Annotated in this window: 56 protein-coding genes and 2 tRNA genes (2 of these 58 cut by a window edge); 40 read left to right on the top strand and 18 right to left on the bottom strand. The window is 61.4% G+C overall.

What is annotated here, in order from left to right; genetic code table 11:
- The 4 genes in view from nadA to ACWFSR_RS08405 are tightly spaced (at most 2 nt apart) and all read left to right on the top strand, a layout consistent with a single transcriptional unit that may run on beyond the window.
- Nucleotides 1–572 carry the final stretch of a quinolinate synthase NadA gene (gene nadA / locus ACWFSR_RS08420; protein WP_197109836.1) on the top strand. The gene continues 718 nt to the left of window position 1, outside the view, so 572 of the gene's 1,290 nt are visible here — the last part of the coding sequence; its start codon lies off the left edge, out of view; its stop codon occupies nt 570–572.
- A 2-nt stretch (nt 573–574) separates the two neighbouring features.
- Nucleotides 575–2,140, top strand: coding sequence for an L-aspartate oxidase (nadB, locus tag ACWFSR_RS08415; protein WP_197105820.1), 1,566 nt, complete (start codon nt 575–577; stop codon nt 2,138–2,140).
- Nucleotides 2,137–2,994 (top strand): carboxylating nicotinate-nucleotide diphosphorylase, encoded by an 858-nt coding sequence (gene nadC, locus ACWFSR_RS08410; RefSeq protein WP_197109837.1) that lies wholly within the window; start codon nt 2,137–2,139, stop codon nt 2,992–2,994. Before nadB ends, nadC begins: the two co-directional genes overlap by 4 nt.
- On the top strand, nt 2,994–4,148 hold the full coding sequence (locus tag ACWFSR_RS08405) for a cysteine desulfurase family protein (protein ID WP_197109838.1): 1,155 nt from the start codon (nt 2,994–2,996) through the stop codon (nt 4,146–4,148). The genes nadC and ACWFSR_RS08405 overlap by 1 nt, the downstream gene beginning before the upstream one ends.
- A gap of 34 nt (nt 4,149–4,182) precedes the next feature.
- Here ACWFSR_RS08405 and ACWFSR_RS08400 read toward each other — a convergent pair whose 3' ends face one another.
- Nucleotides 4,183–5,133, bottom strand: coding sequence for a LysR family transcriptional regulator (locus ACWFSR_RS08400; protein WP_197105817.1), 951 nt, complete (start codon nt 5,131–5,133; stop codon nt 4,183–4,185).
- Between the two features lie 81 nt (nt 5,134–5,214).
- Between ACWFSR_RS08400 and ACWFSR_RS08395 the strand changes: the two genes are divergently transcribed.
- The 5 genes from ACWFSR_RS08395 to ACWFSR_RS08375 all read left to right on the top strand — a co-directional run bounded on the left by ACWFSR_RS08395 (nt 5,215) and on the right by ACWFSR_RS08375 (nt 9,951).
- Complete coding sequence (locus ACWFSR_RS08395) at nt 5,215–6,261, top strand: aminotransferase class V-fold PLP-dependent enzyme (protein ID WP_447522164.1); 1,047 nt, start codon at nt 5,215–5,217, stop codon at nt 6,259–6,261.
- A 55-nt stretch (nt 6,262–6,316) separates the two neighbouring features.
- Nucleotides 6,317–7,702, top strand: coding sequence for a glycine--tRNA ligase (locus ACWFSR_RS08390; RefSeq protein WP_197105815.1), 1,386 nt, complete (start codon nt 6,317–6,319; stop codon nt 7,700–7,702).
- A 750-nt stretch (nt 7,703–8,452) separates the two neighbouring features.
- Nucleotides 8,453–8,989: a hypothetical protein gene (locus ACWFSR_RS08385; protein WP_447522163.1), complete on the top strand. Its 537-nt coding sequence runs from the start codon at nt 8,453–8,455 to the stop codon at nt 8,987–8,989.
- A 158-nt stretch (nt 8,990–9,147) separates the two neighbouring features.
- The gene (locus tag ACWFSR_RS08380) at nt 9,148–9,795 is read left to right on the top strand and encodes a DsbA family oxidoreductase (RefSeq protein WP_197105813.1); all 648 of its coding nucleotides are present in this window, start codon (nt 9,148–9,150) and stop codon (nt 9,793–9,795) included.
- 3 nt (nt 9,796–9,798) lie between these two features.
- Complete coding sequence (locus ACWFSR_RS08375; protein ID WP_197105812.1) at nt 9,799–9,951, top strand: hypothetical protein; 153 nt, start codon at nt 9,799–9,801, stop codon at nt 9,949–9,951.
- Nucleotides 9,952–9,973: 22 nt separating this feature from the next.
- On the opposite strand, the gene ACWFSR_RS08370 is transcribed toward ACWFSR_RS08375, so the two are convergent.
- Together ACWFSR_RS08370 and ACWFSR_RS08365 are read right to left on the bottom strand one after the other, a co-directional pair.
- On the bottom strand, nt 9,974–10,414 hold the full coding sequence (locus ACWFSR_RS08370; protein WP_197105811.1) for a hypothetical protein: 441 nt from the start codon (nt 10,412–10,414) through the stop codon (nt 9,974–9,976).
- Nucleotides 10,414–10,893: an aminoacyl-tRNA deacylase gene (locus tag ACWFSR_RS08365; protein WP_197105810.1), complete on the bottom strand. Its 480-nt coding sequence runs from the start codon at nt 10,891–10,893 to the stop codon at nt 10,414–10,416. The genes ACWFSR_RS08370 and ACWFSR_RS08365 overlap by 1 nt, the downstream gene beginning before the upstream one ends.
- A gap of 15 nt (nt 10,894–10,908) precedes the next feature.
- Here ACWFSR_RS08365 and dusB point away from each other — a divergent pair, with 15 nt between their 5' ends.
- From dusB to ACWFSR_RS08305, 12 genes are all read left to right on the top strand, one after another.
- Nucleotides 10,909–12,117 carry a tRNA dihydrouridine synthase DusB gene (gene dusB, locus ACWFSR_RS08360; RefSeq protein ID WP_231600587.1) on the top strand — a complete coding sequence of 403 codons (1,209 nt, stop codon included), beginning with the start codon at nt 10,909–10,911 and terminating at the stop codon, nt 12,115–12,117.
- Nucleotides 12,107–13,351, top strand: a complete 1,245-nt coding sequence (locus ACWFSR_RS08355; RefSeq protein WP_197105808.1) for a deoxyguanosinetriphosphate triphosphohydrolase — start codon at nt 12,107–12,109, stop codon at nt 13,349–13,351. The genes dusB and ACWFSR_RS08355 overlap by 11 nt, the downstream gene beginning before the upstream one ends.
- Before the next feature lie 32 nt (nt 13,352–13,383).
- Nucleotides 13,384–15,291: a DNA primase gene (dnaG, locus tag ACWFSR_RS08350; protein ID WP_197105807.1), complete on the top strand. Its 1,908-nt coding sequence runs from the start codon at nt 13,384–13,386 to the stop codon at nt 15,289–15,291.
- A 160-nt stretch (nt 15,292–15,451) separates the two neighbouring features.
- A complete protein-coding gene (locus ACWFSR_RS08345; RefSeq protein WP_447522162.1) occupies nt 15,452–17,074 on the top strand; it encodes an ABC transporter substrate-binding protein in 1,623 nt (540 codons plus the stop codon).
- 108 nt (nt 17,075–17,182) lie between these two features.
- Nucleotides 17,183–18,277 (top strand): ABC transporter permease, encoded by a 1,095-nt coding sequence (locus ACWFSR_RS08340; protein ID WP_197109850.1) that lies wholly within the window; start codon nt 17,183–17,185, stop codon nt 18,275–18,277.
- Nucleotides 18,278–18,279: 2 nt separating this feature from the next.
- Nucleotides 18,280–19,308, top strand: a complete 1,029-nt coding sequence (locus ACWFSR_RS08335; protein ID WP_447522161.1) for an ABC transporter permease — start codon at nt 18,280–18,282, stop codon at nt 19,306–19,308.
- Nucleotides 19,305–20,984, top strand: coding sequence for an ABC transporter ATP-binding protein (locus ACWFSR_RS08330; protein WP_447522160.1), 1,680 nt, complete (start codon nt 19,305–19,307; stop codon nt 20,982–20,984). Before ACWFSR_RS08335 ends, ACWFSR_RS08330 begins: the two co-directional genes overlap by 4 nt.
- Before the next feature lies 1 nt (nt 20,985).
- Nucleotides 20,986–21,807: an ABC transporter ATP-binding protein gene (locus ACWFSR_RS08325; RefSeq protein ID WP_307783859.1), complete on the top strand. Its 822-nt coding sequence runs from the start codon at nt 20,986–20,988 to the stop codon at nt 21,805–21,807.
- The gene (locus ACWFSR_RS08320; RefSeq protein ID WP_447522159.1) at nt 21,794–22,831 is read left to right on the top strand and encodes a lactonase family protein; all 1,038 of its coding nucleotides are present in this window, start codon (nt 21,794–21,796) and stop codon (nt 22,829–22,831) included. The genes ACWFSR_RS08325 and ACWFSR_RS08320 overlap by 14 nt, the downstream gene beginning before the upstream one ends.
- A 51-nt stretch (nt 22,832–22,882) precedes the next feature.
- Nucleotides 22,883–22,955 (top strand) — tRNA-Asn (locus tag ACWFSR_RS08315).
- Nucleotides 22,956–23,099: 144 nt separating this feature from the next.
- Entirely contained in the window at nt 23,100–24,341 is a 1,242-nt protein-coding gene (locus ACWFSR_RS08310) for a sensor histidine kinase (RefSeq protein WP_197105801.1), read from the top strand.
- Nucleotides 24,338–25,003, top strand: coding sequence for a response regulator transcription factor (locus ACWFSR_RS08305; RefSeq protein WP_197105800.1), 666 nt, complete (start codon nt 24,338–24,340; stop codon nt 25,001–25,003). Before ACWFSR_RS08310 ends, ACWFSR_RS08305 begins: the two co-directional genes overlap by 4 nt.
- Nucleotides 25,004–25,007: 4 nt before the next feature.
- Here ACWFSR_RS08305 and def read toward each other — a convergent pair whose 3' ends face one another.
- Nucleotides 25,008–25,571 (bottom strand): peptide deformylase, encoded by a 564-nt coding sequence (def, locus tag ACWFSR_RS08300; protein ID WP_197105799.1) that lies wholly within the window; start codon nt 25,569–25,571, stop codon nt 25,008–25,010.
- Nucleotides 25,572–25,611: 40 nt separating this feature from the next.
- Between def and ACWFSR_RS08295 the strand changes: the two genes are divergently transcribed.
- On the top strand, nt 25,612–26,553 hold the full coding sequence (locus ACWFSR_RS08295) for a DMT family transporter (protein WP_197105798.1): 942 nt from the start codon (nt 25,612–25,614) through the stop codon (nt 26,551–26,553).
- A gap of 130 nt (nt 26,554–26,683) precedes the next feature.
- Nucleotides 26,684–27,928 (top strand): glycosyltransferase, encoded by a 1,245-nt coding sequence (locus ACWFSR_RS08290; protein ID WP_307783860.1) that lies wholly within the window; start codon nt 26,684–26,686, stop codon nt 27,926–27,928.
- A 56-nt stretch (nt 27,929–27,984) separates the two neighbouring features.
- Here the strand turns inward: ACWFSR_RS08290 and ACWFSR_RS08285 are convergent, their stop codons facing one another.
- Nucleotides 27,985–28,527 (bottom strand): Dps family protein, encoded by a 543-nt coding sequence (locus tag ACWFSR_RS08285; protein WP_197105796.1) that lies wholly within the window; start codon nt 28,525–28,527, stop codon nt 27,985–27,987.
- 131 nt (nt 28,528–28,658) lie between these two features.
- On the opposite strand from ACWFSR_RS08285, the gene ACWFSR_RS08280 reads away from it, so the two are divergent.
- Together ACWFSR_RS08280 and ACWFSR_RS08275 are read left to right on the top strand one after the other, a co-directional pair.
- Nucleotides 28,659–28,919 carry a hypothetical protein gene (locus tag ACWFSR_RS08280; protein WP_197109855.1) on the top strand — a complete coding sequence of 87 codons (261 nt, stop codon included), beginning with the start codon at nt 28,659–28,661 and terminating at the stop codon, nt 28,917–28,919.
- Between the two features lie 112 nt (nt 28,920–29,031).
- Nucleotides 29,032–29,105, top strand: a tRNA-Ile gene (locus ACWFSR_RS08275).
- 117 nt (nt 29,106–29,222) lie between these two features.
- Here ACWFSR_RS08275 and ACWFSR_RS08270 read toward each other — a convergent pair.
- The 3 genes from ACWFSR_RS08270 to ACWFSR_RS08260 form a co-directional block, all read right to left on the bottom strand.
- Nucleotides 29,223–29,867 carry a hypothetical protein gene (locus ACWFSR_RS08270; protein ID WP_197105794.1) on the bottom strand — a complete coding sequence of 215 codons (645 nt, stop codon included), beginning with the start codon at nt 29,865–29,867 and terminating at the stop codon, nt 29,223–29,225.
- Nucleotides 29,868–30,042: 175 nt separating this feature from the next.
- Nucleotides 30,043–30,720: a haloacid dehalogenase type II gene (locus ACWFSR_RS08265; RefSeq protein ID WP_447522158.1), complete on the bottom strand. Its 678-nt coding sequence runs from the start codon at nt 30,718–30,720 to the stop codon at nt 30,043–30,045.
- 66 nt (nt 30,721–30,786) lie between these two features.
- Entirely contained in the window at nt 30,787–31,449 is a 663-nt protein-coding gene (locus ACWFSR_RS08260; protein WP_447522157.1) for a Pr6Pr family membrane protein, read from the bottom strand.
- A gap of 222 nt (nt 31,450–31,671) precedes the next feature.
- On the opposite strand from ACWFSR_RS08260, the gene ACWFSR_RS08255 reads away from it, so the two are divergent.
- Entirely contained in the window at nt 31,672–31,797 is a 126-nt protein-coding gene (locus tag ACWFSR_RS08255) for a hypothetical protein (protein ID WP_255528456.1), read from the top strand.
- Between the two features lie 141 nt (nt 31,798–31,938).
- On the opposite strand, the gene ACWFSR_RS08250 is transcribed toward ACWFSR_RS08255, so the two are convergent.
- Complete coding sequence (locus ACWFSR_RS08250; RefSeq protein ID WP_197105791.1) at nt 31,939–32,127, bottom strand: PLDc N-terminal domain-containing protein; 189 nt, start codon at nt 32,125–32,127, stop codon at nt 31,939–31,941.
- 34 nt (nt 32,128–32,161) lie between these two features.
- Here ACWFSR_RS08250 and ACWFSR_RS08245 point away from each other — a divergent pair, with 34 nt between their 5' ends.
- Nucleotides 32,162–33,520 carry a CoA transferase gene (locus tag ACWFSR_RS08245; protein WP_447522156.1) on the top strand — a complete coding sequence of 453 codons (1,359 nt, stop codon included), beginning with the start codon at nt 32,162–32,164 and terminating at the stop codon, nt 33,518–33,520.
- Between the two features lie 113 nt (nt 33,521–33,633).
- Nucleotides 33,634–34,461 carry a DUF1684 domain-containing protein gene (locus ACWFSR_RS08240; protein ID WP_197124318.1) on the top strand — a complete coding sequence of 276 codons (828 nt, stop codon included), beginning with the start codon at nt 33,634–33,636 and terminating at the stop codon, nt 34,459–34,461.
- Nucleotides 34,462–34,517: 56 nt separating this feature from the next.
- Here the strand turns inward: ACWFSR_RS08240 and ACWFSR_RS08235 are convergent, their stop codons facing one another.
- The gene (locus ACWFSR_RS08235; RefSeq protein ID WP_447522155.1) at nt 34,518–35,987 is read right to left on the bottom strand and encodes a helix-turn-helix domain-containing protein; all 1,470 of its coding nucleotides are present in this window, start codon (nt 35,985–35,987) and stop codon (nt 34,518–34,520) included.
- A gap of 142 nt (nt 35,988–36,129) precedes the next feature.
- Here ACWFSR_RS08235 and aceA point away from each other — a divergent pair, with 142 nt between their 5' ends.
- The 3 genes from aceA (at nt 36,130) to ACWFSR_RS08220 (ending at nt 40,939) form a co-directional block, all read left to right on the top strand.
- Nucleotides 36,130–37,431 (top strand): isocitrate lyase, encoded by a 1,302-nt coding sequence (gene aceA, locus ACWFSR_RS08230; protein ID WP_197109862.1) that lies wholly within the window; start codon nt 36,130–36,132, stop codon nt 37,429–37,431.
- An 80-nt stretch (nt 37,432–37,511) separates the two neighbouring features.
- Nucleotides 37,512–39,131, top strand: a complete 1,620-nt coding sequence (gene aceB, locus ACWFSR_RS08225; RefSeq protein ID WP_447522154.1) for a malate synthase A — start codon at nt 37,512–37,514, stop codon at nt 39,129–39,131.
- Nucleotides 39,132–39,256: 125 nt separating this feature from the next.
- Complete coding sequence (locus tag ACWFSR_RS08220; RefSeq protein WP_447522153.1) at nt 39,257–40,939, top strand: bifunctional 3'-5' exonuclease/DNA polymerase; 1,683 nt, start codon at nt 39,257–39,259, stop codon at nt 40,937–40,939.
- Between the two features lie 50 nt (nt 40,940–40,989).
- Here ACWFSR_RS08220 and ACWFSR_RS08215 read toward each other — a convergent pair whose 3' ends face one another.
- Nucleotides 40,990–41,628 carry a PadR family transcriptional regulator gene (locus ACWFSR_RS08215; protein WP_197109864.1) on the bottom strand — a complete coding sequence of 213 codons (639 nt, stop codon included), beginning with the start codon at nt 41,626–41,628 and terminating at the stop codon, nt 40,990–40,992.
- Nucleotides 41,629–41,903: 275 nt separating this feature from the next.
- On the opposite strand from ACWFSR_RS08215, the gene ACWFSR_RS08210 reads away from it, so the two are divergent.
- Complete coding sequence (locus tag ACWFSR_RS08210; RefSeq protein ID WP_307783861.1) at nt 41,904–42,653, top strand: hypothetical protein; 750 nt, start codon at nt 41,904–41,906, stop codon at nt 42,651–42,653.
- A gap of 4 nt (nt 42,654–42,657) precedes the next feature.
- Here ACWFSR_RS08210 and ACWFSR_RS08205 read toward each other — a convergent pair whose 3' ends face one another.
- Nucleotides 42,658–43,134: an Lrp/AsnC family transcriptional regulator gene (locus ACWFSR_RS08205; RefSeq protein ID WP_229820251.1), complete on the bottom strand. Its 477-nt coding sequence runs from the start codon at nt 43,132–43,134 to the stop codon at nt 42,658–42,660.
- Between the two features lie 245 nt (nt 43,135–43,379).
- Here ACWFSR_RS08205 and ACWFSR_RS08200 point away from each other — a divergent pair, with 245 nt between their 5' ends.
- The 8 genes from ACWFSR_RS08200 (at nt 43,380) to ACWFSR_RS08165 (ending at nt 50,357) form a co-directional block, all read left to right on the top strand.
- The gene (locus ACWFSR_RS08200; protein ID WP_197105783.1) at nt 43,380–44,942 is read left to right on the top strand and encodes an ABC transporter substrate-binding protein; all 1,563 of its coding nucleotides are present in this window, start codon (nt 43,380–43,382) and stop codon (nt 44,940–44,942) included.
- A gap of 14 nt (nt 44,943–44,956) precedes the next feature.
- Nucleotides 44,957–46,018, top strand: a complete 1,062-nt coding sequence (locus ACWFSR_RS08195) for an ABC transporter permease (protein ID WP_197105782.1) — start codon at nt 44,957–44,959, stop codon at nt 46,016–46,018.
- Nucleotides 46,015–46,869 (top strand): ABC transporter permease, encoded by an 855-nt coding sequence (locus ACWFSR_RS08190; RefSeq protein ID WP_197105781.1) that lies wholly within the window; start codon nt 46,015–46,017, stop codon nt 46,867–46,869. Before ACWFSR_RS08195 ends, ACWFSR_RS08190 begins: the two co-directional genes overlap by 4 nt.
- Nucleotides 46,866–47,720, top strand: coding sequence for an ABC transporter ATP-binding protein (locus tag ACWFSR_RS08185; RefSeq protein WP_197105780.1), 855 nt, complete (start codon nt 46,866–46,868; stop codon nt 47,718–47,720). The genes ACWFSR_RS08190 and ACWFSR_RS08185 overlap by 4 nt, the downstream gene beginning before the upstream one ends.
- Nucleotides 47,717–48,559: an ABC transporter ATP-binding protein gene (locus tag ACWFSR_RS08180; RefSeq protein WP_197105779.1), complete on the top strand. Its 843-nt coding sequence runs from the start codon at nt 47,717–47,719 to the stop codon at nt 48,557–48,559. The genes ACWFSR_RS08185 and ACWFSR_RS08180 overlap by 4 nt, the downstream gene beginning before the upstream one ends.
- 195 nt (nt 48,560–48,754) lie before the next feature.
- Nucleotides 48,755–49,258 carry a DUF3145 domain-containing protein gene (locus tag ACWFSR_RS08175; protein WP_197105778.1) on the top strand — a complete coding sequence of 168 codons (504 nt, stop codon included), beginning with the start codon at nt 48,755–48,757 and terminating at the stop codon, nt 49,256–49,258.
- 35 nt (nt 49,259–49,293) lie between these two features.
- A complete protein-coding gene (locus ACWFSR_RS08170) occupies nt 49,294–49,416 on the top strand; it encodes a hypothetical protein (RefSeq protein WP_447522152.1) in 123 nt (40 codons plus the stop codon).
- A gap of 203 nt (nt 49,417–49,619) precedes the next feature.
- The gene (locus ACWFSR_RS08165; RefSeq protein ID WP_197105777.1) at nt 49,620–50,357 is read left to right on the top strand and encodes an SDR family oxidoreductase; all 738 of its coding nucleotides are present in this window, start codon (nt 49,620–49,622) and stop codon (nt 50,355–50,357) included.
- A gap of 130 nt (nt 50,358–50,487) precedes the next feature.
- Here ACWFSR_RS08165 and ACWFSR_RS08160 read toward each other — a convergent pair whose 3' ends face one another.
- The 6 genes from ACWFSR_RS08160 to aceE form a co-directional block, all read right to left on the bottom strand.
- A complete protein-coding gene (locus tag ACWFSR_RS08160) occupies nt 50,488–51,723 on the bottom strand; it encodes a beta-ketoacyl-[acyl-carrier-protein] synthase family protein (protein ID WP_197105776.1) in 1,236 nt (411 codons plus the stop codon).
- Between the two features lie 113 nt (nt 51,724–51,836).
- Nucleotides 51,837–52,085, bottom strand: coding sequence for an acyl carrier protein (locus ACWFSR_RS08155; protein ID WP_010202791.1), 249 nt, complete (start codon nt 52,083–52,085; stop codon nt 51,837–51,839).
- Between the two features lie 68 nt (nt 52,086–52,153).
- Nucleotides 52,154–53,158 carry a beta-ketoacyl-ACP synthase III gene (locus ACWFSR_RS08150; protein WP_197105775.1) on the bottom strand — a complete coding sequence of 335 codons (1,005 nt, stop codon included), beginning with the start codon at nt 53,156–53,158 and terminating at the stop codon, nt 52,154–52,156.
- Nucleotides 53,155–54,075, bottom strand: coding sequence for an ACP S-malonyltransferase (locus tag ACWFSR_RS08145; RefSeq protein ID WP_197124344.1), 921 nt, complete (start codon nt 54,073–54,075; stop codon nt 53,155–53,157). The genes ACWFSR_RS08150 and ACWFSR_RS08145 overlap by 4 nt, the downstream gene beginning before the upstream one ends.
- 93 nt (nt 54,076–54,168) lie before the next feature.
- Nucleotides 54,169–55,317, bottom strand: a complete 1,149-nt coding sequence (locus ACWFSR_RS08140; RefSeq protein WP_231599685.1) for a PucR family transcriptional regulator — start codon at nt 55,315–55,317, stop codon at nt 54,169–54,171.
- A gap of 51 nt (nt 55,318–55,368) precedes the next feature.
- Nucleotides 55,369–56,714, bottom strand: the final stretch of a protein-coding gene (gene aceE / locus ACWFSR_RS08135; RefSeq protein ID WP_197105773.1) for a pyruvate dehydrogenase (acetyl-transferring), homodimeric type. It continues 1,381 nt past the right edge of the window; only the last 1,346 of its 2,727 coding nucleotides appear in the window; the start codon falls outside the window, past its right edge; the stop codon is at nt 55,369–55,371.

The raw sequence follows: 56,714 nt of genomic DNA, 5'->3' as shown, positions 1-56,714 counted from the left end.
GTCGCAACACGGCGAAGAAGATGGGCATTTCGACCGATCTCATGCCGATGTGGAACCCGAACAAGCCTCTCGGCGGCAACGACGCTGAGACCCTTGACGAAGCGAAGGTTGTGCTCTGGCACGGCTTCTGCAGTGTGCACAAGCGCTTCAATGTTGGCCAGATCGAGCAAGCTCGCGCCGAGCACCCCGGTGTTCGCGTGATCGTGCACCCCGAGTGCCCGATGCCCGTTGTGGATGCCGCGGACGAGGCGGGGTCGACCGACTACATCCAGAAGGCTGTTGCTGCTGCGACCGAACCGACAACGTTCGCGATTGGCACCGAGATCAACATGGTCAACCGCCTCGCTGCCGAACACCCGCAACACACGATCTTCTGTCTCGACCCGGTCGTGTGCCCGTGTTCAACGATGTACCGCATTCACCCTGGCTACCTCGCGTGGGTGCTTGAGGGCCTCGTTCGCGGTGAAGTTCTCAACCAGATCACTGTTGCTGACGATGTGGCAGTACCGGCTCGTGTGGCCTTGGAGCGGATGCTCGCCGCGAAGCCACCGGTAACGACGAAAGAAGCGTAACCATGGCACGGGTCATTGTTGTCGGCACAGGTATTGCCGGTCTCATCACCGCCTACCGCGCAAGTGCTCACCACGAAGTGGTCCTCGTGACCAAGTCGGAGCTCGCGGAGAGCAACACCAAGTACGCCCAGGGCGGTATTGCTGCTGTGCTGTTCCCCGATGACACCGTGGCCAGTCACGTCTCTGACACGATGATCGCTGGCGCGGGACTGTGCGAGCGGGATGCCGTGGAAGTGTTGTGCAGCGAGGGCCCGTTGCGCGTGCAAGAACTCATCTCTCTCGGAGTGGAGTTCGACCGCATTGCCAACGGTGAGCTCGCTCGGGGACACGAAGCGGCGCACTCGTCGCGGCGCGTCATCCACGCTGGCGGAGATGCAACGGGGCTCGCCATCGAAGTCGCCCTTTTGCGGGCGGTTCGAGCGCTGGCCGTCGAGACCTATGCGTACACGTTCATGCGCGATCTGGTGACGGAGACGGATGCCGACGGCACGCCGCGCGTCACCGGTATCGACGTCATTGCTCCCGACGGCAACTCGCGCGTCATTGACGGCGACATTGTCGTTCTCGCGAGTGGTGGAGCAGGCCAGCTCTACAAGCACACCACGAACCCGTTCGTCACTACAGGTGACGGTGTTGCTGCCGCCTACCGCGCTGGTGCCGCTCTCGCCGATGTCGAATTCTTCCAGTTCCACCCGACATCGCTCGCGGTGCCCGGCAACCCGCTCGTCTCCGAGGCGGTTCGCGGCGAGGGCGCAACCCTGCTCGACGAGAATGGCAAGCGCTTCATGTTCGACGTGCACCCCGATGGTGAACTCGCCCCGCGCGATGTCGTCGCCCGCGGTATCGCTCGCGCCATGGAAAAGCAGGGCGGGCGACCGATCATGCTCGATGCCACCGCCCTCGGTTCCGAGTTTCTCGCGAAGCGATTCCCCGGCATCAGCGAGGTCTGCGAAGAGCACGGCTTCGATTGGGGCACAGCGCCGATTCCCGTGACGCCGGCTGCGCACTACTGGATGGGCGGCATCCGCACCGACATCGACGGCCGCACGAGCGTGCGCGGTCTCTATGCCGTGGGGGAGGCATCCTGCACCGGTGTGCACGGAGCCAACCGTCTCGCCTCCAACTCTCTCCTCGAATCACTCGTTTTCGCCTGGCGTGCTGCGGATGCTCTCAATGAGCCCCAGCGGGCCATCGAGGTTGACGCGCTCGAGCCGCAGTTCGAGATCACGGGCAAAGAGCCATTCACACGCGATCAGTTGCGTGAACTGATGTGGAGCCACGTTGGTCTTGAGCGGGACGCTACCCGCCTCGAAGAAGCCTCCGCGATCTTGGCGAGCTGGCACTCTGAATCCAACACGGTCGAGGGCGCCGAGAACGCGAACCTGCTCGACCTCGCACGCCTCGTCGTCGTCGCGGCGCTCCGCCGTAAGGAATCGCGCGGAGCCCACGAGCGCACCGACTACCCGGAGACCCGCGAAGAGCTCGCGTTCTCCACGCGCTGGGCGGCAGTCAACGTAGCGGGCGACTTCATCCCGGCAGAAGACCAAGCAGAAACGATCAAGCGATGAATCAGCAGCTCGTTGACAATGTCATCCTGATGGCCCTCGCCGAAGATGCGCCGTGGGGTGACATCACGAGCGATGCGTTCGTGCCCGAAGACGCCACCGCCACCGCCGTGCTCAATGCGCGTGAGGCGGGGGTCGCCAGTGGCCTCGATGTCTTCGCTCGCACCTTCCAGCTGGTGGATGCTCAGGCTGAGGTCACGCTGCAGGCCAGTGATGGCGACTCGTTCACCGCCGGCCAGCAACTCGCTTCGGTGTCCGGTAACGCCCGCGCCGTTTTGCGGGCGGAGCGCATCGCTCTCAACCTCAGCCAGCGGATGTCGGGAATCGCCACCCAGACCGCGGCATACGTCGCGCAGGTGGCGGGCACTCACGCGCGGGTTGTTGATACGCGCAAGACGACTCCGGGCCTCCGAGCTCTCGAACGCCACGCTGTGCGTTCGGGCGGCGGCCACAACCACCGCTTCAGTCTCTCGGATGCCGTGATGGCCAAAGATAATCACCTCGCAGTTCTTGCTGCCGCGGGTATCGATCTCGGCGAGGCCATCCGCCAGGCTCGTGCGCGGATCGGTCACACCACTCACCTTGAGGTCGAGGTGGATCGGCTCGACCAGGTTGAAACTGTCGTCTCGGCGGGCGTCGACACCATCATGCTCGACAACTTCTCGCTCGAAGATCTGCGTGCGGGTGTCGAGCTCGTGGCCGGCCGCGCAATCGTCGAGGCCAGCGGAGGCGTGAACCTCGACACCATTGCCGCGATTGCCGCAACCGGCGTTGATGTCATCTCGGTAGGGGCCCTCACGCACAGCGTTCGTTCGCTCGACCTGGGTCTCGACATTGCGGTGAGCGCAGCACACTAATGATTTTTCTCGACTCCGCAGCAACCACACCCGTGCGCCGTGAGGTGCTTGAAGCGATGTGGCCGCTGCTGACGGGAGACTTCGGTAACCCATCCAGCCATCACGAGCTGGGGGAGTCCGCGAAGCGGGCCCTGGATGCCGCCCGCACGAGTGTTGCCGCGTCGCTGGGGTGCCGGGCATCCGATGTCGTCTTCACGTCGGGCGGTACGGAGTCAGACAACCTCGCCATCAAGGGCCTCGCGCTGGCCGAGCCACGTGGACGCCACATCGTGACGAGTGCGATCGAGCATGAGGCTGTGCTGGAGTCTGTTGACTATCTCAAGCGCATTCACGGGTTCGAGGTCACTGTGTTGCCGGTAAACGGCCAAGGTCTTATCAACCTTGACGATGCTCGGGATGCCCTGCGCCCCGACACCACGCTCTGCACGGTCATGTACGCCAACAACGAGATCGGTGCCGTGCAGCCCATCGCCGCACTGGCCGAACTCTGCCGCACACACGGGGTGCCCCTGCACACGGACGCCGTGCAAGCCGCCGGCTGGCTGCCGCTCGACGTTGCCGGGCTGGGCGTCGCTGCCCTCAGCCTGTCGGGACACAAGCTCGGCGCGCCCAAAGGCATCGGCGTACTGATGGTCAAGGGGCGTCGCAGCCTCGAGCCCGTGTTGCACGGGGGAGGCCAGGAGCGCGGCAAGCGCTCGGGCACCGAAAACGTCGCAGGGGCTGTTGGATTCGCTCATGCCCTCGCGCTCGCCGAGACCGACCGGGCTGAGCGTGCTCGTGGCGTCGCGCGGTTGCGGGATGACTTCGTCGCCGATGTGCTGGCGCGGGTTCCCGCTGCGATCTTTACAGGGCCAGCGTTGGCTGCCACACCCACCCGTCTCCCCAACAATGCCTCATTCTGCTTCCCCGGCACCAGCGGAGAATCCCTCCTGCTCGAGCTCGGTCGCGCTGGCATCATTTGTTCAGCCGGTTCGGCGTGTGCCGTGGGCAGCGACGATGTCTCGCACGTGCTGACCGCGATCGGCATTGACGAAGCGATCGCCCAAACGGCGGTGCGGTTTAGTCTCAGTGGGGATACGACAGCCGAACAGCTCACCACGGTCGCCGCCGAGATCGAAACGGCCTACCGGGCGGTTCGCTCGCTCTCTCAGTAGCGCCTCGGCAGTACCGCACGCACCAGTTTCGTAGTTACCCCTGCGCCGGGTAGTCCTTCAGGCCCCAGACATCTCCACCCAACGCGGTCAACGTTGCAATAGTCGTCGCCACGCTCGGGATCCGCGTTGCCCCCGGCTGAATGACGTACTGAATGGTGCGCTCACTCGAGGGCTGCGGGGCATGGATGCTCACGCCCTCCGGCAGCGTCAGTGACGACAGCGCTAGCTGGGGGAGAAGCGCCACCCCCAGCCCGCGGGAGACAAAGCTCAGTACCGCGAGAGCGTTATCCGTCTCCAACCCAATCTCTGGGGCGAAACCCTCGATATTGCACAGGGCAAGCAAATGACCGCGACAGAGGGCACAGCCCGCAATCCACGCGTCGTTCGCAAGATCGGCCAGGCTCACGCTGTCGGCATTCGCTAGGGGGTGAGTGTCAGGGAGCACCAGCACCACCGGCTCCGTGAACAGTGGCACCGTCGTGTGGCCGCCATCACGCGACAAGTGCGGGTCGGCACGGTCCTCCGGGTAGGAGAATGTGATTGCGAGATCCGCTGAACCGTCCCGCAACAGCTGCAGCGCCTGCGGAGGCTCAGCCTCGACATAATTCACCGTCAAATTCGGATGCTGCTGCCGCAACTGACGAATCAACCGCGGCACGAGCGTCGACGACGCCGTCGGGAACGCTGCGATGCGCACCGTTCCGCTCGAGAGACCGGCTAACTCTGCGAGTTCGGCGCTCGCCGCATCCACCGCATTGAGTACCGTGACGGCGTGACTGGCGAGGGCGCGGCCGGCTTCGGTGAGGCGCACCCCGCGGCCCGAGCGCACTACAAGCGCGAGCCCGAGTCGCGACTGGGCGCGAGTGAGGTGTTGGCTGAGGGCGGGCTGGCTGTAGCCGAGAACGCGGGCCGCTTCGCTGATCGTGCCGTGTTCAGAAATCGCACGAACGATGCGCAGCGAGAGAAGGTCTGGCGTGGTGTCCATCGACCAAGCATAACTAAACGTGATCGTTGGTATCCCAATCATGCTCTTGTGGCATATATCCGGGCGCGGGAACATGGTGGCATGACCTCCCCAGCTCTGGCCAGCGCCATCGACAGCTTCGCGAACACCCGCGGGTACCTTTCCGCTGCCACTATGGGGCTCCCAACCTGTGCCGCCGTCACCGAGATGAAGGAGAAGCTCGGGCAGTGGGCCACCGCAACCTGCAACCCCATGAACTACGGCGACATTGTTGAACGCACTCGTGGTCACTACGCGCGCCTCGTCGGCATCGACACCAGTCGCGTTGCGATTGGTTCGCAAACCTCAGTCATGGCATCCCTCATCGCCTGCTCGCTGCCGGCAGGTTCCGAAGTGCTGGTCGTCGAATCCGACTTCACGTCAATCGTGTTCCCGTTCCTGCAACACCGCGACCTTCAGGTGCGCGCCGTGCCCCTGGCCGAACTGGCGGATGCCATCACCGACAGCACCGCACTCGTCGCGTTCTCACTCATCCAATCCTGCAACGGCAAGGTCGCCGATGTCGCGGCGATCACCGCCGCCGCCGACCGCCATGGAGCTCGCACTCTCTGCGACATCACGCAGGCCGCCGGCGTTTACCCCGTGGATGCCAGCCAATTCGATGCGACCGTGTGCCACGCCTACAAGTGGTTGTGTTCGCCTCGCGGCGTCGCGTTCCTCACAATCTCCGAGGATTTCGCCGAGCACATCACGCCAGTGCAAGCCGGCTGGTACGCGGGGGAAGACGTGTGGTCGAGTGTGTACGGCACCGAGATGAACCTTGCGAAGGACGCTCGCCGGTTCGACGTCTCGCCAGCGTGGCAGGCCTGGGTGGGGGCCGAGCATCCGATCGCCATGTTTGCCGACCTCGACATCGCCGAAGTCTGGGAGCACTGCACCGGGCTCGCCAACCTGCTGTGCGACGAGCTCGGAATCGAACGCCAGAATCAGGCCATCGTCACGTGGCCGGATGAATCGGGTGCCGACCTCGCCAAACTGACGGCCGCTGGCATCACCGCCTCCGGTCGCGCTGGCCGTCTTCGCGCTGCATTCCACCTCTGGAATACCGAAGAAGACGTCGCGGCGGTTATCGCTGCGCTGCGTGTCTAGCTAAACTGGATGTCCGCCGACCGTGCATCCAGCTCGGCAGACTATTGGAGTTTCTGTGGCTACGCCTAACCCCCTCGACGCCGTTATCAACCTCGCCAAGCGCCGAGGTTTTGTCTTCCAATCGGGAGAGATCTACGGCGGTTCACGCTCAGCCTGGGACTATGGCCCGCTGGGAACCGCCCTCAAAGAGAACATCAAAAAGCAGTGGTGGCAGACCTTCGTTCAAGGTCGCGAAGACGTTGTCGGGCTCGACTCGGCCGTCATCCTGCCTCGCAAGGTGTGGGAAGCATCCGGTCACGTCGAGGTCTTCTCTGACCCGCTCGTCGAATCGCTGCACACCCACAAGCGTTACCGCGCCGACCACCTTCTTGAAGCCTACGAAGAGAAGCACGGTCACCCTCCCGTCAACGGGCTTGCCGACATCCGCGACCCTGACACCGGTCAGCCCGGATCGTGGACCGAACCGCAGAACTTCTCGGGACTCCTCAAGACCTACCTTGGCCCCGTCGACAATGAAGAGGGCATGCACTACCTGCGCCCCGAAACCGCCCAGGGTATCTTCACCAACTTCGCCAACGTCATGGGCGCTGCTCGCATGAAGCCGCCCTTCGGAATCGGCCAGGTCGGAAAGTCATTCCGTAACGAGATCACGCCCGGAAACTTCATTTTCCGTACGCGTGAGTTCGAACAGATGGAGATGGAATTCTTCGTCGAGCCCGGCACCGACGAAGAATGGCACCAAACCTGGATCGACGAATCCATGAAGTGGTACACCGACCTCGGCATCAACCCCGACAACCTGCGTTTCTACGAGCACGCTCAAGAGAAGCTCTCGCACTACTCCAAGCGAACAGTGGATGTTGAGTACCGTTTCCGCTTCGCCGGTAGCGAGTGGGGCGAGCTCATGGGCATCGCTAACCGCACCGACTTCGACCTGCGCACACACTCCGAAGCATCCGGTTCCGACCTGTCGTACTTCGACCAGGCCAAGGACGAGCGTTGGACGCCGTACGTGATCGAGCCCGCATTCGGTCTCACCCGCGCCCTCATGGCCTTCCTCATTGACGCCTATGCCGAAGATGAAGCGCCCAACGCGAAGGGTGGTGTAGACAAGCGCACCGTTCTGCGCCTCGACCGTCGCCTCTCGCCAGTAAAGGTTGCCGTTCTGCCGCTGTCGCGCAACGAACGTCTCTCGCCGATGGCGCGTGGCGTTGCCGCTGACCTGCGCAAGTACTGGAACGTCGACTTCGACGACGCCGGTGCGATCGGTCGTCGCTACCGTCGTCAAGACGAAATCGGAACCCCGTTCTGCGTCACGATCGACTTCGATTCGCTCGACGACAACGCGGTCACGATCCGTGAGCGCGACACAATGGAACAGAAGCGTATGCCGATCGAAGAGCTGCGCGGCTACCTCGCGCAGGAGCTTATCGGCTGCTAGACCCAGCGGTTGGGCTCTCGGCGTCCGTCGCCGAGAGCCCGCACTGCACCAAGCGGACCCGGACAAGTTCCGGGTCCGCTTTTCTGTGTGCGCGGTCCCTCGCTGTGGTGGTCTCCGCTGCAGCTCGACGTGCTGCCGGACGAACCGCTCTCATCCCGCGGGCTCCTGTCAGAAACTCAGGAGATTCGAGTTCGCGCGCGATTCTGTCGGCGTCAGGCCCGCGGTATCCCGGGCCTCCTGTCGGAGGCGCCGACGGATCTCCTGAATTTCCAACTGGGACGTGTCATCAACATGCCCCGCGCACCCCAATAGTCAACCGATGGCCGCCTCTCATGCCATGCGGCGATAACCGCGGTGATGCTGTCGTCATGGTGGATGTACACGAACTAGTTGATGAACTTGGTGGGCTTGCGCAGAAACGTCAGCTGGTCGTGCGCGGAGCCCGTGACCGTGATCTCACCCGCGCAGTGAAGCGGGGCGAGGTCGTCAGGGCACGGTTGGTACACAACGGGCGCGGAGACAGCGTTACGCGTTCGAGCCGCGCGAGTGGGGGGTCGCCTCACCGGTATCTCCGCGATTGCAGACTGGGGTGGCTGGGTTGTGAGGGAGCATCCGCTGCAGGTGTCAGTGCCCCAGAACGCCTCGCGATTGCGCAGCCAGTGGAATCGGCGGCGCCCACTGGGCCGAAGAAACGGGGTGCAGTTGCACTGGGATCCGCGCTCGGTCCACGAGCGGGGAACGACGTGGCACGTGAGTATTCTCGAGGCGCTCAGACGTGTGGTGGTCGACGAGAGCCTCGAGACGGCGGTTGCTGCGGTGGACTGGGCGCTGCATACCGGGCGGATTGATGAGTTCGATTGTGAGCAGTTGATTCTCATGCTGCCGCGGTACAAGCGCGGGATACGGTCCTGGGTGGATGGGCGTTCTGAGAGCTTGCCGGAGAGTCTTGCGCGCGTTCGGCTGCAGCTTCGGGGCCATCGCGTCGAGATTCAAGTTCCTCTGGGGCCCAAGCGGATTGATCTGGTGGTGAACGGTGTCGTCGGGCTTGAGATCAATGGCAAGCAGTTTCATGCGCACACCTTCGAAGAGGATCATCTGAAGGCGATCGAGATCACTATCGCGGGATTTCACGCGATGAGTGTCAGCGCCAGAATGGTTTTCACGCAATGGGAGCTGTTTCTGACGGCGCTGGAGACGGTACTCGCCTCTCATGCGCGTGCTGACGTCGGAAATTCAGGAGATCTGACGGCTTGCGCGGTCAGACGCACCAGATTCCGCGAGACCTAGCGGCGACGATCCGGAATCTCCTGAGTTTCCGACAGCACACGCGGAGAAAGCGCGAAGCCAATGACCCAGCAGCGGGAAAAGCAAGAGTGAACCTGCGGTCGAGGGAATATCTTGGGGCGCAACGCGTTGACCTTGAGGTGAATAATGCAGCAGCAACCGTGACCGAACCCGTACAAGTCGATATCTGGTCTGATGTTCAGTGCCCCTGGTGCTACATCGGAAAGCGACGCTTTGAAGCCGCCGTAGAAACGTCGGGCATCCCCGTCGAGATCGTGTACCACTCGTTTGAACTCGCTCCCGATACCCCGGTCGAGTATGAGGGCACCCCCATCCAGTTCTTGAGCGAGCGCAAGGGGCTCCCGATGCCGCAGGTCGAAGAGATGCTCACGCGCGTCACCGACATCGCATCGAGCGTTGGGCTTGACTATGACTACGAACACATCCACCAGACGAACACGGTGAAGGCGCACGAACTTCTGCACTTTGCGAAGGCTCACGGTCGCCAGCTTGAGATGAAAGAGCGTCTTCTTGATGCCTATTTCATCAAGACTGAGCACGTCGGCCGCATCGAAGACCTCGCTGATATTGCGGCATCCATTGGTTTCGACCGCGACGAAGTGGTGCGCGTTCTTGAGTCGAGCGAGTACCTCCCCGCGGTGAAGGCTGACATGGAACAGGCCATGCAATACGGCATCCAGGGGGTGCCATTCTTCGTGATTGATGGCAAGTATGGGGTTTCGGGCGCGCAAGAAAGTGAAACGTTCGCTAACGTACTCACACAAGTACTTACCGAAAGAGACGTCTAACCCATGGATGCCGCAACGAAGCCAATCCCGACCTTCACCCTTCAGCAGCTCGGCGACCCGAACGCAGTAGCGTGTGAAGGCGACGCCTGCGTCGTCGGTGACGATCACCGCTCGCAAGCGTTCGTCAACCGCCAGATCGACGAAGGTCTGGTCTAGCCAAACGAGGGCAGTGCGCTATCTAGCCGACGAAACCGCGGTTAGACCATTCGACGATTTCGGCAACGCTGGCATGTTCCGGTGCGGCTTTAGCTACTCGTGACGGAATGAGCGTAAGCGGCACAGTGGTCGGGCGCGCCGGCAGGGAAGCGTGGTGCGCTTCGGGTGCGTTGAAGCGTTTGTTGATGAGAGCGCCAAGAATGGCACCGCCACCGAAGCCGAGCGGCAAGAGGAGCAGGTAGAGGGTCGGGTCGAGGTTCGACGCGGTTCCTACCGCCAAGATTCCTCCAACTCCAATGATTGCTCCGATGCTGAGGGCAACCCACCAGCGCTGAAGTTTCGCGTTTTCTTTGTCCCAGGCGCGTTGGGCGCGCAGTTGTTCGAGCGCTTCCTCGCGCGGCGCCGCGCTCACCCAGAGGCGGGTTTCGAAGCGGAAGACGTTCGGATGCTCGTCGATGGCCATTAGTCAGTTCCTGTTTCGCTCGTAATGTCGGCGACCGTGGCCTCGAGGCCAGTGATCAGGTCATCCGTGTGAACCCATGCGGTGTAGTCGTGGTCTCCTGAGCCCATTGATACTCGCTTGCCCGCGATGCGTTCGTCGGCAAACACGGGCCAGGCGGTGCTGCTGCCGAGCGGGGTGATGGTGCCGCGCGCAAATCCGGTGGCCTCGAGCGCAAGGGCGGCCTCGGGCATCCGCAATTTATTGACACCGACGACGGCGCGCAGCTTGGGCCACGAAATCTGGCGGTCACCGGGAACGAGGGCAAAGAGGTAGCTGCCGTCGCTGCGTTTGACGACGAGCGATTTCACGATCTCGGCCGGGGTGATGCCGAGCAGTTCGGCGGCGTGTTCGAGGGAGGTCGCTGGTGCGCGTTCGACGATCTCGATCGGGATGCCGCGGCGCTCGGCGTCGTCGCGGACGCGGTCAGTTCCTGCCGTCATTCGGGGCCTCCCGGTATGTGCGGCGCTGGTTCAGGCGCGCCGTGGGACAATTGCTACGTGACTATTCTTGCCCCTGCCGACCCGCGTGTCGCGCCACAGCTCTCAATCGGGAACCTCGACCTTGATGTTCCTGTCGTTTTGGCGCCCATGGCAGGCATCACCAACACAGCTTTTCGCCGTCTCTGCCGCGAGTATGGCGCTGGTCTGTATGTCAGCGAAATGATCACGAGCCGTGCGCTGGTGGAGCGCACGCCCGAGAGCATGCGCCTGATTACGCACCATGAGTCGGAGACGACGCGCAGCATCCAGCTTTATGGTGTTGACCCGAAGACGGTGAGAGAAGCGGTCACGATGTTGGTTGCCGAAGATCGTGCCGACCACATTGACTTGAACTTCGGATGCCCCGTTCCTAAGGTCACTCGCAAGGGTGGGGGAGCGGCGCTTCCGTGGAAGATCGATTTGTTCCGCGACATCGTCGAGGGCGCGGTGAAGGCTGCCGGCGACGTTCCGCTGACGATCAAGATGCGCAAGGGCATCGATTCAGATCATTTGACTTACCTTGAGGCTGCTCGCGTTGGCGCCGGTGCCGGCGTGGCCAGCATCGCGTTGCACGCCCGCACTGCTGCGGAGTTCTACTCGGGGCACGCAGATTGGTCGGCGATCGAAAAGCTCAAGAACACGATCACTGACACCCCGATTCTCGGTAACGGCGACATTTGGAGTGCTGCCGACGCTCTCCGCATGGTCGACGAGACCGGATGCGACGGAGTCGTTGTCGGTCGCGGTTGCCTCGGTCGTCCGTGGCTGTTCGGCGACCTCGCTGCCGCCTTCCGGGGAGAGTCCCTCAAGGCAGAGCCAACACTCGGCGAAGTTGCCATTGCGTTTAAGCGTCATGCCGAACTGCTGGTGGAATTCTTCGGCGATGAAGATCGTGCGTGCCGCGACATCCGCAAGCATGTTGCCTGGTATTTCAAGGGCTATGCGGTCGGCGGAGAGTTGCGCGCAGCAATGGCGACGGTGCACGACCTCGCTCAGCTCGACGAACTGTTGGCTCAGCTCGACTGGAGCCAGCAGTACCCAGGTGCCGACGCTGAGGGCCAACGCGGTCGCGCGGGCACTCCCAAGAAGCCATCGCTTCCGCAGGGCTGGCTCGATAGCCGTGAACTGCACGAGACTCACCGAAGCGAACTCAACCAAGCAGAATTGAGCACCAGTGGCGGCTAAGGGCTACACCGAGACTGACGCCGAGCGTTGGTTTCCCGAGCAGCACTCGAGTCGTCGGAGCGATTTTGCGCGCGACCGTGCGCGGGTGCTTCACTCGAGTGCGCTGCGCCGCCTAGCCGCCAAGACTCAAGTCTTGAGCCCCACGATGGGCACCGATTTTGCCCGCAATCGCCTCACTCATTCGCTCGAGGTCGCTCAGGTGGGCCGCGAGCTCGCTGACAGTCTGGGCCTCGACCCGGATGTCGTTGACACCGCCTGCCTCTCGCACGACCTCGGGCATCCGCCCTTTGGTCACAATGGCGAGCGCGCGCTCAATGAGTGGGCAACTGACATCGGCGGTTTCGAGGGCAATGCTCAGACGCTTCGTCTGCTGACACGCATCGAGCCCAAGGTGTTTGGCCCAGATGGCAAGAGCTACGGCCTCAATCTCACGCGCGCCAGCTTGGACGCGAGCACGAAGTACCCGTGGCCGAGCGCTCAGGGCATTCCTGACCCGAGTGGTCGCAGCAAGTATGGTTTTTTCGACGATGACACTGCCGCGTTCGAGTGGCTTCGCGCTGGTGCTCCCGACCGCCAGCGTTGCATCGAAGCGCAAGTGATGGATCTTTCTGACGACATCGCCTACTCGGTGCACGATTTCGAAGACGCCATCGTCGGTGACTTTATTGATGTCACCGCGCTCGGCGCCCGCGTCAACCACGACGACCTTGTGAAGTCGATGTTTGAGTGGATCGGCGGCGAGTTCACGCATGACGAACTCATTGCTGCCTTCGACCGTCTCGATCTTCTCGACCCGTGGCTCGATCAGTGGGATGGCTCCCGTGCCGCCCACGGTCGCCTCAAGAACCTCACGAGTCAACTCATTGGCCGCTTCGCCGGTGCCGCCGTTCAGGCCACACGCGAAGCTCACCCCACTGATGCGCTCGCTCGCTTCGGCGGCAGCCTCGTGATCCCGGCTGAAATTCAGGCAGAGATTGCGGTGCTCAAGGGCATCGTCGCCGCATTTGTGATGTCGACGAATGCGCGTCGTCCGATCTATCAGCAGCAGCGGGATGTGCTCACTGAGCTGGCCGATGTTCTGCTGTGGACGGCTCCGGTGAACCTCGATTCCGGATTCACCGCCGATTGGAATTCCGCTGAGAACGATCACCAACGCAAGCGGGCAGTAGTAGATCAGGTGGCTAGCCTCACTGATCAGTCCGCGATTGCGTGGCATACACGTCTGGTTGGCTAGAGTCACATCCCGGTGAGCCTAGAATTGCGGTTGTGGCTGGCCTGATCAAACGAAGTGATATCGACGAGGTGCGTTCGCGCACGAACCTCGCCGACATTGTGGGCGACTACGTCACGCTCAAGAGTGCTGGTTCTGGCTCGATGAAGGGCCTCTGCCCCTTCCACGAAGAACGCAGCCCCAGCTTCCATGTGCGACCCCAGGTCGGTTTTTATCACTGCTTCGGATGCGGTGAAGGCGGCGACGTCTACACCTTCCTGCAGCGCATGGATCACGTGTCCTTCTCCGAGGCCGTCGAGCGCTTGGCTGGGCGTCTCGGCTATGAACTTCACTATGAGGACGGCGGCGCGGCGACCGATCACGGCAATCGCGCTCGCATTTTGGCCGCCAACCAGGCGGCATCCGATTTCTTTGTTGCGCAGCTTGCAACCCCAGAAGCAGCTCCCGGCCGCAGTTTTCTTGGTGAGCGCGGTTTCGATCAGTCTGCTGCTGAGCGTTTTGGCATTGGTTTTGCGCCGCGCGGTGGCGTGCTCATGAAGCACCTCAACACCCTTGGCTTTTCGTCGGAAGAGCTGGTCGTGGCCGGCCTCATCGGCAAGGGGGAGCGAGGCGACTATTACGATCGTTTCCGCGGCCGACTCGTGTGGCCGATCCGCGATGTCACGGGTCAGACGCTGGGCTTCGGTGCCCGCCGTCTACTGGACGACGACAAAGGCCCTAAGTACCTGAACACTCCCGAGACGCCGGTTTATCACAAGAGCCAAGTGCTCTACGGGCTCGATCTGGCCAAGAAAGATATTTCGCGCGGCAAGCAGATCGTCGTTGTCGAGGGCTATACGGATGTCATGGCCTGCCACCTTGCCGGCGTCACGACCGCTGTCGCTACCTGTGGAACCGCGTTTGGCGTCGACCACATCAAGATTGTTCGTCGCATGATCGGCGACTATGACAACGCAGATACCACCGCCACAGGCGAAGTGATCTTCACCTTCGACCCGGATGAGGCGGGCCAAAAGGCCGCAAACCGTGCGTTTGCCGAGGAGCACCGCTTTGCAGCGCAGACCTTCGTTGCGGTGGCATCCGACGGTCTCGACCCGTGCGATTTGCGACTCAAGAAGGGTGACGGCGCGGTGCGTCGTCTCGTCACCACGCGCAAGCCCATGTTCGAGTTCAAGATTCGTCGTGAGCTGGCGGTGCACGATCTCGAAACAGTTGAGGGTCGTGTTGCTGCCTTGCGCGCTGCGGCTCCGGTGGTTGCCGGTATTCGTGACTCGGCGCTCGGTATTGGCTATGTGCGCAGTGTTGCGGGCTGGCTTGGCATGGAGCCCACTGAGGTTCAGGCTGCTGTCACCGAAGCGAAGCGTCACGTTGCCCCGTCTGGGCCCTCGAAGGCACCGCAGCAGTCACAGTCCGCATCGTCGTCACAGGCGCCGCCTGAGGGCTTTGGGGAGGCCCCTGCGCAACCGGGGCCGTCCATCATGAACTTGCGCGTCGATGCCATTACTCGCCTTGAGCGAGACGCTCTCATGGCGGTGCTGCAGCATCCGGATGTTGTGGGTGCCGAGCTGATTGGCAAACTGACCCAGATCTCCATCGCTGAGCCATCGCTTGCTGTGGTTCGCGATGCAATCGCCTCTCTCGCCGACCGAGCGCTCGATCCAGGGTGGGCGTCGGCGATCGCCGATGAGGTGCCGTCGTCGTTCTCCACGTTCGTGAAGCAGCTGAGTGTGGCGCCGATTCCGGAGCGTGAGGAACGAATCCCGGTGTATTGCGTTCAGGTGACGACCGACCTGATTGAGCGTGATTTCTTGAGGCAAAAGCGTGAACTTCTGGGGGTACTCCAGCGCATGGATCGCGAGAGCGATCCGGAGCGCTATGTGCAGACTCAGCGCGACCTCATGCGGATCGAAGCGGAGCGTCGTGCGCTGCGCGAAGAGTCCTAGCTGCTGCTCTTTGGTTGCGTTCGTGTAAATATCCCCCTTTCGCGGGTAAACGATCTAGTCTCGAAGGTTCCTCGTGTGTTACTACTGAGGAACTACGATGCGCGGTGCCTACAAACGCGCCGTCGCATGTTCTGCACGCAACAGGAAGAGGTAGACGGATATGACATCCGCATCCAAGAGCAGCAAGCGAGTCCTTGCTGTCATTGCCGGCTCAGCAGCGTTCGCGCTTGCTTTGACCGGTTGCCAAGCTGGAGGAGACTCCAGCGGTGGCGGTTCCGAGTCGCTTATCGTGGGCACGACTGACAAAGTCACGTTCCTCGACCCGGCCGGTTCGTACGACAACGGTTCTTTCGCCCTGATGAATCAGGTGTTCCCGTTCTTGCTCAACTCGCCGCTGGGCACCTCCGATGTTGAACCTGACATTGCAGAGTCCGCGGAGTACACGAGCGACGACGAGTACACCGTAGTGCTCAAGTCGGGCCTCACGTTTGCCAACGGCAACGACCTCACGTCGTCAGACGTAAAGTTCAGCTTTGACCGTCAGGTTGCGATCAACGACGAGAACGGTCCTTCCGTGCTCTTGGGCAACATCGACAGCGTTGAAGCCGTCGATGACACCACCGTTATCTTCCACTTGAAGAACGGAAACGACCAGACGTTCGCGCAGATCCTGTCGAGCCCGGCCGCCCCGATTGTTGACGAGGAAGTTTTCTCGGCTGACGCAGTCACCCCCGACGAGGAAATCGTTGATGGTATGGCGTTCGCTGGCCAGTACGTCATCGAAAGCTACGACTTCAACAACATCGTGTCGTTCACGGCCAACCCTGACTACCAGGGTGTTCTTGGCGCTGCAGCGACCGACAGCATCACGCTGAAGTACTACACCGATGCTTCGAACCTGAAGCTCGATGTTCAAGAGGGCAACATTGACGTCGCACACCGCAGCCTGTCTGCAACCGACGTCGCTGACCTCGAGGGCAACGACAATGTCAACGTCATCGTTGGCCCCGGTGGCGAAATCCGCTATATCGTCTTCAACTTCGACACGCAGCCGTACGGCGCGAAGACTCCCGAGGCTGACGCCGCGAAGTCGCTCGCTGTTCGTGGTGCTGTTGCTGACCTCATCGACCGCCAGGAAATCTCTGACCAGGTTTACAAGGGCACCTACCTGCCGTTGTACTCCTACGTTCCGGACGGACTGACCGGCGCCACCGAGGTTCTCAAGGACCTCTACGGTGACGGCGACGGTGGACCGAGCGTTGAAGCAGCTCAGAAGCGTCTTGCTGATGCTGGTGTTGACACTCCAGTGAAGCTCAACCTCCAGTACAACCCTGACCACTACGGTGAGTCTTCGGGTGACGAGTACGCGTTGGTTAAGAGCCAGCTTGAGGCTGACGGAGTCTTCGAAGTCAACCTGCAGTCGACCGAGTGGGTCACGTACGCGAGTGAGCGTACGGCCGATGCTTACCCGGCTTACCAGCTGGGTTGGTTCCCGGACTACTCCGACGCTGACAACTACCTCACCCCGTTCTTTGGTGATGGCAACTTCCTCGGAAACCACTACGCGGATGCCGAAGTCAACGATCTGATCGTTGCTCAGGCAACCGAACTCGACCCCGCCACGCGTGAGGGAATGATCGAGGACATTCAGGCGAAGGTTGCAGCTCAGCTGTCGACCGTGCCGTTCCTTCAGGGAGCACAGATCGCCGTTACGGGCAAGGACGTTACCGGAGCTACGCTCGACGGTTCGTTCAAGTTCCGCTACGGCAGCTTGGCCAAGTAGGAGCAATTCGCTCTAGTTAGGCCTTGGCCTAGCGAAATGACTCAAGGGGGTGGCCCACACACAATGTGGGTCACCTCCTCGTCTTCGTTCTCTGCACGATAGGTAGGTATGTCGCAGTCCGCTCCCGCCGTGATCAATCCGGCACAGTCAGAACCGCCCACCCGGCGTTTTCGGGGGATCACAAATCCTCTCGCTCGTTTTCTTATAGTCCGTTTTCTTCTGATTTTCCCGACCGTGTTCATCCTCGTGACGATGGTGTTCTTGTTGATGCGCTCAATCGGTGATCCCATCACGGCTGCCCTAGGTGACCGTCTGACGGCAGCTCAGCTCGCTGAACGTATTAGTGCCGCAGGCTACGACCGCCCGCTCGTGGTGCAATATTTCGAGTACCTCGGGCAGGTCTTTACCGGCAACTTCGGCACCGCCATCACCGATGGTCGTCCCGTCTCCGAGTTGCTCGTGACCTACGGCAGTGCAACGCTCGAGCTCGCGTTCTACGCGGTTCTGGTGGCACTGGTCGTCGGCATTCCCCTCGGTATGGTCGCGGCATACTTCCGAGACAAGTGGCCGGATGCCGTGCTGCGTGTTGCCGCGATCCTCGCCTACGCGACTCCGGTCTTCTTTGCGGGGCTGCTTCTCAAGCTCGTGTTTGCGGTGTGGCTGAAGGTGCTGCCGGTGGCAGGCCGAGCATCCACTCGCACAGAGTTGCAACTGACGTCGCTCGACAACAAGTCGGGCATCTACCTGATTGACGCGTTCCGGCTCGGTAGCCCGGCAGCAATCGGTGATGTGCTCTCGCACGCCGTGCTGCCTGGTCTTGCGCTCGGTCTCCTCACGGCCGGCATCTTCTTGCGGCTCGTGCGCACCAACGTGATCGGTTCGCTGTCGATGGATTACGTGGATGCTGCGCGCTCTCGTGGCGTGAGCGAATACCGTCTCGTGCGCAAGCACGCCTACAAGCCCGCGCTTATTCCGATCATCACGGTCATCGGCTTGCAGATCGCCCTCCTGTTGGGAGGCGCGGTGCTGACTGAAACCACCTTCGAGTGGAAGGGCCTTGGCTTCAAGCTCGTCGAGTATTTGGGTGCTCGTGACTTTGTAGCCGTGCAGGGCATCGTGGTGTTGCTCGCTGTGATTGTGGCACTGACCAACTTCATCGTCGACATCATTGCGGCGATTATCGACCCGAGGGTGAGGTACTAATCATGACAACGACACCCTCACGTTTTGTGGCTGTGTGGCGCAAACTGCCTATTGTTCATCAGGTCCGACAGTCGGTAGGGCTCCAGCGCGGCATGCTTGTTGCCGGGCTCATCTTGACGGGCATCTTCTTGCTGACGGCGCTCTTTGCTCCGCTGCTTGCTCCCTACGGTTTCTCGCAGTTGCGCGACGACGAAGGTTCCTTTGGCGCACAGGTTCCTCCGGGTGGCCAGCACATTTTGGGTACCACCGTCGGTGGCTACGATGTGCTCTCGCGAGTGATTTGGGGTTCGCGTACCGCGCTGCTCGTGATCGTCGTAGCCGTTGCACTGTCGATCTTCGCCGGAGTACTTCTCGGTCTGGTCTCGGGTTACCTCGGCAGCTGGATCGACCGCGTTCTCGTGGTTATCTCCGACGCGGTGTATGCGTTCCCGACCCTCCTGCTCGCGATCGTTGCGGCCATTGCGATTAGCGGTGGCCAGTCGAGTTTCTGGGGTGGTGTGTTTGCGGCGGCGGTATCGATCACTGTGGTCTATATCCCGCAGTATTTCCGCGTCATCCGTGCTGAAACGGTGCGAATCAAGTCGGAGGCCTACGTTGAATCAGCGAAGGTCATCGGCTCGAGCACTCCGCGGATCATGTTCCGCCACGTGTTCCGCAACGCGACGCGCACCCTGCCCTTGATCTTCACGCTCAACAGCTCTGAGGCCATCCTGACTCTCGCGGGTCTTGGCTTCCTCGGCTTCGGTATTGAGCCATCCGCTGCGGCTGAGTGGGGTTACGACCTCAACAAGTCGATTTCGGATGTCACGAGCGGCATCTGGTGGACATCACTGTTCCCCGGGCTTGCGATAGTTCTCGTGGTTCTCGGAATCACTCTGGTGGGGGAGTCGCTCAATGACCTCGCTGACCCCCGCTTGCGCACGCGTCGTCGTGCCGACCAGTCGGCGCCGGTTCTCGAAACCGCCGCTCTCTCGACGGTCGACCTTGATGGCGATGCGAATTCTATTGACCCGCTGGAGGCTCGCTCATGAGCAACATTGTTGAGATCAGGAATCTCGAAGTAACGTTCGCGACCGATGGCGGAGACGTCAAAGCGGTCGATGATGTGTCGCTGAGTCTCGCCCCGGGCGAGGTTCTGGCGATCGTCGGCGAGAGTGGCAGTGGCAAGAGTGTGACGGCCAAGTCTGTTCTCGGGCTGTTGCCCGAGACGGCGGTGTCACGCGGTGCCATTGTGCTCAATGGCAAAGAAGTTATTGGTATGTCCGGCAAGCGCTTGCGTGAGCTTCGTGGCGTAGACGTGGCGATGGTCTTCCAAGAGCCATCCACAGCACTCAACCCGGTGTTTACGGTCGGCTGGCAGATCGCGGAGGGGCTTCGCGCCCACGGCAATGTGAGCAAGCGCGAGGCGCGCACGAAAGCGATCGAGATCCTGCGCAAGGTGGGCATTCCGGAGCCGGAGTCGCGGGTCGATTACTACCCGCACCAGTTTTCGGGTGGGCAGAAGCAACGTGTCGTCATCGCAATGGCGCTCGTGCTTGAGCCCGAGCTAATCGTGGCCGACGAGCCAACAACCGCTCTGGATGTCACAGTTCAGGCAGAAATCCTCGATCTGCTGCGCCGGTGCCGTGACGAGTTTGGCGCCGCGATCATCCTGATCACTCACAACATGGGCATCGTGGCCGATCTCTCCGATCGGGTTGCCGTGATGTATGAGGGCAAGCTCGTTGAGGAAGCCCCAGCCCAGCAGCTGTTCGATTCTGCCAAGCACCCCTACACGCAGAAGTTGCTTGCCGCCGTTCCACGTATCGGTTCTGGTGCTTCGCGCGCCGCGGCACGCGTGTCTGATCGTGCGGCTGCTGGCGGTGAAAAGGATGTCGAGCCTGTCGTTATCGCTGACAACCTCGAGATCGAGTTCCCTGGCCGTTTCGGTCGCGCACCTTTCCGTGCCGTTGATCGCGTGAGCTTCACGATCTCGCCCGGTGAGGTGCTTGGACTAGTCGGCGAGAGCGGTTCGGGCAAGACCACGATCGGTCGTGCCATTGGTGGGCTCAACAAGATCACCGGTGGTTCGTTGTCTGTTCTGGGCCACGAGATGCTGGGCTTCAAGGAACGTCAGTTCCGGCCGCTGCGCAGCGACATCGGGTTTGTCTTCCAAGACCCTGCCTCCAGCTTCAACCCGCTGCTCACGATCGCTCAGTGCGTTGCTGAGCCGCTGATCGTGCACGGTAAGGCCGAAGACCCGAATGATGCGCGCGGGCGTGTTGACGAGCTTCTCGAGGCTGTTCAGTTGCCGCGCGCTTTCGGCGACCGTTTCCCGCATGAGCTGAGCGGTGGACAGCGCCAGCGCGCCAGCCTCGCGCGTTCACTCGCGCTGCGGCCTCGGCTGCTGATCGCCGACGAACCGACGAGTGCGCTTGACGTGTCGGTGCAAGCGAAAGTGCTTGAGTTGTTCGCTGATCTTCAACGAGATCTCGGATTCGCCGCCCTGTTCATTAGTCACGATCTTGCGGTTGTCGACATGCTCTCCGATCGCATTGCGGTGCTCTATAAGGGGCAGCTTGTCGAGGAAGGCGTGGGGTCTGAGGTGCTCGGCAATCCGCAGCATCCGTACACTCAACGACTGTTGGCGTCGCTGCCCGTGCCGGATCCTCGCGAGCAGACCGAGCGCCGCGAAGCACTGAGGGCGCTGACTGCCGTAGATTATTGAGGTGACTTCTACTCAGCCCACCGTGAGCGCCCGCGACTTGTCGCTGCGTTACCCGTCACGGAACCCTGAAACGCGTTCGGTTGCCGTCAATGGGCTGAGTTTTGAGATTGCCGCTGGCGAAGTATTGACCGTCGTGGGCGAGAGCGGCTCGGGCAAGAGCACTCTCGCCAAAGCGATTGCCCTACACGCTGAGACCGGCGCCTACGGCTCGCCACTGTTCAGCGGGGGAGAGCTCACTGTGCTCGGCACCGAACTGCGCTCGGTGAGTCGGCGCAAGCGCGATCACTTGAGCTTGCGCGTGGGCTACCTGCCTCAGGATGCCGGCAATCACCTCAACAGTCGTCTCACGGTTGGGGAGAACATCGCCGAACCAATTTTCGTGCGCGATCGTCGTTTCAATCAAAGAGAAGCTGCCGAGGCTGTGGCGACCCTCATCGACACGGTGCGTTTGCCGCTCTCGGTCATGAACCGCTACCCGTACGAATTGAGCAAGGGACAGCGTCAACGTGTTGCGATCGCCCGCGCCATGATCTTGGAACCGCAACTTCTCGTGGCCGACGACCCCACCGCTGGTATCGACGTCAACGTGCGCGCAGCCATCCTTGACCTCATCGTTGATCTGCAAGCGCAGCGCGAATTTTCGGCACTGCTGGTCACCGCTGACCTGGCCGCGGTTCGCCGGGTGGCGACGAATGTTGCCATCATGCATCGCGGCATCCTTGTCGGCACCGGAGAGTTATCAGAAGTCCTTTCCGACCCGTGGCATCCCTACGTGAAGGGGCTCGCCAACTCACTTGTGGAGCTCGAACGTGACCAACACTAGAGAAACAACGCCCGACATCACTCCCGTGCCTGCCTCGACCTGGTTGGTCGGCGGCTGGGGTGCTGACATGGAGTGCGAGTCCGAAGGCATCTCTGTCCTGCGCAGTAGGCCGGATGGATCGCTCGAGCTCGCGCACCGCGTTGCGGACGTTCCCTCGGCATCCTTCATCGTGGTCGATGGTGACCGCGTGTATTCGACGCTCGAAGGATCAGGCCAGATCGCAGCATTCGACCGCGATGGCGAGACACTCAGCACTCCGGCGTTCACCGCCAGCGGCGGCCAGTACCCCTGCCACATCACGGTCCGTGGCTCCACGATCATTGCCGCAAACTATGGCACCGGCACGCTCGGAGTGATCGAAACCGGCACTGAGTCCACGGCGCTCGACATGCGTCAGGTCGTCGAGACTGTTGGCCTCGGTCGACGACCGCAACAGGAGGGGCCGCACGCTCACTCCTCCGTTTTTGTCGACGACAGCACGCTGTTCACTCTCGATTTGGGCGCCGACCTCATCCGCATTTTCAGCTACACCGATTTCGCGATAGAACAGATCGCCGAAGTCGCTACGCCGGCAGGGTTTGGGCCGCGCGATATCGTCGCGCGCCCCGGCAATCTGTTCTATGTGCTGGGGGAACACGGATGCGGCTTGCTCGTTGTCGAGTGGAAGGACCGTGCGCTGAAGCAACTGTGTTCTATCGCGCTGCCCGGTGCTGTGGAAGGCGACCAAGCCTCCGCCATCGCGATCTCTGCCGACCGCCGTTTCGCCTATGCCGGCGTGCGCCATAGTAACCAGATTGCGGTGATGACGATTGCTGACGATGGTCGCAGCGTTGCACCGCTCACTTCTGTGTCGTGCGAGGGGAACTGGCCGCGACACATCATTATGAGCGACGACATTCTTCACGTCTGCAACCAGTATTCGCACGAAGTGGCTAGTTTTAGAATCGATCCGAACGGTATTCCGCAGCTGATTGCCCCGCCAACCCGGGTACTTTCGCCAACATACCTCGCCAGAATCGTCTGATGGTTTTTGAACTGCGAAATCATTTGCTAAAGTAATTGAGTTGCACAGCGATCCTCGATAGCTCAATTGGCAGAGCAACGCACTGTTAATGCGTAGGTTCTTGGTTCGAGTCCAAGTCGAGGAGCTTATGAGTCCCGGCCACTAAGGTGGCCGGGACTTTGTGCGTTCCGGCCCTAGTGCATTGTGAGCGCAGGTACTCCGCGGGGAGTACCGAGACCTGCACCCGGCAGGCGATGTTCTCGCCGGGCGTGGCAACTAGCATCGAAGCATGCTCCCTTCTGCCTCACCACGCTCCCCGCGTTCGGCGAATGCAATGGTGGAGTCGCTCATGAAGGGCACCGGTTTCGGGCAACCCCGTTCGCGGCGGTCGCAACGACTGCGGCTCTGGTTGCCAGTGGCTATTTCTTTTGTGATTCAGGTGCCGCCCACGATCGCCAGCGTGTTGTGGGTCGAACCATCGTTGCTCGTGGGTATTGCTACGGTCACGCTCTCCGTTCTCGGGCCCGTGCTGCTTATCTGGGTGCGGCGCTATCCGGGGCCGATTGTCGCGATTCTCTCGGTGGCAGGAGCCGCCGACTTCCTTCTGGGCTACTCGTGGACCACTCCGCCCTACTTGGCTCTTGCCTTTGCGGTTGTTATCGCGATCTCGCATGGGGCACGCACGTGGACGTGGGTGTCGATGATTGTGGCGTGGGAGGGCACGTTGCTCGCCGCGCTGCTTGCAGGTGTTGCGCTCGAACCGCCGCGCGTCGTTGCGACAACGGTCGGACTTTTGCTCGTGCTGGGCTTCGCTGAAGCCAATCGTCGTCGTCTCGAGAACTTCGTGCAGTTTCAGAAGGCGTTCACAGATCGCCGGGAGCAAGAACTGCGGGAAGAACGAGTGCGTATCGCTCGCGAACTGCACGACGTTCTGGCCCATTCGCTCAGCCAAATCAATGTGCAGGCGGGCGTGGGGCTGCATCTCATGCACAAGCAACCCGAACAGGCTGAGGCGGCGCTGGCGAGCATCAAGAGTTCGAGCAAGGATGCGCTTGACGAGGTGCGCTCGTTGCTCGGCATGCTCCGTAACGAGGATGCCGCAGCCGGCGAGTTCGACACCGATGCGGTTCCGCCTGTGCCTGAACCTGATCTTTCACGGCTCGAGAGCCTCGCCGCCTCGGTTCGCACTCAGGGACTCACGGTCATCCTCTCGAACGACATCCCGGAGCAGACCCCAGCGGCGGTGCAACTCGCGCTGTTTCGCATTGCGCAGGAGTCGCTGACGAACGTGGTCCGCCACGCAGCGGCGACGGCGGCGACGGTCACGTTAGTGATCGACGGAGACGACTATGTCGCTACTATTGCCGACAACGGTGTCGGTATCGATACCGACGGACACACAGCGGGGCGAGGGTTGTTGGGTATGCGCGAACGGGCCGAACTTCTCGGTGGCACGCTCCGCGTGGCCGAAGCCAAGCCGCGCGGCACCGTGGTGACCGCCCGCATTCCGCGTCGTTCGGCATCCGCATGATCCGTGTTGTTGTTGCGGATGATCAGCAACTGATTCGCGCGGGCTTTCGAAGCCTGCTCAGCGCCGAAGATGACATCGAGGTCGTGGGCGAGGCTGCCACCGGAACCGACGTTATCGAGGTTGTGCGGCGAGAACGTCCCGATGTCGTGCTGATGGACATCCGGATGCCCGATGGTGACGGCCTCTGGGCAACCGAGCAAATTGCGACCATTCCCGACCTCGCTGAGACGCGCATCGTTGTCGTCACAACGTTCGAGGTCGATGAGTATGTCGCGCGGGCTATTCGCGCCGGAGCGAGCGGCTTTCTCGTGAAAGACACTGAGCCGGTCGAGCTGATTCGGGCGGTACGTGTGGTCGCTTCCGGCGACGCCCTGCTGAGCCCTGGCGTGACAAAACGACTGCTCGAACGCTTTGCCCGCGGCTCACAAGTGGCGGTTGATGCCAGCATCCTGTCGGCGATCACCGAGCGCGAACGCGAAGTTCTTGCCCTGGTCGGGCAGGGGCTCACGAATGCCGAGATTGGCGTCAAACTCTTTCTGAGCCCGCTGACGGCCAAAACTCATGTCTCCCGCATTATGTCTAAGCTCATGGCGCGCGACCGCGTACAACTTGTCGTCATCGCCTATGAGACCGGGCTGGTATCGCTGGGGCGCGCGGTGTGACGAGTTACGCGTCGAGCTGTTCCTCGGTGGGGAGCCACGAGAGGCCAGGCTGACCCCAGCCTTGCTTGCGGATCGCTTTCGCGGCGGCCTTGGCATCCGGTGCCTGCAGACGGTCGGCATAGAGCACGCCGTCGAGGTGATCGTATTCATGCTGAAAAATGCGGGCGAGCCAGCCCGACGCTTCGATTTCGAACGGCTGCTGCTGCAGGTCGAAGGCGCGCAGAATGACGCGGTCGGCACGCGCAAGCGGATAGCGTTCGCCGGGGATCGAGAGGCAGCCCTCTTCGTCGGCTTCGTCAGCGTCGAGCACGGGAGTGGGGCTTTGCCAGAGTTCGGGGTTGATGGCGACACCGTGCCAGTGCACGTCGTCATCATCTGTCCAGTCGTAGACAAAGATGCGAAGGCCCACGCCCACCTGCGGGGCGGCCAAGCCGACGCCGGGCGCTTCTTCCATCGTCTCGATCATGTCGTTGACGAGAGTGGTGAGCTCGCTATCGAAGGCCGTTACCGGGTTCGCTGGAGTGTGGAGCACCGGATCGCCGGTGATAATGATGGGAAGAACGGCCATGTACCCAGAATATCCCGTGTGAACCGAGTACATTTGACGGGTGCCGCCGGACATCCTTGACCTCAGCGATCAGATAAGCCTGACGCCGCTGCAAGCGGTGGGCATCCCGCTAGCCCTCATCGGCGCGATCCTGTTGTCGCTGGGAGCACAGTTCCAACATCGTGGCGTTGCCCGCATGGAACAGCACCACGGTAGCGAAGCCAGCACTGGCCTCAACTTTTCCCAGATCAAGGCACTGCTTGCCCGTCCGTCGTGGGTAATCGGAACGGCGTTCCTCGGGCTCGCCATCGTTTTTCAGCTCTCGAGCCTGTCGCTTTCCCCGCTCATGGTGGTGCAACCGCTCGGCGCCGTAGCGCTCGTCATGACAGCGATCATGAATTCCCGCATTACCAAGGTGCGTTTGGATGCCATTTCCATTCGAGCGATCGTGATGTGCGTTGTCGGCGTTGGCGTTTTCGTCGGAATCGCGGCGATGTTCGCGAAGTCCACCGTTATTACGCAGCGTGAGCTCTCAATTGTGCTCATCGTGTTGGCGATCGTCTTGGCACTCTGGATCGTGCTGTTCCTGGTTTTCCGTAAGAACGCGTCACCGGTGTTTTACATTCTGGGCGCCGGCATGCTGTTTGGTTTCGTCGCGACGCTTGCGAAGGTTGTCATCGACCGGATCAAGACCATCGTCATTTCGGGGTCGGGGTTCGAGAGCACGGACTTTCTCACCATCCTGTGCATCGTCGGACTGATCGCGGCATCCCTTCTTGGTTCGTATTTTGTGCAGACGGCGTATGCATCGGGGCCGCCCGATCTCGTTGTTGCGGGGCTCACTGTCGTCGACCCCCTTGTGGCCGTAACCGTCGGCATCATCGTGTTGGGCGAAGCGGCGGATGCGCCGATGTGGGCAGTGATCGCGTTTGTGATTACGGGTGCCGTGGCCATTTTCGGCGTCTTCTCACTCTCTAAGCACCACCCGCAACTGAAGTCGTAGCATTTCGAGCAGCTCGGCTCAGCGACCCGTGGGTGCAGGCGCCGTGAGGTACGTTATTAGGTGCCGTTGACCTGACCGGGTCGTAAACAAGATGGCTCGTGACGCACAACTGTTAAGGAACTCTTCGACTGTGACTTCCGCTGTGAAACGCTCGCCCCATGAGGGCAAACCGCGACTTCGCATTCTGATCGGCGCCGACACCTTCTGGCCGCAAATTAACGGCGCGGCAACCTTCATTGCTCGATTGGCGGCTGGTCTCGCTGAGCGTGGTCATGACGTTCACATTGTGGCTCCCTCGTACTCCAACAAAAAGTTGGGCACGATGGTCGAGGAGCATGAGGGCCAGAAAATGACCCTGCACCGCCTCTATTCGTGGCGCTGGCTCGGCCACCCGTGGCTTCGGTTCATGATGCCGTGGCGGGTCAGGCAAAATTCGGCACGCATCCTTGATCAGGTGAAGCCCGATGTCATTCACTTTCAGTCGCACATTATCGTCGGTCGCGGCATGACGATCGAGGGCGAGAAGCGAGGAATTCGTCTCGTCGGCACTAATCACTTCATGCCCGAGAATTTGCTCGATCATGCCTACATCATCCCCAAGTTTTTGCGCCGAAAAGCTATTCAGGCGGGGTGGGCGGCTGCCGGGCGTTCCTTCTTGCGTGCCGCGTGGGTAACCACTCCGACCCGGCGCGCCGCCGAATATCTCGAAGCAAACACGAGCGTGCGCAACGTCGTTGCGGTGTCGTGTGGCATCAATGCCGATGGTTACAACGGAAATCTTGAGCCCAAGCCAGAGAACCTCATTGTGTTCCTGGGGCGCCTCTCCGACGAGAAGCAGATCGATAAACTCATTCGCGCTCTCGCGATTCTTGACCCTGCGCTCGACGCGAAGCTCGAGATCGTGGGCGGGGGAGAGCTCGAGGGAAAACTTCGCGCCCTCGCAACCTCGTTGGGTGTCGCAGATCGTGTCACCCTCACCGGATTTGTCGAGCAAGATCAACTGCGTGATGCGCTTCAGCGTGGTTCAGTGTTCGCGATGCCATCTATTGCTGAGTTGCAAAGCATCTCAACAATGGAAGCGATGGCTTCTGGGCTGCCCGTCGTTGCTGCCGATGCCATGGCTCTGCCTCACCTGGTTCACGATGGTGAGAACGGGTTCCTGTTCGAGCCCGGCAACGTTGAGGACCTGGCCGCAAAGCTCACCCGTGTGCTGTCGATGCCCGCGGATGAGGTTCTGAAGTTTAAGAAAGAAAGCTTGGCGATTGTGGCCGCCCACGACATCCAGCGCACCTTGGATACGTTCGAGAGCATGTATCGCGGCGAAGAGGTCTCTGCCGCTGTGTCATCGGGCAGAAAAAACGAGAGCGCCTCCTAGCCGGAGACGCTCTCGTGGGAGCCACAGCAATCGGCTCGTGATTGTAGGCGTGGAGCCTACTTCTTTGCGGGAGTGCGGTTTTCGGCCGACACCATCCAGGCGTACTGTTCGAGTGTTTCGAGGATGCCGTGCAGCAGATCCGCGCTCGTGGGGTCCTCTTCGTCAATAGGATCGTGCACTTCGCGGATAGTCGCGATGGTGCCTTCGAGGCGTTCCGTCAGCAGGTCGATGGTGTGCGTGGTGTCTACTTCACCAGCGGGAAACTCGGGGAGTGTGGTGGTAGCGGCAACGGTGTCGCTGCGGCCATCCGGTGTGGCGTGCAGTGCGCGCATCCGTTCGGCAATGGTGTCGCTGAAGCCGCGAGCGGCGTCAATGATCTCATCAAGAACGAGGTGGGTGTCGCGGAAGTTCTTACCGACGACGTTCCAGTGGGCCTGCTTGCCCTGGAGCTGAAGTTCGAGCAGTTCTACAAGAACCTGCTGAAGACGATCCGCCAGCCCCTTGGACGCAGTGAAGCCTCGCTCAGCATTCTGCTGGCGGGTTTTGCGAGCCCCAGATTTGGCCGGACTTGTGGTCTGCGCTTTCTGTGAATCAGTCATGGTGCAACCGTACGAGCGTCGGTTTAGCGCTGGCTTGGTGTTGCTTGGGAGGAAGCTGAGCGTGTGAGACTAGCTCGGGCGCGACTCGTGACTTAGGCTCGGATTTACCGTCCGATGTGAGGGAGAGCGCTGTGGCGATGAGATTTCTGTTGGTATTCGCTTGGCTCGTGCCGGCATTCATCGTTGTGCTCGGGCTCAATGCAGGCGCCACGATCTGGCATTACATGGAACCGCAGATGGGCGTAGTTCCGGACCCGGGTACCTACTACGTTGCCGTATTTACGGGACTCATAGCCCTGCTATTGAGCATCGCCGTAGCGATGGGCATCTCGATCCACGTGGGTAGTTCCCGCCCCAACGCGAACGCGAATGTTGCTTCATCCGATCGCTAGATCGGGCGCGGAGATTTCTAGTCCAGCACTGGTCTCTGCTCTGTGCTGTGGCGTGTGTTGACTCGCTGATTTTGCCGGTAACGTAGATACGCGCTCGCACTCGTGCGGGCACGGGGCGGTAGCTCAGCTGGTTAGAGCAGCGGACTCATAATCCGTCGGTCATGGGTTCAAGTCCCATCCGCCCTACATTTCGCGTTCACGCCAATCGCTTCTGACGCGCCCTCCGCCCCGGGGTGCTCACGGTGGCTCACACGAGAAGGGCCCCATCCGCTTCCGAATGAGGCCCTTTCGATCATGTCGTGTCTACTTGAGGAACGACAGAGGTTTTCCGTCGTAGTAGGCATACACGGAGTCATACTCGGCATAGATCACGCCGGCAACGTCGTTTCCGCCCTCGACTGTTGCGGCGATGAAGCACTGTTCAATGGTGGCGCCATCGGTGTCGAATTCTTTCGTGAACGACTGAGTTGTGCAGTCGTCCCAACCGATGACGGTGACGTCTTGAATCTTCTCGCTGTTGGCGTCAACGGGGGAGAACCCCGTGTAATCGGCGTCGAAAGCGATCGAATCACCGGATACCTTCTGCTGCTCAACAGACAGGAACCACACGTTGTATCCCTTGAGCTGGGAAATCTGCTTGACGAGGTAATCCGTCTGCGCAGCTGTTGCTGGCTCGATGCTCACGAGACGTGCAGCGATTACTGCCGTCGCGTCATCAATTCCTGCATAGTCGTAGGATGCCCACTCACCGAGCTTCACGGTTGATCCGGGGGCTGCGACATCGCCAGAAGCGGTGCCGGTCGACTCCTCGGTGGTCTCCTCCGTTGGCTCGACTGAGGGCGCGGCGGCTTCCGGTACTTCTTCGCTGGCTGTGACCGCGCATCCAGAGAGTGTGAGCCCGGCAATAATTGCCCAAGCGAAGGCGCTGCGTTTACGTGCTGATATCAACTGAGATCTCTTCCCCACCGCGTTGCGGTCGACGGCACTGGCGCTCGAACGCACGCGTGCGTTTCCCCCGAGCTGCAGGTTCACATTGCAACAATGAATATTGCTTGTTTTTGAAGGTTACAAGGAAAAATCAGTTATTGCGAACTCACGAATGCGCGAACTCGCTAACGGCACGTCAGCCGTCGAGCTGCTCGGCTAGCTCGCTAATGCTCAGAACCGTTTCTGTTGGTGCGCGGAAATGGGGCGGATACAGCGAGTCTCCTCGGTTCACCCACGCCGTCGAGAGTCCAGCTTCTGCGGCTCCGTGGATGTCCCACGGATGGACCGCCACGAGGTATGCCGCTCCGTGAGCATGGGCGTTGGTGCGGGTGAGCGCATCCTCGTAAGCGCCACGCGCCGGTTTCCACGGCGCGTGTTCTTCTACGGACAGGGTGCCATCGACTAGATCTGACAACCCTGCTTCGCGCAATAGCCGCTCCGCGGTGCTGGCGGGGCCATTGGAGAGCGTAAAGAGTCGGTGCCCAGCAGCGTGGAGAGCGCGGATGCCGGGCGCAACGTCGTCGTGAAGCTGAACTGTGGAGAAGGCGTCGAGTACGGCATCCACAGAGCTCTCTAATGAGCGGGTGAGCGGAAGTCCGCGCAGGATGTCGCGCGCATTAGTCCGTGCGATTTCAAGAAAACGTGCCTGACTGCCGGTTGAGGTGAGGGCGAAGCCGTCCCGCAGTACCGTGTTGAACCAGGTAGCGGACACTCCACGTCCGGCGCCGATAGCCTCGAATGCATCCCCAACGGGCGAAAGATCAGACAGAGTCTCGTTGACGTCGAAGAAGATCGTGACAGGCTTGTTTGTCATCTCACACCGGCTTTCTGTGCCCGATCGCCGCCGCGGGAATGCGGAGGCAACCTCGAGCACTGAGCTCTACGGTACGCGCAGCAGCGAACGCTTTCCTGAGATCCAGAACACAAGCGAGCCAAAAGCGAGCATGACGACGACAATGAGGCCGACGTAGAAGAAAACGCTGCCGTAGCCGGTGTCGGGGTGCAAGAAGGGATAGGGCACCCAGCCGTCCGTTGCGCCGCGCACGAGCACAACGATGACCCAGACAATCGGGTAAATCAACACAATCCACAGACGACTGAAAGCGATGCGGCCGCGGTCGGAGAAGAGAATCCAATCGGCCAAGGCATATATGGGCGTGATGATGTGCAGTGCCGCGTTTGCCCAGGCGACCGGAACGCCACCGGCTGCACCCAACGGTGCGAGCAGCGTCGCATACACGACACCGACGATGATGATGTAGGTCGTCACCGAAGCGCGCGCGATATTCAGGGCCGGCGAAGCAGCCTCGCCGCGCAGGGCAACAACCGCGATGACCGCGTACACGACCGCAAGGATGATGTTGGACTGAATGGTGAAATACCCGAACATGTTGAACGGGTTAATCACGGTGCGACCTGCTGCCTCGGCAACCGTTGCGATTACCGCGGCGGTGACGAGAGCAGCAATCGCTAAGCGCAATACGGCGACGATAACGGTGCCGTTTCGGGTTTCGGGTGTGGCGAGTTTGGCGGCGTAGGTCATAGTTCCCCTCGAACTAAAGCAAGTATGTGCATGACTATAGCGGAGCGAATCGCCGGCCGCGGATGAGGCACACTGCGGGGTGAAATCAGCGTGCCGCGACGAGGTACAGCGCACTTCTCTGAGCGGATAAAAAAGCCGGTCAGACGGTAAGTGCTTTCCTCTGAGGAATGGGCTATGGTCGAGATGATCACGCCAACTGAGACAAGGGGAAGCGGAATAATCATGGCTGGAAAATCGCCTAGAGGAAGCACCAAAAAGGAAGCCAAGCTGTCTATCAAAGACAAGCGGGCACACAAGCGGGCCAAGCTCGAAGACACCGGCTTCATCAAGCCGCGTAAGGGCCGCTAACGGCCCACCAACCGAACTCGTCAGGTTCCACACTCAAGCCTGATGAGTTCAGCGTGGCGGCGCGCAGTCGCAGGCACGGAAATCCCGTGTCCCTTCAGTGCGCCTCCGCCGCCACGCACCCTTACCGATCGCTCGGAGTGGCTAGTTGCGCACCTTGCCGCGACCAAAGATCAGCCACAGGATTGAGCCGAAGATCGACAGGAAGAAGGCGACCAAGATCCACACGAACTTGCCGAGCACACCGTGATTGTTGCTCTTGGCGATCGAAACGACGGTGATGATGAAGATGATCAGGCCGACGATGCCAAAACTGAAGCTAATAGGTTCCATGGTCTAAATCTATCGGGCGTGGCACTATCAAGTTATGAGTTTGCTGGATGCAGCGTGGCAATCCCTTGGGGAAGATGCCGCCGCCCTCGCGTTAGTGCGCGACCAAGGCACAGCTGTGCCCCTGACAGGAGTGCTGCCCTCTGGCCGCTTCGTTCATGACGCCATGGCTACGGCGTCGTTTTCTGCGTCGCTGCTGGCGGCGCGGAGGGTCGGATGCGCGGTGCCTTCCGTCGAACTCAATCCGCTCAAAGTGGCGACTGCCGTCACGAGCGACAAACACTTTCGGCAGGATGGCGAACCGGTAGCGGCGTGGGCTGAGCTCTCTGGCTTTTGGCCCTGCAGCGACGGTTGGGTTCGCACCCACGCCAACTATCCACATCATCGCGCAGCGCTGCTGAGCGCTCTCGAACTTCCCTCCGAGACAGGCGCCGACGAGTTCATGCTCGCCCTCCATCCCATGGCCGCGGCTGACGTTGAAGAGAAAGTTGTCGCCGCCGGGGGAGTCGCGACCGTCGTGCGCACCGCAGAGGAGTGGGCCGAGCATCCGCAAGCCCAAGCGTTGGCCGGACTGCCCGTTGTCGAGCTGACCTCGCTCGGTGATACCGAATCTGCCCAGCTCACCGAGACAACCGTCGATGCGCCGCTGGCAGGCCTGCGCGTGCTCGACCTCACTCGCGTGATTGCCGGGCCCGTCGCGGCACGAACCTTGGCGCTGTGGGGCGCCGACGTTCTGCGCATCGACAGCCCGCGGCATCCCGAAATCCCGTGGCAGCACCTCGACACCGGCGCAGGCAAACGCTCAGCCCTGCTCGACCTCGACGACGACACCGACCGAGCAACGTTCGAGAAACTGCTTGAGACCGCGGATGTCGTACTCACCGCCTACCGCCCCGGTTCTTTAGATAAGTTCGGACTTTCGCCCGCGGCTCTCGCCGAGCGCCGTCCAGGAATTATCGTGGCCCGCCTCAGCGCGTGGGGAACGGTCGGACCGCTGGCTGAACGCCGCGGCTTCGACAGCATCGTGCAGGCGGCGACGGGAATCGCGTTGGCGGAGGGTGAAGGCAAGGGAACGCCGGGCGCCCTGCCGGCGCAGGCTCTGGATCATGCGTCCGGTTATCTGCTTGCTGCCGGCATCACGACGGCGGTGCGTCGCCGCATCGATGTGGGTCATTCGTGGCTCGTGGAGGTGTCGCTTGCGCGACTGGCTACCGAACTCGTGCAGCAGCGTCGTCCGCGGCACGCGCCAACGGCATCCGCTGGCTTCACGCCGACGGTGACAACTCACGACGGAGTGACCAGTGCGGTGCCAGCACCGGCCTACGCGGGCGGCCCTGGACGCTTCAACGCTCCCGCTGTTGCGTGGGGTTCGAGCGAAGCAGCATGGCTCTCGTGATGTGGTGTTGTCGGCTCGCGTGATGCGTTTCTTCAGTGGGATCGATCTGGTTTTCCTGAAATAATCCCGTGTCGGCGGTGGTTGGCATGATGGACTTCAACAAGGATGGACTTATGACTGACACTGCTGCACCCACGCTCACGCCCGAAGCTAAGCTCGCAACTTTTCGCGAACGTCGCGACCAGGCGGTCGTGCAGCAGAATGGCAACCTTGCGCTGACCAACACGCAGTGGGTCGACGCCGAGCAGACCATTTGGGGTGTGCCCGGCACGTGGGCTCCGCACGAGGATGGCCTCACGGTCACCGCCACCGCAGAAGACAACATTGTTGTCGACGGCACGCTTGTTGAGGGCAGCGCCGTTGTGCGCAGCAAGAGCCACGAGAACCCGAGCGCCATCGTCTTTGGCGAGACCGTCACGGGTTTCGTCATCAAGGCTCCTGAGGGCAACCACGCGCTGCGCGTCTGGGACACCAACTCGCCCGCCATTCAAGAGTTCGGCACGATTGATGCCTACGCCTACAACCCGGACTGGGTCATCAAGGCCACCTTCACGCCCAACCCCGAGGGCACAACGCTTGGTTTCGAGCACATCAAAGACAACGGTCAAGAGCGTGAGCAGCCGATTCCCGGTGACATTTCCTTCACGAAGGATGGCGTTGACTACAGCCTCGCCGCGTTCAAGTCGGGTCGCGCCCTTCAACTCGTCTTCGCAGATGCCACGAGCGGAGTTGACACCTACAGCGTTGGCCGTTTCCTCTTCGTTGCGCCCAACCCCGACGGAACGATCGTTCTCGACTTCAACCTCGCGATCCTGCCGCCCTGCGCTTTCAGCTACAACTTCAACTGCCCCATGCCTCCGAAGCAGAACCGTTTCGCGGTCGCCATTGACGCTGGCGAAAAGAACGTACTGAAGAAGGACGGCTCGCTGCTGCACGAGTAGCTGGTTCTGGGCGGTTGGGCAGGGGGATCGCACGGCCTGGCCTGGCCGCCGAACAACTACAGGCGCGGCGAGTGCGACTCCAAGAATTCAAATACTTCGGTGGTGTCAACCCCGGGATACATTCCGGTGGGCATTGCCGCGAGCAGTGAACTGTTGAGCCGCGCGCTCGGGATCGAATGTTGCGCCCAGCGGGACGACAGGTTCTCGGGTGCGCTGCGGCAGCATCCCTCATCTGGACACGTCGACACGGCACGATTCGTGGTGTCGCGCCCACGGAACCACTTTGCTGACGCGAACGGCGTGCCCAGGCTCACCGAGAAATCACCGCGGCGACCCGACTGGATGCGCGACGTGCACCAGTAAGTGCCGCCTGGCTTGTCGGTGTACTGGTGGTACGGGCTGAAGCGGTCCTCGACGTCAAAGACTTGGCGCGCGCTCCACTGCCGGCACACGATTTGTCCCTCGATCGCGCCAAGCGCATCCGTCGGAAACGCAGCGCTGTCGTTCTCGTAGGCCTTCGAAATCGTGCCACCCTCGTGCACCTTCAAGAAGTGCACCGGAACGCCCAAATGTTCGGTCGCCAGGTTGGTGAAGCGGTGGGCCGCCGTCTCGTAGGGCACGGCAAAAGCATCCCGCAGATCCTCCACCGAGAGCTCGCGCTGCGCCTTCGCCGCAGTGAGAAACTCGACCGCTGTCTTCTCGGGCACCATGAGGGCGGCAGCGAGATAGTTTGTCTCCACTCGCTGGTAGAGAAACTCTGAATAGTCAGCAGGCTCCCGGATGCCCAACACATGCCCCGCAAGTGCCTGCAGCAACGTCGAGCGCGGGTCTGTGCCCTCAGCCTGCGCGACGGGCAGATAGATGCGGCCGTTGCGCAAATCCGTGACGCTGCGCGTCGTCGCGGGCAGGTCGGGCACGTAGTGCAGCGAAAACCCGAGGTGCGAGGCAAGGTCGGAGGCGACCCGCTGAGAGAGCGGTCCGCCCGTGTGGCCAACAGCGTCCAACAGCTCACGAGCGGTTAGTTCAAGTTCACCAAAGTAGTTGTTGCGCTTGCGCATCATGCGCCGCAGTTCGGTGTTGGCGCGGCGGGCTTCCTCGGGCGTTGCCGCACGTTCGCGGTGAAGGCGCTGCAATTCGTCGTGCAATCCGAGCACGGTTTCGATTGCCTCATCGCTGAGGGTCTTGCGCACCGGCAGCTCGGGCAGCGCGAGCGAGTTGTAGAGCGGACCGCGCTGCGCGCGTTCGAGAGCTATCTCGAGGGCAGCACGCCGTGACGGTGGCTCTGAGCTCAGCAGTTCATCCACCGACACCTCAAAGAAGCGGGCGATTTTCTGCAGCTCACTAAGTTTGAGCTCTCGCTTGCCGTTCTCGATAACGGAGACCTGAGAGGCCGCACGCTCGAGCGCGGCACCGAGGTCATCGAGGGTGAGACCGCGATCGGTGCGGAGTTGACGGATGCGGCGGCCAACGGTGAGGGAATCGAACATGTCCTCATCGTCTGCCTGCGTACGCGTGCGTGGGGTCATCCGAACATCCTCCTTGATGGCCTTCTGTCGAAAAACAGAAGAATCATGATAATTCTGCAATAAATCGTGGTGAAGAACTAGTGCAGCGGCACCAGAGTCGAAGAAACGAAGTACCGATGAACCACTGACGAAGGAGCCAGCAATGACGAACAACCGCCCCGGCGACCAAAACCAGACCGCAGCCGAACTCGAAACCGAGTGGAAGACGGATGCGCGCTGGAACGGAATCGAACGCGATTTCAGCGCCGAAGACGTCATCGCCCTCCGCGGAAGTGTTCGGGAAGACCGCACGCTTGCTCGTCGCGGCGCCGAGAACCTCTGGAACCTCCTGCAGCGCGATAACACCGAATGGGTCGCCGCGCTGGGAGCGCTCACCGGCAACCAGGCCGTGCAGCAAGTGCGCGCCGGGCTCGAAGCGATCTACCTCAGCGGTTGGCAGGTTGCCGCCGACGCCAACCTCTCCGGCCAGACCTACCCCGACCAGAGCCTCTACCCGGCCAACAGCGTTCCGGCCGTTGTGCGCCGCATCAACAACGCGCTGATGCGGGCCGACCAGATCGAGACCGCCGAGGACGGCGCTCCCCGGATCGATTGGATGGCACCGATCGTTGCCGATGCGGAAGCCGGCTTTGGCGGGCCCCTGAACTCCTACGAGCTCATGTCATCCATGATCGAAGCCGGAGCGGCCGGCGTGCACTGGGAAGACCAGCTCGCGTCAGAGAAGAAGTGTGGCCACATGGGCGGAAAGGTTCTCATTCCGACCGCGCAGCACGTTCGCACTCTCAACGCGGCTCGACTCGCGGCCGATGTTGCGGGTGTCTCGAGCATCATCATTGCTCGCACCGACTCTCTTGCTGCTGACCTCATCACCAACGATGTGGATGACCGCGACAAGCCATTCTTGACGGGGGAGCGCACCAGTGACGGCTTCTACCGCACCACTCCGGGCATCGAAACGGTCCTCAGTCGCGGCCACGCCTACGCGCCCTATGCAGACCTGCTCTGGGTGGAGAGTGCGAAGCCCGATCTAGAGCTGGCGCGCACCTTTGCGGAAAGCATCCACAAGGAGTTCCCTGGCAAGAAGCTCGCCTACAACTGCTCGCCATCGTTCAACTGGAAGCGTCACCTCGACGACGACCAGATCGCGAGCTTCCAGCGCGAGTTGGCTGCTATGGGGTACGCCTTCCAGTTCATCACCCTTGCCGGGTTCCACGCCCTCAACCACTCGATGTACACCCTGGCTAGGGGCTACAGCGAGCGTCACATGAGTGCGTATGTGGAACTGCAAGAGGCAGAGTTCGCGTCTGAAGCAGACGGCTACACGGCAACGCGCCACCAGCGCGAGGTCGGAACAGGGTACTTCGATCGCATCGCGACGGCCCTCAACCCCACGAGCGAAACCCTCGCCCTCGTCGGCAGCACCGAAACGGCGCAATTTCATTAAACCGGCACTGCCACTAAGCCGGCACCGCCCCTAAACCGGCAACACCACCCCTCGACTACACAATTTTCTAAGGACAGATCATGACTACTCGCAGAATGGAACCGATCGCTGAATCGGAGGAACGATTCGACGACATCCTCACTCCGGATGCACTGCATTTCCTTACGCGGCTGCACGACCAGTTCGCTGGTCGCCGCCATGACCGCCTCGCGGCTCGCATGGAGTCGCGCAAGCACATCACCAACGGACGCAACTTGCGCTTCTTGCCCGAGACCGCGGCGATTCGCGAGGACGACAGCTGGCGTGTTGCCGGCGCAGGTCCTGGACTCGATGACCGGCGGGTTGAGATCACCGGGCCGACCGATCGCAAGATGACCGTCAACGCCATGAACTCGGGTGCGAAGGTATGGCTTGCCGATCAGGAAGACGCGACAAGCCCGACGTGGCACAACGTCATCGGTGGGCAAATCAATTTGCACGACGCGATCCGTCGTCAGATCGACTTCACTTCTCCCGAGGGCAAGACCTATGCTCTCGGCGAGGAGACGCCAACAATCGTGATGCGACCGCGCGGGTGGCACCTGGTAGAAAAGCACCTCCGGTACACCGACCGGGCAGGGTTGCGTACGCCGGCATCCGGTTCGCTCGTTGACTTCGGGCTCTACATATTCCATAACGCGCACGAACTCATCGAGCGCGGCAGTGGCCCGTACTTTTACATCGCGAAAATCGAGAATCACCTTGAAGCGCGCCTGTGGGATGACGTGTTCACGTTCGCCGAGAACGCTCTGAACATTCCCCACGGCACGATTCGCGCGACGGTGCTGATCGAGACGATTCCTGCGGCGTTCGAGATGGAAGAGATCCTGTACGAGCTGCGCGAACACTGCGCTGGCCTCAATGCTGGTCGCTGGGATTACATCTTCTCGATCATCAAGAACTTCCGCGGTCGTGGGGCGAGCTTTGTGCTCCCTGACCGTTCCGCCATCACGATGACGGTGCCGTTCATGCGGGCCTATACCGAGCTGCTCGTTGCGACCTGCCACAAGCGGGGAGCACATGCCATCGGCGGCATGAGCGCGTTCATTCCGAACCGTCGAGACCCTGAAGTGACCGCTCGTGCCCTCGACGCTGTGACGCGCGACAAGCGCCGCGAGGCCACCGATGGCTTCGATGGCACCTGGGTCGCGCATCCGGATCTCATCCCCACCGCCCGCGCCGAGTTCGACGCGGTATTGGGGGAGCGCCCCAACCAGGTTGATCGCCTGCGCGACGATGTTCATGTGACGGCGGAGGACCTGCTCGACCTGCGCATCGACGGTGCAGTGACGGATGCCGGAGTGCGTTCCAACGTCTCCATTGCGCTGCGCTACATCGAGAGCTGGCTCCGCGGAGTCGGCGCCGCTGCGATCGACAACCTGATGGAGGACGCCGCGACCGCTGAGATCAGCCGCAGCCAACTTTGGCAGTGGATGCACCAGCACGTGGTGACGGCGGAGGGCACTCCCATCACACACCGCAGCATCGAGGAGGAGCTCGCCCACGTGTTCGCCACGATCGAGCGCACACCAGGCGATCGTTTCGATGAGGCCGCTGCGGTCTTCCGCGAAGTAACGCTGGAAGAGGAGTTCCCCACCTTCCTCACCCTCAGCGCCTACAGCAGCTACCTCGTAGAACAGCCTCGCGAGAACGCCGCCTGACGCGCCCATGGGCTAGCCGCGCGATGCTTTCGGCTGATCAATGAGGATCACGAAAGCGCGGCTAGCCCGTGACTCGCGCGAGCAGATAAGCGGCCGCTGTCGGCGCAGCACGGCAGACTAGTCACGTGTACCTCGTGCTCGCGACTAGCGGCCGCACCCTCACCGCCACACGCGTGGATGCTGCGGGAGCGGTTGTTGGCGAACTCGCTGTCGAGAATCTGGCGGCGTTTGTCGCGCAGACGCAAGCTGCGGAGCCTGACACTCGGTGGGTGTGGCATGACACGGCGGCGTGGTATCCGTCGCTGCTCGAGGCTCGCGTGCGCGTCAATCGCTGTTTCGACCTGCGGTTGTGTCACGCCATTCTGCGCAATTCGGTGTTCACCCGGGAATCCACGCTGGCACGGGCCCGAGCCGGCAGCTGGGACGCCCTCGCTCAGGCTGGGCATGCGGCCCCCGTGGATCCGCTCAGGCCGCAGCATTCAACACTGTTCGACTTCGACGATGATGCTCAGAAGGTAGCTGATGGCGAGCTCGATGTTCTGGCCGAATTTCTTCGTCAGCTCGATGCGGTAGCAACGTCGCGCGAGACCGGGCGGCTGCAACGGCTTCTTTCGGCAGAGTCGGCGGGTGCGCTCATCGCCGCCGAGATGCGATTCGCTGGGCTCCCGTGGAGTGCCCAAGCCCACGATGAAATTCTCACCGAGATGCTTGGACCGCGACCGAGCGTAGACGGCGAGCGGCCAGCAAAGCTTCAAGCGCTCGTCGACGAGATCCGCCTCAGGCTCGACTCGCCACGATTGGCGCCGGAATCTCCCGCTGAACTCCTGAGGGCGTTGAGCGTCGCAGGCATTCAGGCGACCACGACCCGGTCGTGGGAGCTCACACAGTTGAAGCATCCGGTGATCGCACCGCTTCTCGAGTTCAAGAAGCTGCAACGTCTCATGACGGCCAATGGATGGTCGTGGCTCGACTCGTGGGTTGTCGACGGGCGCTTTCGTCCCGACTATGTTCCCGGCGGTGTCGTGACCGGCCGTTGGGCGACCAGCGGCGGTGGGGCCCTGCAGCTGCCGCATCTCATTCGCGGGGCGGTCAGGGCCGATCCGGGGTGGAAGTTTGTCGTCGCGGATGCGTCTCAGCTAGAGCCTCGCATCCTCGCGGCAATGGCCGGTGACCGCGGAATGGTCGCAGCCGGAGCATCCGGTGATCTCTACGAAGGCATCGTGGCGAGTGGAGCTGTCGACACCCGCGCCCACGCCAAACTCGCGATGCTCGGCGCAATGTATGGTGCCACCTCGGGGGAGAGCGGCCGACTGATGCCGCGGCTCGCTCGGGCCTACCCGCAGGCGATTGCTCTCGTCGAGCAGGCAGCTCGAGCCGGTGAGCGAGGCGAAGTCGTGAGCACGCAACTTGGCCGCAGTTCACCTCCGGGGAAACATGCCGCAGCGTATGACGACTCTCAGTCTCCGGCGCAACGAGCTGCCTCGCAAGAACGGGGGCGGTCGTGGGGCCGCTTTACGCGAAACTTTATCGTGCAGGGAACCGCTGCAGAGTGGGCGCTCTGCTGGATGGCGAGCATCCGCAATCGACTCAGTCAGCTTTCGGATAACGCCTGGCTTACCGACGCACCACATCTCGTGTTTTTCCTGCACGATGAGGTCGTGGTGCACGCTCCGGCCGAGCTGGCAGGCAGCGTCGCCGAGCACGTGACCGCAGCGGCGGCGGATGCTGGGCGCCTCATTTTCGGCGACATCCCCGTCACATTCCCGCTCACGACCGCTATCGTCGATCGCTACGATCACGCCAAATAGCGGCGCGCACGGAGCCGCGAAAATCTAGCGGGAAGCATCGTTCGGATCGGTTAGGCGATTGCCGCTTCGTTCGCCGGGGCAGCCGTCGCCGGGCGACCCCGTTTGGGCTTGGTGAGGTTCAGGGGAAACGCTTCAACGAGGCCACGTGATTGGGCGGTCGTCAGTGCCGCCTCAACGTGGTCAAGCCAGCGCAATTCGGCCTGGGCGTGGGCGAAGAGTGAATCGGTGACGAGTTGCTCAGCAAATTGGCTGGCATCTAGAGCGTCTTCCCGTACCTCAACGGTGAGGGAGAGAGCGTCGATGGCGCCCCGTGTTGCCTGACGCTGGTGCTCGATCACGGTGTGCGCGTCAACGCCGGGCAGTGTGACGGCGATAGCGAGTTTGATGGCGAGTTCATCGCGACTGACGGAGTAGCTGTCGACGGGGCTGTTGAGCCAGTGCTCGGCTTCGGCCTTCCCCGCGTCCGTAATCGTGTAGTAGGTCTGTTGCGTAGCATCAGGTCCCGAGTCAACGGGTGCGCTTGTCTTCGTCACGAGGCCATCCCGCACGAGTCGGTCGAGCGTGTTGTAAATCTGCCCAACATTGAGCGGCCAAGTTGATCCGGTTCGCCGGTCGAATTCGGAACGCAACTGATAGCCGTAGCAGGGGCCCTGCGCCAAGATTGAGAGCAAACTGTGGCGGATTGACATGCCAGACCTTCCGGGTAAGTCGATACTGAGTATGTAGTAATTGACCATAGCGACGGGGTGGATGCTCGGCCGCTACTGCCCGGTGTGTCGGTTTCTTCGAGCCGAAGTAGCGCCGCCATTGTGGTATCGGGGCCGATATTTCAGGATGGATTAACAGAGCCCAACACGGCAGATTTCCTGACAGAACGTCCACGCCCGCGCCGTATGCGCTGGATGAACTGGACTCTTCGCCGCGGATTTCGTGCAGACCGACTTGTAGCCCCATACTCATCTGCGTGAGTGATGCCCCCGTAGCCGCCGCAGCGGCCCAGCCTGTTCCTGAGTCGATCAACGATCGCGAATTCATCTTGACCTCGTCATCGGGAAGCGCCGTCTCTACGACTTCTCCTACGCGATTCCGCTATCACCAAGATGGCCAGATGGTCTGGGGTGAGTACTACGGAGACACCGTCGCTCTCGGGCGCTTCGTCGGTCGTCGCGATGGCGATGTTGTGTCGATTCGCTTTGCTCACCGCCTGGCCGCAAGCGACGACGTCGTGCTCGGAATGGCCTCAAGCACCATCCGTTGGAACGCCGACGGCAAGCTTGAGCTGTTCGAAGAGTTCGAGAAAAATGGCGAAGCTCAGGTCAGCATTTGCGTCGAGGCAGATCGCCGTGGCGCGTGGCCAGAGCTTGACCCTGCTCAGCGCAGCAGTCCTCAGCTTGACGGCACCACCTTCATCCTCGAAGAGTCGACGGCGAGTACTGTCAGCGCCGAGCCAACCCAGTTCGAGTTCGACGAGAACTCCGGCGTTGTCTGGGGTTTCTACTTCGGTGACACCGTGACGGCTGGTCGGTGCGTCGGTCGTTACCGCGACGGTGTGCTCGATGAGTTCTTCGTTCACCACGTCATCGCGAGCGACGCGACCCTGCTGGGCGACAGCAGCACGAGTCTCGGATCACGTGCCGATGGTCGCCTTGAGCTCGTCGAGGAGTTCGTGCTCGATGGCGTGCCCGGCAAGAGCGTGTGCGTTCAGGTCGTCTAGCGCGCTAGTTGTTGAGCCCCGCGCGGTTGGGGTCTGCCCGCGTAAAGCGGGTGAGGCCCAGCTGTGCCGGCTCTTGCGGCCGCTCGGGCAGGTCCGAGGGCAGCAGGTAGGGCCGTTGGAAGACCTCATCGAGTACCAGCACGGTCTCGAGTGACTTCACTTCGGGGAGCACGGAGAGAACTCCCACGATGAAGTCGTGAATCGCGCCGACCTCGTGTCCGCGAATCAACAGCATTGCGTCGTGTTCGCCCGTCGTGATGCGGCAGGACTCGATTTCGGTCATGTTGGTGATGCGGTCGCGAAAGCTCGCCCAGGTTTGCGGATGCACCGAGAGAAACACGAGCGCGCAGATGCCGAGCCCCGCTTTAGCGGGATCAATTTGGGCGCTGAAGCCGGTAATGACGCCGTCTGACATCAGCTGTTCAACGCGCGTGTACACATTGGCGCGGGAGACATTTACCTTCTCTGCGAGAGCCGACATTGATATTCGTCCGTTATAGCGGAGTTCACTCAATATCTTCAGGTTGATCTCGTCCAATTCCGACGGAGATTGTCCAGTGGTGGGTGAGCCGTTAGTGCCTTTACTGGACATATTGTGTGAAATCTCCCTCATGTTTAACTCATGGTCTGAATGATTGCGCCTTTGATTGGACAGACTAGCGGGAATTGTGCCAATCTCAAGCACAGCCGTCCAGAGGCTGTTCTATAACCACCAAGGAGTTCCCTTTGCGCACTAAGTTCCGCTACGTAGCGGCCGCATTCGGGCTAACTGCATCACTGGCACTCGCCGGTTGCGCTGCAGCAGCACCCGAAGCAAGCGACAGCATCGTTATTGACACCGCTTTCACGCTCGAGACCAGCGACCCTGGTCGCAACTACGTGCCCACCGGGTACATGGTGTCGAAGGCTCTCTACGAGACTCTCCTCGACTTCGCCGGCTCCGACGAGTCGACCCCCGTTGATGGCCTCGCCTCCTATGAGTCGAACGAAGACGCAACAGTCTTCACCTTCACGCTCAATGATGGTCGCGTCTTCTCCGACGGTTCAGCAATCACTGCTGACGACGTTGTCTTCTCGCTCAACCGCGTCGCCGGTATGACCGAGAGCAAGGCGAACTTCTTGATGAACGGCATCACCGTCACCAAGATCGACGACATGACCGTCGAGCTCAGCACGGAGACCCCGTCGCTCAAGCTCCCCGCCCTCATGACTAACCCGTCGCTCGCCATCCTGAACTCCGCTCTCGTTATTGAAAACGGTGGAACGACCGATGATTCGGATGCTGCTGAAGCATTCTTGAACGAGACGTCGGCTGGTTCCGGCCCGTACATCCTCGACACGGTCAACTTCGAGTCGCAGGTAGTGCTCACCGAGAACGAGAACTACAACGGTGATGAAGACATCGACTTCACTCGCGTTGTCATCCGTAACGTTTCTGAGGCTGCAACCCAGAAGATCAACCTTGAGGGCGATGACTCGCAGGTAGCCGTTGACCTCAGCGGTGACCAGGTCGCTAGCTTGAGCGATGGCATCAACGTGTTCTCGACTCCGTCGGCACAGACCATCTTCTTGCTGATCAACCAGAGCGAAGAAGTGGGTGGAGTTACCTCCAACCCCGACTTCGCTAACGCCGTTCGCTACGCCCTCGACTACCCGGCTCTCCTTGAGCTTGCTGGTGCAGGTTCCGAGCAGGCAACTGGCGTAATCCCGCCGTCGTTCCTCGGCGCGCTGGAGAGCGGTGTTGAGCAGGACCTCGATGCTGCAGCAGCATCGCTCGACGCATCCGGCTACGACGGTGAGAGCATCACCCTCGAGTACCCGAACGACTACCCGGTTGGTGGCGTGAGCTTCACCCCGCTCGCTGAGCGTATTCAGTCGCAGCTTGCGGATGCTGGAATCACCATCGAGCTCGCGCCGGCACCGTTCACGACTCAGATCGACAGCTACGTCAACGGAACCGAAGCTTTCAGCATCTGGTTCTGGGGCCCTGACTACGCCGACTCGGCCAACTTCCTGCCGTTCTCGGCCGGACAGAAGGTCGGACTGCGCGCTGGTTGGACTGCCGAGCAGGACAGCGACGTTGTGAACCTCGCTGCAGCAGCAGAGAACGCCACGAACTTCGACGAGCGCGAGACTGCCTTCAGCAACTTCGCTGAAGCGCTGCAGCAGCGTGGCCCGTTCGTTCCGTTGATCGTTCCTGGCTCGAACATTGCGACCGCCTCGTACATTGATGGAGTTGCCTACAACTCCACATGGACGATGGACATCGCTGAACTGCAAGCTAAGTAGAAAGAATCTCTAGCGTGGGAAATACACCCCGCGCGACTCGCAGGTACTCGGCCAGATCACCTCTGGTCGGGTACCTGCTTCGTCGCCTCGGAACCTCAGTCCTGCTCCTCTTCGGAGTCACTATCGTCACGTTCGCTCTCGCGAACCTTGTGCCGGGTGACCCCATTGCGGCAGCGCTCGGTGAAGGGGCGGCGAGCAACCCCGCCACTGTTGAGGCCTATATCAAGGAGCGCGGGCTTGATCAGCCGCTTCCTGTTCAGTACGCCAACTACATTGGTGGACTGTTCCAAGGCGACATGGGTATTTCGTTGCGTACGACCCAGCCTGTGGCCGACGACCTGGCCAAGGCCGTTCCTGCCACTGTGGAGATCGCACTGCTGGCCATCATCGTGAGCCTCGGCATCGGCGTTGCTCTCGGTTCGCTCGCTGCCTACCGCCGCGGCAAAATCAGCGACCAACTTGTTCGCGTCTTTTCGTTGATCGGCCTCAGCATTCCTACATTCTGGATGGCGCTGGTCAGCTTCAATTTCTTCTTCCTCCAGTTGCGCATCGCGCCTGGTTCGGGGCGGCTCTCGCCGGCGCTGGCACCGCCGCCCACAGTGACAGGTTTCTACACGGCCGACGCTCTGCTGGCCGGCCAGTGGGTCACGTTCACTGACGCGCTTGCTCACCTCATGCTTCCGGTCTTCGTGTTGTCGCTCTTCACGATCGGTCTTCTCACGCGCTTCGTGCGAACCTCCGTTCTCGAAGTGCTGGATGCCGACTATGTTCGTGCCGGCCGCGCCAAGGGGCTCAGCGGCTCGCGCTTGCTCTTCGGCTACGTGTTGCGCGGTGCATCGCTGCCTATTCTCACTATCGTCGGTCTCGCCTTCGGAACGCTCCTGTCGGGCACGGTGCTCGTTGAGGCAGTGTTCGCTTGGCCTGGCCTCGGCAGCTACGCCTATAACTCGGCAACGAGCCTCGACCTGCCCGGTGTCATGGGTGTCGGTCTCGTCGTCGGCGTTGTCTACCTGTCCATCAACTTCGCCGTTGACCTGCTTTACGGTGTACTCGACCCGAGGGTGAGGCTCGCATGAGAACGCGTTGGCTAAAGATTCCTGCCGCGTGGATCACTCCGCTCGGTGTCATTGGCGCTGTAATCGCCATCACGTGGGTGGGCATTGCCTTCACTGCCCGGTTGTGGGTTCCGTTTGATCCGCTGTCGCAAGATTTGCCTCGACTGCAGGCTCCCGGTATCGACACCCTCATGGGCACGGATGCACTCGGTCGCGACATCTTCTCGCGCCTGATGACCGGTGCCAGCGTCACTATCCCGCTTGCGCTCATGCTTGTGCTCATGTCGCTCGCGGTCGGAACCCTCATCGGCGCGATCGCCGGTTACTTCGGCAAGTGGGTCGACGAGTTGCTGATGCGCCTGACGGACCTCGTGATGGCGTTTCCCACGGTCATCCTTGCGATGGTCGTTGCAGCAGCCCTTGGCCCGTCGCTCTTCAATGCGGTGATCGCAGCTTTTGTTGTCTCGTGGCCGCAATATGCGCGAATGACACGGAGCATTGTGTTGGGGCTTCGAACCCAGAACTACGTCATGGCCGGGCGCCTCATGGGCTTCTCGCCATTCAAAACCTTGCGCGTCGACATCGCCCCCAACGTGGTTGGTCCGATTCTTGTTCTCGCGAGCCTCGATGTGGGAACGGCAATCCTGTTGCTCTCCGGCCTCTCGTTCTTGGGTCTCGGCGCTCAGCCACCAACGGCCGAGTGGGGCTCAATGATTTCCGCGGCCATCCAGAACTTCGATAGCTGGTGGATCGGGTTGTTCCCGGGTCTCGCCATTCTCACTGTGGTGATGGCCTTCAACTTCGTGGGCGACTCGCTGCGTGACATTTTCGATCCCACCTCCCAGGTATCGCGAGCGGGGGCACGGTCATGAGCGACATCACAACACCTCAGACTGCGGATGCCGCAGCGGCAGTCACTGCGCCGGTGCTCACGGTCGACGGCCTCACCATCGGCATCGGCTCCCGTAAGAACCTGAAGTCCATCGTTAAAGGCATCAGCCTCGCACTCACCCCCGGACGCATTCAGGGTCTCGCGGGGGAGTCGGGCTCGGGCAAGACGGTCACGTCGCTCGCGATGTTGGGCTTGTTGCCGAGCAATGCGGTTGTTGGCGGGTCTATTCGCTTGAACGACACCGAGCTCGTCGGGATGACTCATCGTCAGCTGAACGAGATTCGTGGTCGCCGCATCGCGATGATCTTCCAGGACCCTTCGTCGAGCTTGCACCCGCAGCTCACGGTTGGCGTGCAGCTGACCGATCATGTGACTCGTCACCTCAAGCTGTCGAAGAAGCAGGCTCGCGCGCACGCTATCGAGTTGCTCGAGCGCGTGCGGGTGCCGAACCCTGCGGAAGCCCTTGCGCGCTATCCTCACCAGTTCTCGGGTGGACAGCGTCAGAGGATCGCAATCGCGATTGCGCTGGCCTGCGACCCGATCGTGCTGTTGGCCGACGAACCTACAACGGCGCTCGACGTGACCGTTCAGGCGGGCATTCTGCACTTGCTTCGTGACTTGGCCGATGAGCGCCAACTCGCCGTGCTGTTGGTGACCCACGACTTGGGTGTCATGAGCGCCATCGCCGACGACATCGCGGTGATGCGTCATGGCGAGATTGTGGAGTCGAATGTGCGAAGCGAAATCTTCGTGAACCCGCAGCACGCGTACACGCGCGAGCTGCTTGCGTCACTTCCCGGTGCTGCTGGCTTCGAGGGGGCAAGCGAATGAGTGAATTACTTGAGGTTTCAGACCTCGTTATCGAGTACCACGGCGCGACCGTAGTGCGCGCTGTCGACGAAGTGTCGCTCACGATTGCTCCCGGCGAAGTGCTGGCACTCGTGGGGGAGAGCGGTTGCGGCAAATCGAGTCTCGCACGCGCTGTCGTAGGCATGGAACGGCCTCGTGCTGGCGCGGTGACCTACCGTGGTGCCGAGGTTCCTTTGCTTGGAGTGCGTCGTCGTCGTGCGCAGTTCACCTCGATCCAGATGGTCTTTCAAGATCCGAACTCGTCGCTTAACCCGCGTGTTCGCGTCGGTCAGCAGATTTCTGAGGGCATCCGCGCCGCCGTTGAACGTGGCGATGAAGGCTCGCAGCCCGAAGAGTGGCTCGAACGCGTCGGACTTCCCACCGAGATGGTGTCGCGCTACGCTCACGAACTGTCGGGCGGGCAACGTCAGCGCGTTGCTATCGCACGTGCTTTGGCTGCGCGCCCTGATCTCTTGGTCGCCGACGAGCCGATTTCTGCTCTGGATGCGTCGAGTCAGGCATCCGTCGCTGACATGATGCGCAAGCTCGCGCTCGATGCCGGCGCTGGGTTGCTCTTCATTTCTCACGACCTCGCGATCGTGCGGCTCATTGCCGACCGCACCGTCGTGATGTATCGCGGAAAGATCGTCGAGTCCGGAGTTTCCGACCTCATCTGGAACGACCCAGTGCACCCGTACACGCGAGCGCTCATCTCGGCGATCCCGGAACCGGATGGCACCGGCACGTTGCCTGCCGCTCCGGCTGCAGAGGCTCCAGAAGAGTGGCGGATGACGCTTCCTGAGGCCCTCAACCGCGCCTGATCCACGGCTGCCCGTGCTTTCGCGCGGGCCCGTTCGCGTCCAAATCCCGTAAATGTAACTACATGCTTGTGTTTTGGCGGATTCTTCGGGGATAATGTCCCCAAGCGGTTCGCCGCACAATTTAACAGCCATGTGCCGTCACAGGCACCGTTCGTGGGTCGATGGGGAAGTCGCATCCAACGGAACGGAGATATCGTGACTGCACAAAACGCTCGCGGAGTGCTCTATGTGCACTCTGCTCCTCGCGCGCTCTGCCCACACATTGAGTGGGCGGCTGGTCGCGCTCTTGAACGTGCCGTGAACTTTAACTGGGACGATCAACCCGTGCTCAGGGGTTCTCAGCGTGCTGAGTTCTACTGGGAGGGCCCCCAGGGTTCTGGTGCCACGCTCGCTTCGGCATTGCGCGGGTGGGAGCACCTCCGATTCGAGGTCACCGAAGATCCCAGCCCAGGTTCCGACGGCGGCCGCTGGATGCACACTCCCGACCTTGGCATTTTCTTCGCGCAGACCGACAGCGTTGGCAACATGGTGATCCCCGAGGATCGTCTCCGTTACGCCATGGAGGCTGCGGGCTCCGATGCCTTCGAGTTGCACCGGGAACTCCGTCTCGCTCTCGGGCAGGCATGGGATGACGAACTTGAGTCGTTCCGTCACGCCAGTCAAGATTCTGCAGTTGTGTGGCTTCATAAGGTCGGTTGACGATGATTTCCGAACGTACGACTGTCTCTGAGGTAGTGGCTGACACACGGATTCCGCTCATCGAATGGCGCGACTGCGTGGACGTCGTGCTCGACTCTGTCGACTCGACGTTCGATGGCGAGTGCACTCTGCACGACGGGTGCCGTTCAATCCTTTAGAACTGGTCGCTGCATCCATCTGCACCTGTGTGTGACTGATGGTTCGCTGCGAGCGTGCCGTTCAGGTCGCGCCCAGCAGACTCACGGCGTAGCGTTGAGGTGTGGCCGGAAGTATTCGGGCACGGTTGCCACAACGGACCGTCCCCGGGTCCTCGGACCTTGTTCTTCCGGCTGAAACTATTTCAGGATTTGGAAGGAACATCATGTCTCGTTTTGACGGAAAAGTAGTTCTCATCAGCGGTGGTGCCCGCGGAATGGGCGAGTCCCACAGCCGCGCCATCGTCGCGGAGGGTGGCAAGGTTGTCATCACTGACGTTTTGGATGCTGAGGGTCAGACTCTCGCAGACGAACTCGGCGAGAGTGCCGTTTACGCCCACCTCGATGTCACGAACGAAGAGGAGTGGCTTGCAGCAGTGAAGCTGGCTGTCGACACCTTTGGTGGCCTCAACGTTCTGATCAACAACGCGGGTATCGCTAACTTCGGCACCCTCGACACCTATACCGCTAAGGACTGGTCGCTGATCATCGGGATCAACCTCACCGGCGCCTTCCTCGGCATCAAGTCGGCGGCACCGGAACTGGTCAAGAACGAGACCTCCTCGATCGTGAACATCTCGTCGACGGCCGGAATGCAGGGCTTCGCCGCCCTCCACGGCTACACTGCCTCCAAGTTTGGCCTTCGCGGTTTGACGAAATCAGTCGCGATGGAACTCGGCCACCAAGGTGTGCGGGTCAACTCGGTGCACCCGGGAAACATCCGGACTCCGATGACCGACGGCTTGGAGATCGACGACTCAAGCACACCGATCCCTCGTCTCGGAGAGCCAGAAGAAGTCACCAAAATGGTTCTCTTCCTGGCCAGCGACGACGCGAGTTACTCCACCGGCTCTGAGTTCATCATTGACGGTGGTGTTCTCGCCGGAGACGGTGCAGTCAACTAGCTCACGAACCTCACGGAGCGTGCGCACGCACTGACGACGCTCAAAGAAAAATCGCCCGCCCGATCAATGATCGGGCGGGCGATTCTTCGTTAACACTCAAGTCGTTAGAGCGGCCGAGCTGGCTCTGTGGCTAGACCGAGCGGAATGCGGCGACAGCGTTGTGTCCACCGAAGCCGAACGAGTTGCTGATGGCCAGCTGCGGGCCGGCGCCGAGGTCGCGAGGCGACGTGACGACATCCAGCGGGATCGCCGGGTCCTGGTTGGTGAGGTTGATCGTTGGGGGCGCTGTGCGGTGGTGGAGCGCGAGAACCGTGAAGATTGCCTCAAGTGCCCCTGTGCCGCCCAGAAGGTGGCCTGTGGCGCCCTTCGTGGCCGAGACGGGAATGTTGGGCAGGTGATCGCCGAAGATGCGCAGGAGCGCCTTGTATTCGGCAATGTCGCCGACGGGCGTGCTCGTGGCGTGAGCGTTGATGTGGGTAACGTCTTCTGGCGTTGCTCCGGCGGCGTCGAGGGCGTCGCGCACGGCGCGTGCTGCGGCGGTTCCCTCGGGGTCGGGAGCGGTGATGTGGAACGAGTCGCTCGTTACAGCGCCACCGGCGAGCTCAGCGTAAATGCGAGCGCCACGGGCGAGAGCGTGCTCCTCAGTCTCGAGAACGAGCGTCGCCGCTCCTTCGCCGAGAACGAAACCATCGCGGGAGACGTCGTAGGGGCGTGAGGCGGTAGCCGGGTCGTCATTGCGCTTCGAGAGCGCTTGCATCGACGCGAAGGCGGCGATCGGCAGAGGATGCACGACAGCTTCAGTTCCACCAGCAATGACGACATCCGCGAGTCCGGCCTGCAGGTGCGCGTAGGCGTTGGCGAGGGCCTCGGTGCTGGAAGCACAGGCGGAAACGTCAGTGCGCGCGTAGGCACGTGAGGGGATAGCCATGCTGATCGCGGCCGCAGCAGCGTTCGGCATGAGCATGGGGATAGTCATGGGCAGAACGCGACGCGGGCCCTTTTCACGCAGGGTGTCCCAGGCGTCAAGAAGCGTCCAGAGTCCGCCGATTCCGGTGGAATAGTCAACACCGATACGCTCAGGGTCGACGTCAGGTGAGCCGGCATCCGCCCAGGCTTCACGAGCCGAGATGAGAGCGAACTGGCTGGAAGGATCGAGTCGCTTGTACTCGACGCGCTCCAAAACCTCTTCTGGGCGCACTTTTGCCTGCGCCGCAAACGTTACGGGGAGAGAATACTTTTCAACCCAGTCCTGCTCGAGAGAGCGGGCTCCGGATTCGCCAGCGAGAAGGGCGTTCCACGACTCGGTCGCGGTTCCGCCGATGGGCGTGGTGGCACCGATACCGGTGACAACGATCTTTTTGGTCATTTCACGTTCCTTTTGAGTGCATGGCTCAGAAAGCCCACCAACGGCAGACTCCTGGAGTGCTGCGCGGAGGCCAACCGCAGTGAGTGCGGTTGGCCGTCCACGTCGAGCGGGTGTTACGCCTGAGCGTTGGTGATGAAGCTCACTGCGTCACCGACGGTCTTGAGGTTCTTTACCTCTTCGTCGGGGATCTTGACGTCGAACTTTTCTTCTGCGTTGACAACGATCGTCATCATCGAGATGGAGTCGATGTCGAGGTCATCGGTGAACGACTTGCCCATTTCAACGGTGTCGGTCGCAATGCCGGTCTCGTCGTTGATGAGCTCAGCCAATCCGGCCATAACTTCTTCAGTGGACAGTGCCATGTTTTTCTCCTTGGGATGTAAATTGACCGTTAGCCAGTGTAGGCCAGCAGCAGTGATTCTGAGGGGTACTACGGCAGAACGATTACTTGCGCGCCGAAGACGAGCCCGGCACCGAAACCGATTTGAAGGGCGAGGCCGCCACTCAACTCGGGGTTCTCTTCGAGCAGACGGTGAGTCGCGAGCGGAATGGATGCCGCAGACGAGTTGCCCATGTCGGCAACATCGCGAGCAATCACGACAGACTCGGGCAGCTTCAGCTGCTTTGCGAACTCGTCGATGATGCGCATGTTGGCCTGGTGGGGGATGAACGCAGCGAGGTCGTCTGCGGTGATCCCCGCGACATCCAGTGCTTCCTTCGCTACCTTTGCCATGTCCCAGACAGCCCAACGGAAGACTGTCTGACCCTCTTGGCGGAGCGTCGGCCACGCGGCTTCGCCTTCGCGGAAGTCGACGAGCGTCGCGTTCATCTTGATCGCGTCAGCCTTCGAGCCGTCTGAGCCCCAGACCGGAGCCGAGATGCCGGGGGTGTCGCTCGGGCCGATAACAACAGCACCGGCGCCATCAGCCAGAAGGAACGAAATGCTGCGGTCGGTGGGATCGACAATGTCAGAGAGCTTCTCGGCGCCGATCACGAGGGCGTATTTTGCTGCGCCCGCGCGGATCAAAGCATCAGCCTGCGTGACCGCGTAGCTGAAGCCAGCGCAGGCAGCGTTCACGTCGTACGCCGCGGCAGGGTTGGCTCCCACACGATCGGCGACAACAGCGGACATCGACGGCGTCTGCAGAACGTTGCTGATCGTCGCGATAATGACAAGGTCGATCTCCGAGGGGTTAACGCCAGACTTCTCAATCGCTTCGCGAGCGGCATCCGTGGCGAGATCGACCGCGAGGATGCCCGCTGACGCGCGACGGCGGGTGATCATGCCCGTGCGCTGCTGGATCCACTCATCGCTCGAGTCGATCGCTTCAACGAGCTGATTGTTGTCCACAATCAGGTCGCCGCGGGCAGCGCCATAACTGTAAATCTTGGTGAACTGTGACCCGGCGGACTGGGTGAGGGTGGGTGCGGTCATGCGTTGGCCTCCATCAGGTCAAATGCTGCGGATAAATCATCAGGTGTCTTCACAGCGACGGCCGGGATGCCCCGGAGTCCGCGTTTTGCGAGGCCAACAAGAGCGCCAGCGGGCGCAAGTTCAATAATTCCGGTGACTCCGGCATCCGCCAGGGAATTCATCGTGAGATCCCATCGAACCGGCGATGACACCTGACCAACGAGGAGATCGACGAAGTGTGAGCCGCTCTCGATGAGCGAACCGTCACGGTTGGTGTAGATCGGTAACGTCGGATCGTTTGCAGTGAGTCCTGCGGCAAACGTCTCGAGGTGAGCGACGGCCGGCTGCATGTAGCGAGTGTGGAACGCGCCGGCGACCTGAAGCGGAATAACCCGCGTGCCCTTGAGCGGTTCTTCGGACAGTTTCGCGAGAGCATCGAGGGCGCCGGCAACAACAATCTGTCCACCGCCGTTGAAGTTGGCTGGTTGAAGCCCCAGCTCGGCAAGGCGTTCGAGCAGTGCCTCTTCGTCTCCGCCGATGACGGCGGACATACCCGTGGATTCGAGGGCGGCGGCGGAAGCCATTGCCGAGCCACGCTCGACGACGAAGCGCATCGCGTCGCTTTCGGAGAGGATTCCGGATGCCGCAGCGGCGGTGATTTCTCCGACCGAATGTCCAGCAACAGCACCGATGTGCTTGCGGCGGTCGCCCGCTGTCAGCGCGCTCAACGTGAGTAGGCCAGCGGCAACGATGAGCGGCTGAGCCACTGCGGTGTCACGGATGGTGTCGGCATCCGACGTGGTTCCGTGGGCAATCAGATCGATGCCGGCGGCGTCAGAGATCGCGCCGAGCTGGTCGCGCAGAGAGGAATCTTCGAGCCATGGCTCAAGAAACCCGGGGGTCTGGGAGCCCTGTCCGGGCGCTACTACAACAATCACTTAGCTAGTCTGCCAATCTTTCGTCGGAATCGCTTGGATAACCCCACCAAAGCTTGGAGGGATCGTTGTGTGAAATCGCCAAAAGCGAGGGTGTTAGCGGGCGCGGCCCGGCTCGGGGTCAGAAATTGAGCCCACGATGAGAGCCGCCTGCAAAATCAACGCTTCGCGCGCGCCTGTGGCATCCCAGCCAATGACCTCGCTGACCCGCTTCAAGCGATAGCGCACCGTGTTCGGGTGCACAAAGAGCTCACGAGCAGTCGCTTCAAGAGAGCGCCCATTATCGAGATAACACCACAGTGTGGTGAGCAGATCGGTCGAGTGTGCCTGAAGTGGCTTGTAGATCTTGTTGATGAGGGTCGAGCGTGCCAACGGATCACCGGCGAACGCACGCTCCGGCAGCAGGTCGTTGGCGAGCGTCGGTCGAGGAGCATTGCGCCAGGACCGAGCTACCGCAAAGCCGGCAAGAGCAGCTTTTGCGCTCTTGGAGGCATCGACCAAGCTCGGCACTTCTGGCCCGAGCACAAGGTGGCCGCTCCCGAATCCCGGCTCGAGCTGTTCGGCGATCGTAATGAACGGCAGGGGCTCAGCATCTTCCGCTTTTTCAGAACGGGGCGCCGCACGACCAATAACGAGCACGAGACGACTGCCTTGCACGCCAATGAGAACATCGGCATCAAGATGACGAGCTGTTCGCCGAAGCTGATCGACGTCGAGCTGGCGGGGGGAGGTGCCGACGAGTACACACACCTCGCCGTGACCATTCCACCCCAGGGCGGCGATACGACTCGGGAGTTCGTTGTCATACTCGCCGCTCAGGATCGAGTCGACAACGAGTGCCTCGAGTCGGGCATCCCACAGTCCGCGAGCTTCCGCAGCGCGGGCGTACACATCTGCCGAGGCAAACGCGATTTCGCGGGAGTACAACAGGATGGCTTCCCGCAATACGTCGTCATCCGCTTTGACACGCGCCTCAACTACTTCAACAGCGATGCGGATGAGTTGAAGCGTTTGCTGGAGCGAAACGGAACGTAGTAGCTCGCGAGGGGCAGCACCAAACACATCCGCCGCAATCCACGGCGTCGTCGTGGGGTCTTCAAACCAGCTAATAAAACTCGTGATGCCGGCCTGAGCAACTAAACCGACAGCGGAACGCCGCCCTGGTGGCATTTCGCTATACCAGGGCAGCGTGTCCTCAAGTCGCTTCAGCGTTGCTGTCGAAAGTTCGCCCGTGATGACTCGCAACCAGGCGAGCGTCTGCGCCTTAGTTTTCTGTACCGGGGGAATGGTTGCGACCTAGCTTTCGCCGCCGGCAGAACCGGTGGTGCCTTCGTTGACGTCGTGGAGGCTGTACTTCTCAATTGCTTGAGCCGGAACAGCAGGATCCATTTCGCCGCGCTTCACGAGCATCTCCAAGGTGCGAACAACCAACGAGTGGCTGTCGATCTTGAAGAAGCGGCGTGCAGCAGCTCGCGTGTCGGAGAAGCCGAAGTCATCAGCACCCAAAGTCGCGAACTCACCGGGAACAAAAGCCCGGATCTGATCGGGGACCGCGTGCATGAAGTCGGTGACCGCAACAAACGGGCCCTTGGCGTCCGCGAGCTTTGTCGTGACGTAGGGAACGTGAGGTTCTTCGTTGGGGTAGAGGAAGTTGTGCTCTTCAGCAGCAAGTCCATCGCGACGAAGCTCGGTCCAGGACGTGACCGACCAGACGTCAGCGGCGACTCCCCAGTCCGAAGCCAGAAGCTGCTGGGCCTCGAGCGCCCACGGCACAGCGACACCGGATGCCATCAGCTGAGCCTTGGGGCCGGTGATCGTCGGCGACGACAGGTGGTAAATGCCCTTGAGCGCACCCTCGACATCGAAGTTCTCCGGCTCAGCAGGCTGAACGTGAGGCTCGTTGTACAGGGTGAGGTAATACATGACGTTGGGATCTTCGTGCTTGCCGCCGTACATCCGCTCGATACCCGCGCGCACAATGTGGCCGAGCTCGTAACCGAACGCAGCGTCATAGCTGATGACCGCAGGGTTGGTGGATGCCAACAGGATCGAGTGTCCGTCAGCGTGCTGCAGTCCCTCACCCGTCAGCGTCGTGCGACCGGCGGTGGCACCCATGATGAAACCACGGGCCATCTGGTCGCCAGCAGCCCACATGGCATCGCCGGTGCGCTGGAACCCGAACATCGAGTAGAAAACGTAGACCGGGATGAGGGGCTCACCGTTGGTGGCGTACGAGGTGCCGACGGCGGTGAACGCAGCAAATGCTCCTGCTTCGTTGATACCGACGTGCACGATCTGGCCCTGCGGGCTTTCCTTGTAGGCCAGCAATTGCTCGCGGTCTACCGAGGTGTAGTGCTGCCCGGCGGGGTTGTAGATCTTCGCCGTGGGGAAGTACGCGTCCATGCCGAACGTGCGCGCCTCATCCGGGATGATCGGCACAATGCGGTTACCGATGGACTTGTCGCGCAGGAGGTCCTTGAGCAGACGGGCGAAAGCCATGGTGGTGGCGATCTCCTGCTTGCCGGAGCCCTTCTTGACGACGTCATAGGTTTTTGCTTCGGGAAGCTCAAGCTGCGTGTACTTGGTGCGACGCTCAGGGACGTAGCCGCCAAGCTCGCGGCGGCGCTCTTGCATGTACTGAA

The organism is Salinibacterium sp. NYA9b, assembly GCF_976973725.1.
This window is presented reverse-complemented; position numbering and strand designations above follow the sequence as displayed.

Excerpts from the sequence above, each read along its gene's own strand:
- nadB (WP_197105820.1), top strand. The coding sequence starts at position 575 with ATGGCACGGGTCATTGTTGTCGGCACAGGTATTGCCGGTCTCATCACC.
- nadC (WP_197109837.1), top strand. The coding sequence starts at position 2,137 with ATGAATCAGCAGCTCGTTGACAATGTCATCCTGATGGCCCTCGCCGAA.
- ACWFSR_RS08405 (WP_197109838.1), top strand. The coding sequence starts at position 2,994 with ATGATTTTTCTCGACTCCGCAGCAACCACACCCGTGCGCCGTGAGGTG.
- ACWFSR_RS08400 (WP_197105817.1), bottom strand. The coding sequence starts at position 5,133 with ATGGACACCACGCCAGACCTTCTCTCGCTGCGCATCGTTCGTGCGATT.
- ACWFSR_RS08395 (WP_447522164.1), top strand. The coding sequence starts at position 5,215 with ATGACCTCCCCAGCTCTGGCCAGCGCCATCGACAGCTTCGCGAACACC.
- ACWFSR_RS08375 (WP_197105812.1), top strand. The coding sequence starts at position 9,799 with ATGGATGCCGCAACGAAGCCAATCCCGACCTTCACCCTTCAGCAGCTC.
- ACWFSR_RS08370 (WP_197105811.1), bottom strand. The coding sequence starts at position 10,414 with ATGGCCATCGACGAGCATCCGAACGTCTTCCGCTTCGAAACCCGCCTC.
- ACWFSR_RS08365 (WP_197105810.1), bottom strand. The coding sequence starts at position 10,893 with ATGACGGCAGGAACTGACCGCGTCCGCGACGACGCCGAGCGCCGCGGC.
- dusB (WP_231600587.1), top strand. The coding sequence starts at position 10,909 with ATGTGCGGCGCTGGTTCAGGCGCGCCGTGGGACAATTGCTACGTGACT.
- ACWFSR_RS08345 (WP_447522162.1), top strand. The coding sequence starts at position 15,452 with ATGACATCCGCATCCAAGAGCAGCAAGCGAGTCCTTGCTGTCATTGCC.
- ACWFSR_RS08340 (WP_197109850.1), top strand. The coding sequence starts at position 17,183 with ATGTCGCAGTCCGCTCCCGCCGTGATCAATCCGGCACAGTCAGAACCG.
- ACWFSR_RS08335 (WP_447522161.1), top strand. The coding sequence starts at position 18,280 with ATGACAACGACACCCTCACGTTTTGTGGCTGTGTGGCGCAAACTGCCT.
- ACWFSR_RS08330 (WP_447522160.1), top strand. The coding sequence starts at position 19,305 with ATGAGCAACATTGTTGAGATCAGGAATCTCGAAGTAACGTTCGCGACC.
- ACWFSR_RS08310 (WP_197105801.1), top strand. The coding sequence starts at position 23,100 with ATGCTCCCTTCTGCCTCACCACGCTCCCCGCGTTCGGCGAATGCAATG.
- ACWFSR_RS08305 (WP_197105800.1), top strand. The coding sequence starts at position 24,338 with ATGATCCGTGTTGTTGTTGCGGATGATCAGCAACTGATTCGCGCGGGC.
- def (WP_197105799.1), bottom strand. The coding sequence starts at position 25,571 with ATGGCCGTTCTTCCCATCATTATCACCGGCGATCCGGTGCTCCACACT.
- ACWFSR_RS08285 (WP_197105796.1), bottom strand. The coding sequence starts at position 28,527 with ATGACTGATTCACAGAAAGCGCAGACCACAAGTCCGGCCAAATCTGGG.
- ACWFSR_RS08265 (WP_447522158.1), bottom strand. The coding sequence starts at position 30,720 with ATGACAAACAAGCCTGTCACGATCTTCTTCGACGTCAACGAGACTCTG.
- ACWFSR_RS08260 (WP_447522157.1), bottom strand. The coding sequence starts at position 31,449 with ATGACCTACGCCGCCAAACTCGCCACACCCGAAACCCGAAACGGCACC.
- ACWFSR_RS08255 (WP_255528456.1), top strand. The coding sequence starts at position 31,672 with ATGGCTGGAAAATCGCCTAGAGGAAGCACCAAAAAGGAAGCCAAGCTG.
- ACWFSR_RS08250 (WP_197105791.1), bottom strand. The coding sequence starts at position 32,127 with ATGGAACCTATTAGCTTCAGTTTTGGCATCGTCGGCCTGATCATCTTC.
- ACWFSR_RS08245 (WP_447522156.1), top strand. The coding sequence starts at position 32,162 with ATGAGTTTGCTGGATGCAGCGTGGCAATCCCTTGGGGAAGATGCCGCC.
- ACWFSR_RS08240 (WP_197124318.1), top strand. The coding sequence starts at position 33,634 with ATGACTGACACTGCTGCACCCACGCTCACGCCCGAAGCTAAGCTCGCA.
- ACWFSR_RS08235 (WP_447522155.1), bottom strand. The coding sequence starts at position 35,987 with ATGACCCCACGCACGCGTACGCAGGCAGACGATGAGGACATGTTCGAT.
- aceA (WP_197109862.1), top strand. The coding sequence starts at position 36,130 with ATGACGAACAACCGCCCCGGCGACCAAAACCAGACCGCAGCCGAACTC.
- aceB (WP_447522154.1), top strand. The coding sequence starts at position 37,512 with ATGACTACTCGCAGAATGGAACCGATCGCTGAATCGGAGGAACGATTC.
- ACWFSR_RS08215 (WP_197109864.1), bottom strand. The coding sequence starts at position 41,628 with ATGTCAATCCGCCACAGTTTGCTCTCAATCTTGGCGCAGGGCCCCTGC.
- ACWFSR_RS08205 (WP_229820251.1), bottom strand. The coding sequence starts at position 43,134 with ATGTCGGCTCTCGCAGAGAAGGTAAATGTCTCCCGCGCCAATGTGTAC.
- ACWFSR_RS08190 (WP_197105781.1), top strand. The coding sequence starts at position 46,015 with ATGAGAACGCGTTGGCTAAAGATTCCTGCCGCGTGGATCACTCCGCTC.
- ACWFSR_RS08185 (WP_197105780.1), top strand. The coding sequence starts at position 46,866 with ATGAGCGACATCACAACACCTCAGACTGCGGATGCCGCAGCGGCAGTC.
- ACWFSR_RS08180 (WP_197105779.1), top strand. The coding sequence starts at position 47,717 with ATGAGTGAATTACTTGAGGTTTCAGACCTCGTTATCGAGTACCACGGC.
- ACWFSR_RS08165 (WP_197105777.1), top strand. The coding sequence starts at position 49,620 with ATGTCTCGTTTTGACGGAAAAGTAGTTCTCATCAGCGGTGGTGCCCGC.
- ACWFSR_RS08160 (WP_197105776.1), bottom strand. The coding sequence starts at position 51,723 with ATGACCAAAAAGATCGTTGTCACCGGTATCGGTGCCACCACGCCCATC.
- ACWFSR_RS08155 (WP_010202791.1), bottom strand. The coding sequence starts at position 52,085 with ATGGCACTGTCCACTGAAGAAGTTATGGCCGGATTGGCTGAGCTCATC.
- ACWFSR_RS08150 (WP_197105775.1), bottom strand. The coding sequence starts at position 53,158 with ATGACCGCACCCACCCTCACCCAGTCCGCCGGGTCACAGTTCACCAAG.